This is a genomic window from Pseudomonas sp. PA-1-6B (genome assembly GCF_021609545.1).
Taxonomy (GTDB): domain Bacteria; phylum Pseudomonadota; class Gammaproteobacteria; order Pseudomonadales; family Pseudomonadaceae; genus Aquipseudomonas; species Aquipseudomonas fluorescens_BV.
The window spans coordinates 113,602-171,272 of sequence record NZ_WJZM01000002.1 but is presented as its reverse complement, the minus strand read 5'-3'; the positions used below and the strand labels follow the sequence as shown (position 1 = coordinate 171,272).

Below are 57,671 nucleotides of genomic sequence, written 5' to 3'. Positions count from 1 at the left end.
TATCCTGGACGACGACCTCAAGGACGATCTGGTCGTACCCGCCATCCACGACGAACCCGGCTACCGCATCATTCGCGAAACCCTGGCCGCGCAATACAACCTCGGTAACCGCGAACCTAACGTGCAGATCTACAGCATTGATGTGCGTGGCGACCGTTCGCTGACCTTGCGTCACCAGCAGCACGACCGCAAACCCTTGGGCGAATCCACTGAGGAAGTGCTCAAGCATCTGCATCGGCTCTGGGGCTTTGATATTCATCTGGAAACCCTGCAGGGCGACCAAGTGATGAAAACCCATCATGTGCCACCGCGCAGCGATCATAACGACAACGACTACGGCCGCCTGGACATGGCCGTCGTTCATCTCTGAGACAGCAAAGCCTCCATTGGCCAGGCTCAGGCGTTATCCTGTGCCGCTAATGGAGGCTTTTTCATGAAAATCTACAAAGTCGGCGGCGCCGTGCGTGATCGCCTACTGGGCATCGAGGTCACCGATATAGACCGCGTCGTCGTTGGCGCGACGGCTGAAGAGATGCTCGCCAAGGGTTATAAACCGGTGGGCGCCGATTTCCCGGTATTTCTCGACCCGAAGAACGGTGACGAATACGCCCTCGCTCGCACCGAACGCAAGAATGGGCGGGGTTACGGCGGCTTTATATTCCATGCGAGCCCCGACGTTACGCTGGAAGAAGACCTGATTCGGCGTGACCTGACCATCAATGCCATGGCGGAGGACGACGAGGGTAACCTGACCGATCCTTATCAGGGCCAACGCGACCTTGAAGCGCGTATTTTACGGCATGTTTCCCCCGCGTTCGCCGAAGATCCACTCCGTGTATTGCGCGTTGCGCGTTTCGCCGCGCGCTATGCGCCTCTTGGCTTCAAAGTCGCCCCTGAGACCCTGGAGTTAATGCGCCAACTCAGTGAGTCCGGCGAGTTGGAGGCCCTTACCCCCGAGCGCAGTTGGAAGGAAATCTCACGGGCGCTGATGGAAGATCAACCCCAGGTATTTATCCAAGTACTGCGTGACTGCGACGCGCTGAAAACCTTGATGCCGGAGGTGGATGGGCTGTTCGGCGTGCCGCAGCCCGCAGCTCACCACCCGGAAATTGACACCGGCGTGCACACCTTGAGCGTGCTGGAACAAGCTGCCCTGCACAAGCAACCGCTGAGCGTGCGCTGGGCCTGCCTGCTGCACGACCTGGGCAAAGGCCTGACACCTGTGGATAAGTTGCCGCAGCATATTGCACACGAGCAACGCGGCCTGAAGCTGATCAAAGCGGTGAACGAGCGTTTCAAGGTGCCGAGGGATTGCCAGGAGTTGGCCTTGCTGGTGGGGCAATATCATACCCACGGTCATCGTGCGCTTGAGCTCAAGGCCTCGACATTGCTGGAGTTGTTGCAAAGCTTCGACGTGTACCGTCGGCCACAACGCTTTGAAGAGTTCGTGGTGGCCTGCGAAATGGACGCTCGTGGCCGCAAGGGTTTTGAACAGCGCAGTTATCCACAGGCCGATTATTTGCGCGCAGCGGCAAAGGCTGCACGCGAAGTGCCGGTCGCGCCGCTGCTAGAAAAGGGTTTCAAAGGCCCCGAACTGGGCGAGGCGCTCAAGCGCGAACGGTTAAGCGCATTGAAAGCCTACAAGGAAAACCCCTCTCCTTAGGCGATGGCCGTTGTGGCAAGGGAGCTTACTCCCGCGGGACCGGGCTGGCGCTCCAGTGCGAAGCGCTCCCAAGATAGTGGGGCTGCTGCGCAGCCCAGCGGGAGCAAGCTCCCTCGCCACAACAAGCTCGGCGCCTACAAAAGAGTTCGTGGCGTGAGTGGCTGACCCTGCCATTCGAACGCAACAGGTGCCAATACCTGAGCAATCTGCGCGTCTCGCCATAATTCGGCCATTGTCTTGCCCGCCTCAGGGTGCATACGGTCCGGCGCCATCATCGACAGCGGCCACAACACAAAGGCGTTTTTCAGGATTTCGGCTCGCGGCAAGATCAATCCATCGAAATTGCCCACCAGATCGCCATACAACAACACATCGATATCCAGCGGCAGGCCTTTGCGGTCTGGCGCGTAGCGGCCATTGTCAGCCTCGATGGATTTCAAGCGACGATCCAACTCCATCAACGTCAGGTCGGTATAAGCCGACACCACCAGATTGAAAAACGGCCCACTTTTGATCCCCACCGGCTGGCTTTCGAACACCGCCGAACAGCGCATATCCGTCAAGAAACCCGCCAACGCATCCAAGCCGGCACATAGACGAGCCTCGCGGTCGATATTGCTGCCAAGCCCGAGGTAAACCTGAGTCAACGACATCCGCGCTCGATCTCCACGCCCACGCCCTTGGCAGCCGGTACCGCGCCGGGCTTGGTCAACTTGAGGTGCAGCCAGGGAATCTGGAATTCACTCATCAGCACTTCGGCCAGACGCTCGGCAAAGGTTTCCACCAGTTGGTACTGGGACTGCTCGGCAAAGGCCTGGATACGCGCAGACACCCTGGCGTAATCCAGTGCCAGGGTCAGGTCATCACCGGCCGCAGCTGGGCGATTATCCCAGGCGAAGCTCAGGTCCAGGCGCAGGCATTGCCGGATTCCGCGCTCCCAGTCGTAAGCCCCGATCACGGTGTCGACTTCCAGGCCTTCGATAAACACTCTGTCCAAGCACTTTTCTCCGCAGCACGACAAGGGCACGATGCCCCGTTAGAATCAGGGCGTCCTCGCCCGGAATAGTTAGCATGTTTTGGTCACTGGCGATTTTCGCCTACCTGCTCGGCTCGCTGTCCTTCGCCATTTTGCTCAGCCGCTTGACGGGAAATCCCGATCCGCGAATGAGTGGCTCAGGCAATGCCGGCGCCACCAATATGTTGCGCCTGGCCGGCAAGAAACTCGCCGTCCTGACCTTGCTGGGCGACGTTTGCAAGGGCCTGCTGCCCGTGCTGATCTCCAGCCTCGTCGGCCTTGGCTTGCAGCAGCAAGCCTGGGTAGGCCTATGTGCCGTCCTGGGCCACCTGTTCCCGTTGTACTTCCGTTTTCGCGGCGGCAAGGGCGTCGCCACAGCGGCCGGCATGCTGCTGGGCATTTACCTGCCTGCGGCGTTACTGGCCATGCTCGCCTGGCTGCTGACGTTCTACCTGACCCGCACCAGCTCGCTGGCCGCGCTGATTGCTACGCCGCTGACCCTGCCGCTGCTGGCCTGGCAGGAACCGCAAGCGCTGTTACCAATGAGCGTGCTGACACTGCTGATCGTCTGGCGCCACCGCGGCAATCTACGCGACCTGTTTGCCGGGCGCGAACGGCATTTTTAAATATCCCGCCTGGACTCGGCGCCCTTGAACCTTACAACGGCGGCAATTGTTCCATCGGCCAGCGCGCCTGCACGCTGATCGCCAGGCTTTCGTGCTGTCCGGCCTGCAAGCGCTGGCAACCGGCATAGGCGATCATTGCGCCGTTGTCAGTGCAGAACTCAGGGCGTGCGTAGAACACATTGCCATTCATGTCGCCGAGCATTTTTTCCAGGGAACTGCGCAACGCCTTGTTGGCGCTGACGCCGCCTGCGATCACCAGCCGCTTCATGCCCGCCTGTTTCAGGGCGCGCTTGCACTTGATGGTCAAAGTCTCCACCACAGCCTGCTGGAACGCCAGCGCGATGTCGCAACGGGCTTGCTGGCCGTCGTCCCCGGCGCTCACGCTCTGCTGCCAGGTGTTCAAGGCAGAGGTTTTCAAGCCGCTGAAACTGAACATCAGGCCAGGACGATCACACATCGGCCGCGGGAAGGTGTAGCGACCGGCAACGCCGTTCTCGGCAAGGCGGGCGATTTCCGGCCCCCCCGGATAATTAAGTCCCATCATCTTCGCGGTTTTGTCGAACGCTTCACCGGCGGCATCGTCCAGCGACTCGCCCAACAGTGTGTATTGGCCGATCCCGTCCACCTGAACCAGCTGCGTATGCCCCCCCGAAACCAACAAAGCGACGAACGGGAACTCCGGCGGTGTTTTTTCCAGCATGGGCGCCAATAAATGGCCTTCCATATGGTGCACACCAAGGGCAGGAATGCCCCAGGCAAACGCCAACGCCTGGGCACAAGAGGCCCCAACCAGCAGGGCTCCGACCAATCCGGGGCCGGCGGTGTAAGCGATGGCATCGATCTCGGTTGCCACACAGCCGGCCTCATCCAGCACCTGGCGGATCAGCGGCAGCATGCGCTTGACGTGATCGCGGCTGGCAAGCTCCGGCACCACGCCACCATAGGCGCGATGCAGGTCGATCTGACTGAACAGTGCATCGGCCAAAAGCCCGCGTTCACTGTCGTATAGTGCGACTCCGGTTTCGTCGCAGGAGGTTTCAAGTCCCAGTACTAGCATGGGTTTGCGCCTTGTAGAGGCTGAATTCGAAGGCGCGCATAATAGTCGCCACTCCCCCTCCCGACTAGCGGTTTTCGATCAGAGGCTTTGCATTCCGGGCAATGAGGGGTTAACATCCGCAACCCTTAAAAACCGACGACCTCAGCCGCGAATTTTTTGCGACGAGAACGTTGATTCCCGGTAATGAAAGAAGGTAGCTCTGGATGCCAGCCGTCAAAGTAAAAGAGAACGAACCCTTCGACGTAGCTCTGCGTCGTTTCAAGCGCTCCTGCGAAAAAGCCGGTGTTCTGGCTGAAGTTCGTAGCCGCGAATTTTATGAGAAGCCAACTTCTGAGCGTAAGCGCAAAGCAGCAGCCGCTGTTAAGCGTCACGCTAAGAAAGTTCAGCGCGAACAGCGCCGCGCCGTTCGTCTGTACTAATACACAGACGTTCGTAGCAAGCTTCTGCCAAGCCCGGCCCTCAGCCGGGCTGTTGGCATTTGCGGATATCGCTTGATGCTTCACCGTCGACGCCGCACATGCGACCGAGACACTGCTTCACACGTCAGGGCTGGCTCTTTTGCCAGCGGTGCACGTCTCTTCTGACGAGCCTAACAAGGCTACTGACGAGCACACCTATTCTTCAAACAGACGATCAACTGTATCGGCTGTGCCCAACGAGGCGTTTCCGAGGTCGCCATTGGCCTAGACCGGACGCCCGGGCAACATTTCCATGCCGAAGACTGATCAGAAACTATCCTCAGTAAATATTCGGCAGATACACTCCCTGATGACCCACGCAGACGATGATGATCGAGCACTCCATACGTGCGCTTGAACACGTCACGGGCCCTCATTTACACGCAGTGATGACGAGAACGCCATGGCCGGGCTGATTCCCCAGAGCTTTATTGACGACCTTCTGAACCGCACCGACATCGTCGATGTTGTCAGCTCACGCGTACAGCTGAAAAAAGCCGGCAAAAACTACACCGCCTGCTGCCCTTTCCATAAAGAAAAAACCCCATCCTTCAGCGTCAGCCCCGACAAGCAGTTCTATTACTGTTTCGGTTGCGGGGCGGGCGGGAATGCCCTGGGCTTCCTGATGGACCACGACAACCTGGACTTCCCCCAGGCTGTCGAGGACCTGGCGAAAGCCGCCGGCATGGAAGTGCCCCGCGAAGAAAGTGGCCGGCTGCACAAACCGCGGCAACCCACCGATTCGCCGCTGTATCCGTTGCTCACCGCTGCTGCCGATTTTTACCGCCAGGCACTCAAGAGCCATCCGCAGCGCAAGGCCGCTGTCGATTACCTTAAAGGGCGCGGCCTCACCGGCGAAATCGCTCGGGACTTCGGCCTCGGCTTCGCTCCGCCGGGCTGGGACAATCTGTATAAACACCTGAGCAGCGACACCCTCCAGCAAAAGGCCATGATCGATGCCGGCCTGCTGGTGGAAAACGCCGAGACCGGCAAGCGCTATGACCGCTTCCGCGACCGGGTGATGTTCCCGATCCGCGACAGCCGTGGCCGCATCATCGCCTTCGGCGGCCGTGTACTCGGGGACGACAAGCCCAAGTACCTGAACTCTCCGGAGACCCCGGTGTTCCACAAGGGCCAGGAACTCTACGGCCTGTTCGAAGCACGCAAGAATAATCGCAACCTCGACGAGATCATCGTGGTTGAAGGCTATATGGACGTCATCGCCCTGGCCCAGCAAGGCCTGCGCAACGCGGTCGCGACCCTCGGCACCGCCACCAGCGAAGAACATCTGAAGCGCCTGTTCCGTGTCGTGCCCAGCGTGCTGTTCTGCTTCGACGGCGACCAGGCGGGCCGCAACGCCGCCTGGCGTGCGCTCGAAGCCACGCTGTCGAGCCTGCAGGATGGGCGCCGCGCACGCTTCCTGTTCCTGCCCGAAGGCGAAGACCCGGACACCCTGGTGCGTTCGGAAGGTACCGACGCGTTCCGTGCACGTATCAATCAACATGCGCAGCCGCTGGCGGATTATTTTTTCCAGCAACTGACCGAAGAAGCCGACCCGCGCTCCCTCGAAGGCAAGGCCCATATGGCCACCCTCGCGGCGCCGCTGATCGACAAAGTCCCGGGCGCTAATTTGCGCACGCTGATGCGCCAACGCCTGCTGGAGATCACTGGTTTAAGCGGTGAAGCCGTAAGCCAGCTGGTGCACAGCGCCCCGCAGGATGCACCGCCAGTCTACGACCCCGGCATGGATTACGACGCCATGCCGGACTATGCCGACTTCCACCAACCTCAGGAGGCCTTCGCCCCCCAGCAGGAATGGACGCCGAAGAAGCCCGGCGCCGGCGGCAAGAAGTGGGACAAAAAGCCCTGGAGCAAAAACGGCAAACGCGGTGATCGCGATGAAGCCTACGCACCACGCACGCCCGTAGCGGTGGAAGCCCCCACATTGATTGCACTGCGCACACTGATTCACCACCCGCAATTGGCCGGCAAGGTTGAAAGTGCCGACCACTTTGCCAACGAGAGCAATACCTATGCTCAGGTGCTTATCGCACTGATCGAAGCCGTGCAGAAAAACCCTAAGCTAAACTCAATCCAGTTGATGGCTCGCTGGCATGGCACGGAACAGGGCCGTTTATTGCGGGCACTGGCGGAAAAGGAGTGGCTAATTGACGGCGACAACCTTGAACAACAGTTTTTAGACACCATTAATAGGTTATCCGCGGGTCAACACACTCAGACCCTCGATGAACTTATCAAGAGAGCAAGGCAGCCGGGATTATCGGCTGAAGAGCAGATTAAGATAGCAAAACAGATGCGCGACCTCTTAAAACAGAATGTTTACGCATCAAACCCGACCTCAGCTGGCGTGTGAGGTCATAGCTCGGGTATAATCCTCGGCTTGTTTTTTGCCCGCCAAGACCTTCAGTGGATAGGGTGTTATGTCCGGAAAAGCGCAACAGCAGTCTCGTATCAAAGAGTTGATACTTCTCGGTCGTGAGCAGGGTTACCTGACTTACGCGGAGGTCAACGACCACCTGCCTGAGGATATTTCAGATCCTGAGCAGGTGGAAGACATCATCCGCATGATTAACGACATGGGGATCAACGTATTCGAAACTGCGCCAGATAAGGATTCCCTTATGCTGGCCGACGCCGATACCGACGAAGCCGCCGCTGAAGAAGCTGCCGCCGCGTTGGCTGCGGTGGAGACCGATATCGGTCGCACGACAGACCCTGTGCGCATGTATATGCGCGAAATGGGTACCGTCGAGCTGCTGACACGCGAAGGCGAGATCGAAATCGCCAAGCGTATCGAAGAGGGTATCCGTGAAGTGATGGGCGCCATTGCGCACTTCCCTGGCACGGTTGACCACATTCTCGCCGAGTACACCCGCGTCACCACCGAAGGTGGCCGCCTGTCCGACGTCCTGAGCGGTTATATCGACCCGGACGACGGCATTGCGCCGCCTGCCGCCGAAGTACCGCCGCCTGTTGATGCGAAAGCCGCAAAAGCGGACGACGACTCCGACGACGACGAAGCTGAAAGCAGCGACGACGAAGAAGAAGCCGAAAGCGGTCCAGACCCGGTCATCGCGGCCCAACGCTTCGGTGCGGTTTCCGATCAAATGGAAATCACCCGCAAGGCCCTGAAGAAGCACGGTCGCGGCAACAAGCAGGCAATTGCCGAGCTGGTGGCCCTGGCTGAGCTGTTCATGCCGATCAAGCTGGTGCCCAAGCAATTCGAAGGCCTGGTTGAGCGTGTTCGCAGTGCTCTTGAGCGTCTGCGTGCCCAAGAGCGTGCGATCATGCAGCTCTGTGTGCGTGATGCGCGCATGCCGCGTACCGATTTCCTGCGCCAGTTCCCGGGCAACGAAGTTGACGAAAGCTGGAGCGACGCACTGGCCAAGGGCAAGGCGAAATACGCCGAAGCCATCGGTCGCCTGCAGCCCGATATCATCCGTTGCCAGCAGAAACTGACCGCGCTTGAGACCGAAACCGGCCTGACGATTGCAGAAATCAAAGACATCAACCGTCGCATGTCGATCGGTGAGGCCAAGGCCCGCCGCGCGAAAAAAGAGATGGTTGAAGCGAACTTGCGTCTGGTGATCTCCATCGCCAAGAAGTACACCAACCGTGGCCTGCAATTCCTTGATCTGATCCAGGAAGGCAACATCGGTTTGATGAAGGCGGTGGACAAGTTCGAATACCGTCGCGGCTACAAGTTCTCGACTTATGCCACCTGGTGGATCCGTCAGGCGATCACTCGCTCGATCGCCGACCAGGCCCGCACCATCCGTATCCCGGTGCACATGATCGAGACCATCAACAAGCTCAACCGCATTTCCCGGCAGATGTTGCAGGAAATGGGTCGCGAACCGACCCCGGAAGAGCTAGGCGAACGCATGGAAATGCCTGAGGATAAAATCCGCAAGGTATTGAAGATCGCTAAAGAGCCGATCTCCATGGAAACTCCGATTGGTGATGACGAAGACTCCCATCTGGGCGACTTCATCGAAGACTCGACCATGCAGTCGCCAATCGATGTAGCCACTGTTGAGAGCTTGAAAGAAGCAACTCGCGACGTACTGTCCGGCCTCACTGCCCGTGAAGCCAAGGTACTGCGCATGCGTTTCGGCATCGACATGAATACCGACCACACCCTTGAGGAAGTCGGTAAGCAGTTTGACGTGACCCGTGAGCGGATCCGTCAGATCGAAGCCAAGGCGCTGCGCAAGTTGCGCCACCCGACGCGAAGCGAGCATCTGCGCTCCTTCCTCGACGAGTGATACCAGAACCCCCGGCCCAGGCCGGGGGTTTTGCTTTCTACCGATTGCTTTGACAGATTAACTGCCCCGCACCACCCCACCCTCGCAATGCCCGTCTACACTCGAGACATTCCCCGTGCCATAACGAGACCGTTATGCCCAGATTGCCGACCGTGATACTGCTGTCGCTGCTGACCTGGACCGCAACGGCTGGCGCGTTGACTCTTACGGATGATGAGCGTAGCTGGTTGGCGGACCATCAGGAGCTGCGCCTAGGCGTGGATGCGTCTTGGCCACCTTTTGAATATCGCGATGAAAATGGACGATATCAGGGCTTGGCAGCCGATTACGTACGCCTGCTCCAGGACCGCCTGGGTGTGCGAATCAAACTGATCGAACCGGTTAACTGGACCGCGGTGCTTGAACAAGCCCGCAATAATCAGCTCGACCTGCTGCCGGGCATCATGTCCACCCCCGAGCGCCAAAACTTCCTGGCCTTCACACGCCCTTATCTCGACTTTCCCATCGTCATCCTGGCCCATGAAGGCGGCGCGAAACCACGCAGCCTCAAGGATTTGTATGGGCTGAAAATTGCCGTGGTGGAGAACTACGCGCCCCATGAACTGCTGCGTACCCACCATCCGGACCTGAATCTGGTCGCCCTACCCAACGTCAGTTCGACGCTGCAAGCCCTGGCCACCGATGAAGTGGATGCTGTCGTCGGCGACCTCGCCTCCAGCGTCTGGAGCCTGCGCCAACTCAAGCTCGACGGCCTGTACGTCAGCGGCGAAACGCCCTACCGCTACCAACTGGCGATGGGCGTGCCGCGGGATGAGAAAATCCTGGTGGGCATCCTGGACAAAGTCCTCGCCGATCTCAGTTCAGCCGAAACTGATGCGATCCAGCAACACTGGGTCGGCAGCTTCACCGATCACCGCACCTTCTGGGCTGACCTGCTCACGTACGGCCTGCCAGCGGTGCTGTTGTTGAGTACGGTGCTGGCGATCGTCATTCGGATCAATCGCCGGCTCAGCTCGGAAATTTCCCGTCGGGTCGCCCTTGAGCAAGAACTGCGAAGCAGCGAGTACCACTATCGAGGCTTGGTGGAGAGCTTGTCCGCCATTGCCTGGGAAGCAAGCATCAGCGATTTCACCTACAGCTATGTGTCGCCCCATGCCGAAGACCTGCTCGGCTATCCCCGCGCCCATTGGCTGATTCCAGGCTTCTGGCGCAACATCATCCATCCCGCTGACCTGACCCGCGCCGAGGCCTATTGCTATCGGGAAACTCGTGCTAACCGTGATCACAGTATTGATTACCGGGTCATTACCGCCGATGGCCGCTGCCTGTGGGTACGTGACATTGTCAGCCTGATCGAGCACGGCCACGAGCCAGTGCTGCGCGGCCTGATGATCGACATCAGCGAAGCCAAGCGCACCGAGGAAGCCCTGCAACTGTCCGAGCAGAAATTTGCCTCGGTGTTTCAGCAGTGTCCGGACATCCTGGTGATTGCTCGGTTGTCTGATGGTTGTTTGCTGGAGGTCAACAAGGCATTCGAGGACCAGATTGGCCTGAGCTTTGATGAGGTCGTGGGCAAAACCGCCTCAGATCTGAATATATGGGGCATTCAGGGTGTCGGTCCGGATTTGCTGCAACGGGTACAGACCACCAGCATCCGCAACCTGGAAATGCCTTTTCTGCGCAGCAATGGCCAGGCCTTTACCGGGCTGATCTCAGCCGAGCCATTCCAACTCGACACCACCGAAGCCTTGGTGGTGGTGGTGCGGGACATCACTCAGCTCAAGGAAACCCAACAGCGACTGCAAACCTCTGAAGAAAAGTTTGCCAAAGCCTTCCATGCCTCCCCAGATGGCTTGCTGCTGAGCCGCCAGAGCGACGGCCTGCTGATCGAAGTAAACGAGGGTTTCAGCCATCTGACCGGCTTCACCAGCGCCTCTTCACTCGACCAATCAGCCTTGGACCTGGGCATCTGGGTCGACCTCAACGAACGCAAGCACATGCTGGAATTGATGCAGCGCGACGGTTTTGTCCGCGATTTCATCTGCCATATCCGTCGTGCCGACGGCCAGATTCGCCTCTGCGAAGTGTCCAGCCGCCCACTGCCGATTGGCGACGAAGACTGCATGCTGACCATCGCCCGGGACATCACCGAACGCCAGTTGATGCAGGAAAAACTGCAGCAGGCCGCCACGGTGTTCGAAAGCACCGCCGAAGGCGTCTTGATCACCGACACACGACAGAACATCAGCGCCGTCAACCGCGCCTTCACGGAGATAACCGGCTACAGCGAGGTTGAAGCCCTTGGCCATACCCCGCGCTTGCTCGCCTCCGGCCTGCATGACAGCGCGTTCTATGCGGCGATGTGGTACCAGTTGACGAGCCATGGCCACTGGCAAGGAGAGATCTCCAACCGCCGCAAGAACGGCGAGGTGTATCCGAGCTGGCTGACCATCAGCGCTGTGCGTAACCGCGAGCAATTGGTCACGCACTTCGTTGCTGTGTTTGCCGACATCTCCAGCCTCAAGCTGGCCCAGGCCCGCCTGGATTATCAGGCCCACCACGACCCATTGACTGGCCTGCCCAACCGCACCCTGTTTGAAAACCGGCTGCAGGCCGCCCTCAACGGCCAGCAGGAAAGTGGTAAACAGGGCGCGGTGCTGTTTCTCGACCTCGACCGCTTCAAGCACATCAACGACAGCCTCGGCCACCCGGTCGGCGACCTGCTGCTCAAAGACATCGCCGTACGCCTCAAGGAGCAGTTGCGGGACGTGGACACCGTTGCTCGCCTGGGCGGCGATGAATTCATCATCCTGCTGCCCGGCTTGCAACAGGCCAGCGACGCCCAGCACTTGGCGAACAAACTGCTCGACTGTTTTACCCCGCCATTCCAGGCCGGCGAGCATGAGTTCTTTATCAGCGCCAGTATCGGTACCAGTCTGTATCCGCAAGACGGTACCGACGTCGCCACCCTGGTCAAAAATGCCGACGCCGCGATGTATCGCTCCAAAGCCAAGGGGCGCAACCGGGTCGAGCGCTACACCCGCGACCTGACGGCCCAGGCCAATGAACGCGTAGCGCTGGAGCACGAACTGCGCCGCGCCATCGAACGTGAAGAATTGAGCCTGTATTACCAACCCAAACGCAGCCTGGTCACCCAACAACTGATCGGTGCCGAAGCCTTGATCCGCTGGCACCACCCGACCTTGGGTGAGGTCCCGCCCGAGCACTTTATTGCCCTGGCCGAAGAGAACGGCATGATCCTGCAAATCGGAGACTGGGTACTGGAACAGGCGTGCCGGCAGCTGCACGCCTGGCAAGCGGCTTTCGAGGATTTCGGCCCCCTGTCGGTCAACCTCGCAGGCGCGCAACTGCGTCACCCCAACCTGCTGTCACGCATCGAACAACTGCTGCGCGATTACCGCCTCGAACCTGGCTGCCTGCAGTTGGAGATCACCGAAAACTTCATCATGAGCCAAGCCGAAGAAGCGCTCGCGGTGTTGCACCAACTCAAGCGCCTGGGCGTACAGCTGGCGATCGATGATTTCGGCACCGGCTACTCGTCCCTCAGCTACCTCAAACGCCTGCCCCTGGACTTCCTCAAGATCGATCAATCTTTCGTCCGCGGCTTGCCCGACGACCCTCACGATGCAGCCATCGTGCGCGCCATCATCGCCCTCGGCCACAGCATGCAATTCACCATCATCGCCGAAGGCGTGGAAACCCCGGCACAACAAGCATTCCTCGCAAGCGAGGGGTGTGAACAGATGCAAGGCTACATCGTCAGCCTGCCCCTGCCGCCGGAGCTTTTTGCCGCCAGCTTCCTTCGCACGAAGCTGGAGGATTTTTCGGATGGCACAGTGAACAAACCATCGTTATAATCCGCGACCTACTGAGGGCCTATAGCTCAGTTGGTTAGAGCAGGGGACTCATAATCCCTTGGTCGTAGGTTCGAGTCCTACTGGGCCCACCATACTCAAAGCCGCGCATTGCGCGGCTTTTGCGTATCTGGCCGAGTGATTTTGTCCGCAGGGCCAAGCCTGTAACATGCCTGCTCACTGCCCTCCCGCACTGGAGCTCTCCCCTTGCCCGCCCTAGACGAAATCGACCGCCAACTGATCGCCGCCCTGCAGCTCAACGCCCGTGAAAGCGTGGCCATGCTCGCCCGGCAGTTGGGCATCGCCCGCACCACCGTCACGTCGCGTCTGTCACGCCTGGAGAAAACCCAGGTCATCACCGGTTACGGCGTGCGCCTGGGCCAGCGCGTTGCGGATGGTGGGTTGCAGGCTTATGTGGGCATTACCGTGCAACCCCGTTCGGGCAAAGAGGTGTTGCGCAGGCTGAGCGCCATGGCCCAGGTGCAACAGTTGTGCGCGGTAAGTGGGGAGTTCGATTACGTGGCTTGGCTGCGCACCGATTCGCCGGAGCAACTGGACCAATTGCTGGACCAGATCGGCAGTGTCGACGGCGTGGAGAAAACCACCACCTCGATCATCCTCAGTAGCAAATTGGATCGCGGACAACCAATCTGACCGCTCAACTCGTCACATTGACTAAAACTAGCGCAATCCGACGACATATTGCGCCTTATTAACGCGCGCAACGTTCCCTAAACTGGCTGCCATCTTTTCCTATACTCAACGGGCCCTCCTCCCGCCGAGCCGTCAGTAAGGTCAGCCATGAGCATTCCGTCCAGCACTCTCAGCAAGCCCAATCGCCACCCGGGCGATGGCAAGAAACCCATCACCATCTTCGGCCCGGATTTCCCGTTTGCCTTTGATGACTGGATCGAACACCCCGCCGGGCTGGGCAGTATTCCTGCGGCTAATCACGGCGCCGAAGTGGCGATCGTCGGTGCCGGGATCGCGGGCCTGGTGGCGGCCTACGAGCTGATGAAACTCGGGCTCAAGCCCGTGGTGTATGAAGCCTCGAAGATGGGTGGCCGCTTGCGCTCGCAGGCCTTTGAAGGCGCCGAAGGCATCATCGCCGAGTTGGGCGGCATGCGGTTCCCGGTGTCGTCCACGGCGTTCTACCATTACGTGGACAAGCTGGGACTGGAAACCAAGCCCTTTCCCAACCCGCTGACGCCGGCGTCTGGCAGCACTGTGATCGATCTGGAAGGCCAGACTCACTACGCGCAAAAACTCTCCGATTTACCGGCACTGTTCCAGGAAGTCGCCGATGCCTGGGCCGACGCCCTGGAGGCCGGTTCGCAGTTCGGCGATATCCAGCAGGCAATCCGCGACCGCGACGTGCCACGGCTCAAGGAACTGTGGAACAAGCTCGTGCCGCTGTGGGATGACCGTACCTTCTACGACTTCGTCGCCACCTCCAAAGCCTTCGCCAAATTGTCGTTCCACCACCGCGAGGTGTTTGGCCAGGTCGGTTTCGGCACCGGCGGCTGGGACTCGGACTTCCCCAACTCCATGCTGGAAATCTTCCGCGTGGTGATGACCAACTGCGATGATCATCAACACTTGATCGTCGGTGGCGTGGCACAAGTGCCCATGGGCATCTGGCGCCATGTGCCGGAACGCTGCGCCCACTGGCCGGCCGGCACCAGCCTGAGCTCGTTGCATAGAGGCGCACCACGGGCCGGCGTGAAGCGCATTGCCCACGCCGCCGATGGCCGTTTCGCCGTTACCGACAACTATGGCGACACCCGCGAATACGCGGCGGTGCTGACCACCTGCCAAAGCTGGCTGCTGACCACCCAGATCGAATGCGACGAAACCCTGTTCTCGCAAAAAATGTGGATGGCCCTGGACCGCACTCGCTACATGCAGTCCTCGAAAACCTTCGTGATGGTTGATCGCCCATTCTGGAAAGACAAAGACCCGCAAACCGGGCGCGACCTGATGAGCATGACCCTCACCGACCGCCTGACCCGTGGCACCTACCTGTTCGATAACGGTGACGACAAGCCGGGGGTGATCTGCCTGTCCTACTCGTGGATGAGCGACGCACTGAAGATGCTGCCCCAGCCTATCGACAAGCGGGTGAAACTGGCCCTCGATGCACTGAAGAAGATCTACCCCAAGGTCGACATCAAGGCGCGCATCATCGGCGACCCGATCACCGTGTCCTGGGAGGCCGACCCGCATTTCCTCGGGGCCTTCAAAGGTGCCTTGCCCGGTCACTATCGTTACAACCAACGGATGTATGCGCACTTCATGCAGAAGGATATGCCCGCCGAACAGCGCGGGATCTTCATCGCGGGTGATGATGTATCGTGGACGCCTGCCTGGGTCGAAGGCGCGGTACAAACCTCGCTCAACGCGGTATGGGGCATCATGAACCACTTCGGTGGCAGCACCCACCCGGAGAACCCAGGCCCAGGCGACGTGTTCGATGAAATAGGGCCAATCGCCCTGGCAGAATAAGGAGTTGAGCATGCGTGTCGCCCTGTACCAATGCCCGCCGCTGCCGCTGGATGTGGCCGCTAACCTGCAGCGCCTGCACCAACTGGCCCATGAGGCACACGGCGCCGATGTGCTGGTGCTGCCAGAGATGTTCCTCAGCGGCTATAACATTGGCGCCGAAGCCGTTGGCGCACTGGCCGAGGCACAGGATGGGCCATCGGCGCAGGCGATTGCCGAACTGGCGCAAAGTGCCGGGCTGGCGATCCTGTATGGCTACCCGGAACGGGCCGAAGACGGCCAGGTCTACAACGCCGTGCAATTGATCGATGCCCAGGGCACGCGCCTGTGCAATTACCGCAAGACCCACTTGTTTGGCGATCTTGACCACTCGATGTTCAGCGCCGGCCCCGATGATTTTCCGGTGGTGGAATTGAACGGTTGGAAGGTAGGCATGCTGATTTGCTACGACCTGGAGTTTCCGGAAAACACCCGGCGCCTGGCCCTCGCCGGTGCCGAACTGATTCTGGTGCCCACCGCCAATATGGTGCCGTTCGACTTTGTTGCCGACGTCACCGTGCGGGCGCGAGCCTTTGAAAACCAGTGTTTTGTGGCCTATGCCAACTACTGCGGGCACGAAGGCGAGATTCACTACTGCGGGCAAAGCAGCATTGCCGCGCCGGACGGCCAGCGAATTGCCCAGGCCGGCCTGGATGAAGCCTTGATCGTCGGCACCCTGAATCACCAATCTATTGTCGACGCCCGCGTCGCCAACCACTATCTGCAAGACCGTCGCGCCGAACTCTACGGCGCACTGCACAAGCCCTGACCCATTGGGTTTGCTAGCATAGGCACTTCCCACGCCTCGGAAGTGCCCATGCCTGCGCCGGTTCACCCTCATCCCCTTCACCTGACCCTCGCCAATGGCCTGCGGGTTTGCCTGCGCCATGCGCCACGCTTGAAACGCTGCGCCGCCGTTTTACACGTGGCTGCCGGCAGCCATGACGTGCCATTGGCCTGGCCTGGGCTGGCGCATTTTCTTGAGCACTTGTTGTTTCTCGGTACAGAGCGTTTTCCAGCCGGCGAAGGGCTGATGGCCTACGTGCAGCGCCACGGTGGGCAGGTCAACGCCAGCACCCGTGAGCGCACCACCGAGTTCTTCTTTGAACTGCCGGTGCCGGTTTTTGCAGACGGGCTGGCGCGTTTGGCGGATATGCTGGCTCACCCGCGCCTGGCCCTCGACGATCAACAATGTGAACGCGAAGTGCTGGACGCGGAGTTCATCGCCTGGTCCCAGGATGCCAAGGCTCAACAGCAAGTGGCGCTGCTGCAAGGCTTGGCGGCAGATCATCCCCTGCGCGGTTTTCATGCCGGCAACCGCGACAGCCTGCCGGTGGAAAGCGACGACTTTCAGCACGCCTTGCGAGGGTTCCACGCACGCTTTTATCAAAGCGGGCAGATGACCTTGAGCCTCGCCGGTCCACAATCGCTGGCCGACCTGCAGGCCTTGGCCCAGCAGTTCAGTGACCAACTGACGCCCGGCCCATTGCACCCCCAGGCCGCTCCACCGGCCTTGATGCATGGCCCGGCATGCCGTTATCAGCACGTCGCCGGCCAACACCTGCATCAGGTCATTACCTGTAACGCGCCACAGGAAGCGCTGGCGTTTCTCTGCACCTGGCTCAACGCCTCGGCCCCCGGTGGGTTGCTCGCCGAGCTGCAAGCACGACGACTGGCCACCGCGCTGCAGGCGTCCGTGCTGTACCAATTCGCGGATCAAGCCGTGCTGGATATCGACTTTACTCTCGGCAGCGCGCGCGAACCGGCCACGTCGATCGAAGAGTTGCTGCACGACTGGCTGAGTTTCTTCGCACACAGCGACTGGACAGCATTACGCGAAGAGTTCGCCTTGCTCAATGCTCGCCAGCAACAGGTCCAAGGCGCCCTGGCGTTGGCGCGCAACGATGCCCAAGACCTATCGGAACAAGGCGTCGTAGCCCTCAAGGCCATGCTCGACTCACTGCACCTGCCTACCTCCCGCCACCCTTGGCAACTGCCGCCCAATAACCCCTTGCTTCGTGCTCCCGCCAAGGAAGAACGCGCTGGCCTGATCCGCGGCCAAACCAGCGCCCACCGTGGCTTGCGTACCTTTGCCCAGGATCGCTCACGGGGCCGACGGGAGCTGTCAGCGTTGACCTTCAGCCAGGCGTTGGCGGATGACACTGGCGAAGGCGCGCTGTACCTGCAGTGGCGGTTTGACTCGGCGGTACCCACCGGGCTGGAAAGCCTGTTGCGGCCGTTGCGCGAACAGGCACGGCAGGCGGGCGTGGAGTTGTCTTGCGAAACGATCGCCACTGACTGGCAGGTGAAGATGCACGGCCTCCACGAGCCCATGCCGGCGGTGCTTGAAGCGTTGGCGCGGTGTCTGAGTGACTCGGATGAACCTTTGCCACCGACCGCTCCCGTGCCGATGATCGCCATCCGGGAACTGCTCAAGGCGTTGCCCGCTTGCTGCGCGGGTGTTCAGCCCCAGCCTCAGGAGACAACAGCATCATGGGCTACCGCGCGCTGGCAGGCGCTGGGCGCTGGCCTGCCCACCGCCTGTGAAGCCGCGATCAAAGCCGCAGCGGCCCGGCTGCCTGGGCAACCGGCAAGCCTGCCTTATACACCTCACGTCCTTGACGGACAAAAGCACTGGCACGCAGTCAGCACCGAATCCAGCGAAGCAGCGCTACTGTTATTTTGCCCAACGCCAACTCAATCCCTCGCCGATGAAGCCAACTGGCGGTTGCTCGGGCACGTGCTCCAGGGGCCGTTCTACCAGCGCTTGAGAGTCGAACTGCAAATCGGCTATGCCGTCTTCAGCGGCATCCGACAGATCAACGGCCAAACCGGCCTGTTGTTTGGGGTGCAGTCGCCCACCCTCTCCCTAGACGGCATCGTCCAACAGTTGCAGGCCTTCCTGGGGCAACTGCCGTCGTTGATCGAGCGCAGTCCCGACTTGGGTAACCAGGCCCTCGCGCAGCAGTTCGCGGCCCAGACGCAGCCCATCAATGAAGCTGCCGACTTGCTCTGGCATGCGCACCTGGCAGGCCATTCGTCGGGTTATCTGGAACAGCTTCAACAGTTGATCCAAGCGTGCACACGCGAGGATGTGCAGCGCGCCGCGCAACGACTCAATGACGCCGCAGGCGGCTGGCAATGCGTGGCCAACGGGCCGCGTATCAGCGACGACTGGCAAGCAGCGCCGTGATCATTGCCAACCCTGCAACAGGCTTTCTCCACCGAGACAGCGCTAACTTGAATAAAATTGAGTAACATTGCGCAGCAATATCTGAACATCTCCAATGGGAGGTGGACTATATGTATTACTTGGTAGTGAACGTCCCATCCCTTGATAGGAGTAAGAATATGACCTGGTCCAAACCTGCTTACACTGATCTGCGTATTGGTTTCGAAGTCACCATGTACTTCGCCAGCCGTTGATTGGCTGAGTGACACAACGCCTCGGTTCGCCCGGGGCGTTTTTGTTTTGAGCTGTGCTTGATGGAGCGATCATGTTTGTCCAGATTTTAGGTTCCGCCGCCGGCGGTGGCTTCCCGCAGTGGAACTGCAACTGCGTGAACTGCGCAGGTTTTCGCGATGGCAGCCTGCGGGCCCAGGCGCGTACCCAGTCATCCATCGCGATCTCCGACGATGGCGTGAATTGGGTGCTCTGCAATGCCTCGCCGGATATCCGCGCGCAACTCCAGGGTTTTGCGCCCATGCAACCGGGCCGCGCCCTGCGCGATACCGGCATCAGCGCAATCATCCTCATGGACAGCCAGATCGACCACACCACCGGCCTGCTGAGCCTGCGCGAAGGCTGCCCGCACCAGGTGTGGTGCACCGACATGGTCCACGAAGACCTGAGCACCGGTTTCCCGTTGTTCACCATGCTGACCCACTGGAACGGTGGCCTGGCCTGGAACCGCATCGAACTGGACGCCAGCTTCACCATCCCGGCCTGCCCCAACCTGCGCTTCACCCCGCTGCCGCTGCGCAGCGCCGCACCACCCTATTCGCCGCACCGCTTCGACCCGCACCCCGGTGACAACATCGGTCTGATCGTCGAAGACCTGCGCACCAACGGCAAATTGTTCTACGCACCGGGCCTGGGCAAGGTCGACGCACCGCTGCTGGACATCATGGCCGGCAGTGACTGCCTGCTGGTCGACGGCACGATGTGGGACGACGATGAAATGCAGCGCCGTGGCGTCGGCACACGCACCGGGCGTGAAATGGGCCACCTGGCACAGAACGGCCCCGGTGGCATGCTTGAAGTGCTGGAGCAACTGCCCAAACAGCGCAAAGTGCTTATCCACATCAACAACACCAACCCTATCCTCGATGAAGACTCCCCTGAGCGAGCGGAGCTGGTGCGGCGCAATGTCGAAGTGGCTTACGACGGCATGAGTATTGAATTGTAGGAGCGATCGAAATGACCGACACACCGTTGAGCAAGGCTGAGTTCGAAGCCGCCTTGCGCGCCAAGGGCGCCTTCTACCATATCCATCACCCTTACCATGTGGCGATGTACGAAGGCCGCGCCAGCCGTGAGCAGATCCAGGGCTGGGTCGCCAATCGCTTCTACTATCAGGTGAATATCCCGCTGAAAGACGCGGCGATCCTGGCCAACTGCCCAGACCGTGAAATCCGTCGCGAATGGATCCAGCGCCTGCTCGACCATGACGGCGCGCCCGGTGAAGACGGCGGTATCGAAGCCTGGCTGCGCCTGGGCCAGGCCGTGGGCCTGGACCCCGACCAACTGCGCTCCCAGGAGTTGGTGCTGCCCGGCGTACGCTTCGCCGTGGACGCCTATGTCAACTTCGCCCGCCGCGCCAGCTGGCAGGAAGCCGCCAGCAGCTCGCTGACCGAGCTGTTCGCGCCGCAAATCCACCAGTCGCGCCTCGACAGTTGGCCCCAGCATTACCCGTGGATCGACCCGGCCGGTTACGAGTACTTCCGCACACGACTGGGCCAGGCCCGTCGCGATGTGGAACACGGCTTGGCGATCACCCTGCAGCACTACACCACCCGCGAGGGGCAGGAGCGCATGCTGGAAATTCTCCAGTTCAAACTGGACATCCTCTGGAGCATGCTGGACGCCATGAGCATGGCCTATGAACTCAAACGCCCGCCGTATCACAGCGTGACCGAACAGCGGGTATGGCATAAAGGGATCACCCTATGAGCTTTGATCGCAGCAAAAAACCGACCTGGCGCCAGGGCTATCGCTACCAGTACGAGCCTGCACAGAAAGGCCACGTGTTGCTCTACCCCGAAGGCATGATCAAGCTCAACGATAGCGCCGCATTGATCGGTGGCCTGATCGACGGCGAGCGCGACGTTGCGGCAATCATTGCCGAGCTGGATAAGCAGTTCCCCGGTGTGCCAGAGCTGGGTGACGACATCGAGCAATTCATGGAGGTCGCCCGTGCTGAGCACTGGATCACCCTTGCCTGAAAAGCCAGCCATCGGCCTGCCTCTGTGGCTGCTGGCCGAGCTGACCTATCGCTGCCCGCTGCAGTGCCCGTATTGCTCCAACCCGCTGGATTTCGCCGAGCAGGGCAAGGAGCTGAGCACCGAACAATGGATCAAGGTATTTCGCGAAGCCCGTGAAATGGGCGCAGCGCAGCTGGGGTTTTCCGGCGGTGAACCGCTAGTACGCCAGGACCTGGCCGAACTGATCGGCGAGGCCCGCAAGCTGGGTTTCTACACAAACCTGATCACCTCTGGCATCGGCCTCACCGAACAAAAAATCAGCGACTTCAAGAAAGCCGGCCTGGACCATATCCAGATCAGCTTCCAGGCCAGTGACGAACAGGTGAACAACCTGCTGGCCGGCTCCAAAAAAGCCTTCGCGCAAAAACTGGAAATGGCCCGAGCGGTGAAAGCCCACGGCTACCCGATGGTGCTGAACTTCGTCACCCATCGCCACAATATCGACAAGATCGACCGCATCATCGAGCTGTGCATTGCGCTGGAAGCAGATTTCGTCGAACTCGCCACCTGCCAGTTCTACGGCTGGGCACAGCTCAATCGCGTGGGCTTGCTGCCCACCCGCGAGCAGTTGGTGCGCGCCGAACGCATCACCAATGAATACCGCGCCAAACTGGAAGCCGAAGGCCACCCCTGCAAGCTGATCTTCGTGACACCGGATTATTACGAGGAACGCCCCAAAGCCTGCATGAATGGCTGGGGTAGCATCTTCCTGACAGTCACTCCCGACGGCACCGCCCTGCCCTGTCACGGCGCGAGGCAGATGCCCGTGCAGTTTCCCAATGTGCGCGACCACAGCATGCAGCACATCTGGTACGACTCGTTTGGCTTCAATCGCTTTCGTGGCTACGACTGGATGCCTGAGCCATGCCGTTCATGCGACGAAAAAGAAAAGGACTTCGGCGGCTGCCGTTGCCAGGCCTTCATGCTCACTGGTGACGCCAGTAATGCCGACCCTGTATGCAGCAAATCCGAGCAGCACGGCATCATCCTGCAAGCGCGGGAAGAGGCCGAACATGCCACCCAGACCATCGAGCAACTGGCCTTTCGCAATGAGCGCAACTCAAGGCTCATTGCAAAAGGCTGAGCGCCTCAACGCTTGGCGATGATGTACACCGCGTGGATGATGCCAGGGAAGTAACCGCACAGGGTCAGCAGGATATTCAGCCAGAATGCACCGCCGAAACCTACTTGCAGGAACACACCCAATGGCGGCAGCAGAATGGCGATGATGATACGAATGATGTCCATGGGTCAGCTCCAGAAAATCGGCTCGTGTGAGCCGTGTAGCTAATCGACCTTGGCGGTTCGTGAGGGTTCAGTGGATTCTGGCATTGGGCCATCTCAGGTCAGAATCTCCCGCCATCTTTTCACGCCAGAAATTACCCAGACAAAAAAACGCCCCCAGCCAAAAAAATCAGGCTGGAGGCGCCGCGTATGCCGCGAGACGGTTCAGGAAACTGGGGTCAAACGGCGATGCCCTTGCGGCATTGCACTTGAGCGGTACGCACCCGAGAAAAAGCGCGGGCAAGCCGAAGAAGCATTTCGTCGATATGGGTTTTGCTGATGTTCAGCGCAGGGGTAAAGCGCAGGCAGTCAGGTTGCGCGGCAGTGAGAATCAAGCCTTCGTGCAGCGCGGCCTTGACCACTGCAGCGGCGCAATCGTCCGACAGTGTCAGGCCCCAAAGCAGCCCGTTGCCGCGCAAGGGGCCATGGCCGTAACGGTAGGCCAGGCGGGCAAGGCCTTCTGCCAGGTACAAGCCCGATTCACGTAGGTGCTCGAGAAAGCCGTTCTCCAATAGAGCGTCGAGTACTGCGATACCCGCAGATGCCATCAGTGCATTGCCATGATGTGTACCGTCCAGCTCGCCCGGTTCGAAGCAACAGGCAGTGCCACGCGCCAGCAGCGCCGCCAGGGGCACGCCGCCGCCCAGGCCTTTGCCCAGGGCAATGATGTCGGCGCGCACGCCGTATTGCTGTTCGGCGAGCAAGCTGCCGCAGCGGCCGATACCGGTTTGCACTTCGTCGAAGATCAGCAGGATCCCCAGCTCACGACACAGGCGTTCGACGCCCTTGAGGTAATGTTCTGTCGCAGGGAGGACACCGCCGCCGCTTTGTATCGGCTCCAGCATGATGGCGACGGTCTGCGCATCGACCGCTGCATGCAGGGCCGGCAGATCGTTAAACGGCACTTGGCTGAAACCTGGCAACTGCGGTTCGAATCGGTTTTCGCAGGCCACGGCCGACGCCGACATCGCCCCCAGGCTCCGCCCATGACAGCCATTGTTTACGGTGATGATGTGGTAAGCGCCACTGCGATGCAGTTGGCCCCACTTGCGTGCCAACTTGATGGCCGCTTCACAGGCTTCGGCACCGCTGTTGAGCAAATAGGCCTGGTCGCTGCAGGTGTGGTGGCACAGACGATCGACAAGATCCAGTTGCGCGCGGTTGTGCAAACCCAGGCCAGGGTTGATCACGGTGTGCATCTGTTCGGCAATGGCGTCGCGTACGGCCTGGGGACTGTGACCCAGGCTGTTGGCGCCGCCGCCTTGACTGAAATCCAGATAAGCGCGGTCGTCAGCGTCCGACAGCCAGGAACCCTGCCCCTGCACAAACACCTGGGGCGGGCGCGCCACAGTGGGCATCAGGCACTGGCTGGAAACATCTGCACGCGGGGCATGCACAACCAGGTCATCCAGACTCGGCGCGCAGCGACGGAACAAGTTCACACTTCACCCCCGCTGGCAACCTGACCTTGGTCGATGCCACCTGCCAATGAGGCCTTCAGATTTTTTGCCTTGCCTATGTAAACGCTATCAACAAAAACGCTGTTCATTGTCCGATCCGGCCCTGTAAGCCCTGCGAATAGGCGCTAGACTAGGCGCCTCGGGGGCCAGCGGCCATTTCGATTTTCCAGCTTTTTCGATAAGCAAACCTTATGGATTTCAAGCAACTGCGTTATTTCGTCGCGGTGTATGAGGAAGGCCACGTAGGCCGTGCCGCGGAGCGTCTGTCGATCTCCCAGCCAGCGCTGTCGCAACAGGTTCGCCAACTGGAACAGAACCTCGACGTCAGCCTGTTCGAACGCAGCAGCAAGCGCCTGTTGCCGACCCTGGCGGCCCACACCTTATACAACCACGCATTACCGCTCATTGATGGTATGCAGCAAGCCGTCGAGGCACTGCGCAATTTCAAGGGCCAGGCCATGCGCACCCTGGCCATCGGCGTGCTGCAAACCGTGCACACCAGCCTGGTGCCGCAGATGCTTGAGCGCGTGCGCAAGGCCCAGCCCCATCTGGTGGTGCAGATCTACGAATTGACCGGGCTTGAGATTGAGCGGCGGTTGCTCAATGGCTCACTCGATATTGGCATCAGCTACCTGCCACCCCGTCAGCCGGGCCTGCACGGCGTGCTGCTGTATGAAGACGAGTTGAAGGTGGTGATACCCGAAGATCATCCGTTGCGCGAGTTCAAGAAAGTCTCGCTCAAACAAGCCGCCGAGTTACCGATGTTGCTGCTGGGGGAAGAGTTTCAGGTTCGGCAGATCTGGCAAGGCCAACTGTCCAACCTCGGGCGGCGTCCGCAAGTGCAGGCGGAGCTCAATACTATGGTGGGCATTCTCGACAGCCTGCCTCACACTCGCTTGGCGACGGTGCTGCCTGGGCGCTCCCAGGACGAACACAATAGCAAGGCACTGCTGTGGAAACCCTTGAGCGAGCCCAGGGTGCCGCTGAAAGTGGGGTTGGTATGCCGCGATGTGCAACGCCAGCAGGCGACGGTGGCGTTGCTGCGCACCCTGCTGGAAGACGTGATGAATGCCCCGCCGGCAACCGCCTGACTTTTTCGCGGGCAAAAGAAAACCCCGCCGAAGCGGGGCTTTGCAGACTGTTTCCCTGACATCCATTTCACTCCGCCGTCCTGGCAGAATCCTACGTGTCCGTGTTGTTGCTTTGCGCTTCCTGCGCGACGTCCATGTGAAGTAGATTAGCCGTGGATCCAATATGGCGATAGAGGACGATTAGCAGCACGTCATGTAAGAGAATGCTTACACGCCCTCCTCCCCCTTAAAACAGGGCTTCATCCATCAGGAACAGTGATTCGCTACCGGCTTTTACCGACGCACTCAACGAGTGGATACGCGGCAACAGACGGGCAAAGTAGAAACGCGCAGTCCCCAGTTTGCTGGCGTAGAAATCCTCTTCGCCTTCCTTGCCCAACGCCGCCTTGGCCATGCGTGCCCACATATAGGCATAGGCCATGTAGCCGAAGGCATGCAGGTATTCCACCGAGGCTGCGCCGATTTCATTAGGATTGCTCTTGGCGCGGTCCAGCACCCAGGCCGTCAGCTCATCCAGGTTACCTACTGCCACACCCAGCGGCTTGGTGAACTCGGCCAACTCAGGGCCCGATGCGGCGATGAACTGTCGGATCTCATCGGCGAACAAGGTATAGAACGCACCGCCGCTGCCGACGATCTTGCGCCCCATCAGATCCAGGGCCTGAATGCCGTTGGTACCTTCGTAGATCTGGGTGATGCGCACGTCACGCACCAATTGCTCCTGGCCCCACTCGCGGATGTAACCGTGACCACCAAACACCTGCTGGCCGAGTACGGTGGTTTCCAGGCCCAGGTCGGTGAGGAATGCCTTGGCAACTGGCGTCAACAACGCCACCAGGTTATCGGCACGCTCGCGCGCCTGCGCATCGTCGCTGAACTTGGCGATGTCCAACTGCGTCGCCACGTAGGTGGAAAACGCCCGGCCGCCTTCGTTCGCCGCCTTCATGGTCAGCAACATGCGACGGACATCCGGATGCACGATGATCGGGTCTGCCGGCTTGTCCTTGGCCTGTGCGCCTAGCGGGGAACGGCTCTGCAGACGGTCACGGGCATATTCAATCGCGTTCTGATAGGACCGCTCGCCAGAAGCCAGGCCCTGAATGCCAACACCCAGGCGCTCATAGTTCATCATGGTGAACATCGCAGCCAAGCCACGGTTGGGCTCACCGACCAGGTAACCCACGGCTTCGTCGAAGTTCATCACACAGGTGGCGGAGGCCTGGATGCCCATCTTGTGTTCAATGGAGCCGCAGTTCACCGGGTTACGCGCGCCCAGGCTGCCATCGGCATTTACCAGGAACTTCGGCACCAGGAACAGCGAGATGCCCTTGGGCCCGGCCGGTGCGTCCGGCAGTTTGGCCAGCACCAGGTGGATGATATTTTCAGTGAGGTCATGCTCGCCACCGGTGATGAAGATCTTGGTGCCGCTGACCTTGTAGGAGCCGTCCGCCTGAGGCTCGGCCTTGGTGCGGATCATCCCCAGGTCGGTACCGGCATGGGCTTCCGTCAGGCACATGGAACCGGCCCACTCACCCGAATACATCTTCGGCAGGTAGGTGGCCTTGAGTTCTTCACTGGCGTGGGTGTTGATCGATACACAGGCACCGGAGGTCAACATCGGGTACAGGCCGAAAGCCAGGCTCGACGAGTTGATCATCTCTTCAACCTGCGCCGACACCGCCTTGGGCATGCCCATGCCGCCGTAGGTCGGGTCGCCGCCCACGCCTACCCAGCCGCCTTCGGCGTAGGTGCTGTAGGCCTGGGGAAAACCGTCGGGAGTCGTCACGGCGCCGTCCACCCAGTGGCAGCCTTGCTCATCGCCGCCGCGGCTGAGCGGGGCAATGGATTTGGCGGTGACTTTGCCGGCCTCTTCCAGGATCGCTTCGACGGTTTCGGCGTCAACGCTGTCTGCCAATGCCGGTAACTGGGCCCAAGTATTAGCGACCTCAAACACTTCGTTGAGGACGAAGCGCATATCACGCAACGGCGCTTTGTAATCAGCCATGGCAAACCTCGTGAGAACGTGAAAAGTGATTCGATAGGATCGGTTTTACAGACGCCGAGTGTACCCGAACAACTTTTAAGACACATAGGGTCCGTTCGTGACCGTTAAGTATTTATAAGTCACACAAACCAATTGTGGGAGCGGGTTTGCTCGCGAATGCGGCGTGTCAGTCGGTACATCTTTGACTGGATCAGCGCATTCGCGGGCAAGCCCGCTCCCACATTTTGACCCCGAGCAATCAGTGACCTCTACAGTGCGAAGGCCTGCGCTGGTAATTTCATCAGGCATTCGCTCCCTGCCTCTACCGCAGCACGGTGCATGGCCGTACGCGGCAACAAGCGCTTGAAATAAAAGTCGCAGGTCGCAAGCTTCGCCTGGGCAAACCCTTGGTCGTCCTGGCCGTGCGCCGCGATCGCCATGCGCAACCACAGGTAGGCGAGGATGATGTAACCGCTGTACATCAGGTAATCCATGGCCGCCGCGCCCACTTCATCAGGGTTTTTCATCGCCGCCGTGCCGACCTTCAAGGTCAGTTCGCCCCATTGCTGGTTCAGTTCATTGAGTTGCGCCACATGAGCCTTGAGTTGCGCATGCTCGGCATTGGCCGCGCAGAACTTATGCACAATCTTGGTAAACCCACGCAGCAACTTGCCCTGGCTGCCCAGCACCTTGCGCCCGAGCAGGTCCAGGGCCTGGATGCCGTTGGTGCCTTCATAGATCGGCGCAATCCGTGCGTCACGGGCCAGTTGCTCCATGCCCCACTCGCGAATATATCCATGGCCGCCGAATACCTGCATGCCGTGGTTGGTCACCTCCAGGCCGGTTTCGGTCATGAAGGCTTTACAGATCGGCGTGAGGAAGGCCAACAGGTCCTCGGCTTCCTGGCGTTGGCCAGCGTCGCTGCCAAGGTGCGCGGTATCGAGCAGTTGCGCGGTGAAATAGGTCAACGCGCGGTTGCCCTCGTTGAAAGCCTTCATGGCCAGCAGCATGCGGCGTACATCGGCGTGCACGATGATCGGGTCGGCGGCTTTCTCCGGGGCCTTGGCACCGGTCAGCGAGCGCATCTGCAAGCGGTCGTTGGCGTACTTGATCGCGCCCTGGAAGCTCGCTTCACCGTTGCACAGGCCCTGCATTCCCGTGCCCAGGCGGGCGTGGTTCATCATGGTGAACATGCAGTTGAGGCCCTTGTTCGCCTCGCCAATCAAATAGCCTTTGGCGCCATCGAAGTTCAACACGCAGGTGGCAGAGGCTTTGATGCCCATCTTGTGTTCGATGGAGCCGCAGTGCACCGCATTGCGCTCGCCGGAGTCGGCATGGAACTTGGGCACGATAAACAACGAGATGCCCTTGGTACCCGCCGGCGCGTCCGGCAGCTTGGCCAGCACCAAGTGGATGATATTGGCGCTCATGTCGTGCTCGCCGGCCGAGATGAAGATCTTGCTGCCGGTGACCGCGTAACTGCCGTCCGCCTGAGGCACGGCGCGGGTCTTGATCAAGCCCAGGTCAGTGCCGCAGTGGGCTTCGGTCAGGCACATGGTGCCCGTCCATTCGCCAGCAGTGAGCTTGCTCAGGTAGGTGGCTTTCTGTTCGTCGGTGCCGTGGGCGTGGATGGCCGACATCGCACCGTGGGTCAGGCCCGGGTACATGCCCCAGGAGGTGTTGCTGGAGCCAATCATCTCGCTCAGCACCAGGCCCAGGGAATGGGGCAGGCCCTGGCCACCGTAGGCCGGGTCTGCCGCCACGCCGTGCCAGCCGCCTTCCACATACTGGGCAAAGGCTTGCTTGAAGCCTTTGGGAGTGGTCACCACGCCATTATCGAAATGGCAGCCCTCTTCATCGCCGCTGCGATTGAGCGGCGCGAGTACGTTTTCGCAGAACCTGGCGCCTTCTTCGAGGATCGCACTGACCATGTCCGGGCTGGCATCCGTGGCGCCCAGGGCCGCGTAGTGGCCGTGGAAATCGAATACGGTGTCGATCAGAAAGCGCATGTCGCGCAGGGGAGCTTTGTACTCAGGCATGGCAATGTCTCCGGCAGCAGATAGGGTTAACCTACTGCCGGCCATGGCCGTGGACAATCACTGTAGCGCTGCTGAATACACCGCCATTACTCAACCGGCAGCGCTCTCCATGCGCACCGCGCCACGGCGGGTTTGCCCGGCTGCGACCACACAGTTACGCCCCGCCCCCTTGGCGGTGTAAAGCGCCTGGTCGGCGGATTTGAGCACCTCGTCGGGGCTGCGTTGCTCGGCCTGGCGCTCGGCCACGCCGATGCTTACCGTCACCGACACACTGGACGCGCCGCTGCCCGCACGGCGCTGGCGGCCTTGATGGTCGTCCTGGGGGCGGTCCGGGTTGCGCAACTTGATGTCGTAGCTGGCGATGATCTCGCGGATCTCCTCCAGGTGCGGCATGCACTCATCCAGGGTCTTGCCGGCAAACACCACGGCAAACTCTTCACCGCCGTAACGGTAGGCCCGCCCGCCGCCGTTGACCTTGGACAGCTTGCTCGCCACCAGGCGCAGCACCTGGTCGCCCACATCGTGGCCGTGGGTGTCATTGAAACGCTTGAAGTGATCGACGTCGCTCATCGCCAGCACATAGTTGCGCCCCAGCCGCTGCATACGCTCGTTGAGCGCACGTCGCCCCGGCAAGCCGGTGAGCTCATCACGAAACGCCATTTGATACGCCTCGTGCGCCACCCCCGCAGCGATCATCAGCATCACCTGGCTGCACATGATGTTGAGGGTGAACGGTAGGATGAAGGTTTGCGGCAACATCCAGAACATGCCCAGCAACCCCACCAGTTGTGCGGCGTGCAGCGGGCGCGGCTGGTACCAGTATTGGGCGGCCAGGGTGAGAAAGCCGATCAGGAACATCGGATAGGAAAGTTGGATCAGGCTCATCCAGGCGCCATGCAGCATCGGCCAACGGATCTCCGCCAACCAGCCCAGCAAAGCCTGGGGAAAACTCTGCTCCAGGGCCAGCGCCACACTGCCCACCGCCAGCAGCACCGCGCAGCGGGCGACGAAGTCGCGGAACAGATGGGTCTTTTCCTGCCACAGCGCATAAATGCTGAACAGCAAGGGCAATAGCAGGCAGCACAGGTGGAACACCACCGCAGCGTCTTCACGCACGCGGCCATTGTCCCGGTAGAAGTCGGTCTGGGTATCCAGCAGGTAATAGGCGACGTAAACCGTGACCATCAAGAACAGTTCACGCTGGCGTCGATACACCGCGCAGTAGGCGCCGCCGAGCAACAGCACCAGGGTAGGCAGCACGTTGAACAGCGAGGTGAAGAAGACGCTGAGGTCCTTGACGTACGCAGCCGAGAGCCCGGCCAGCAACAGCAGCAGCGAAGGGAGAAAATGGCTGAAACGTACAGCGGACACGCGTGACAAGGGTAAAGCTCCGACCCGCTAACAAATAATGGCACTGTGCCGCTAAGCGATCAGTTAAGCACAACCGACCGAGCATGTATCACATTGCCATCACTGTAACGGCAGCTCATCATAATCCCTGAGTGCAGGACTGCGGTTTTTTAGACGCGCTCCCACACAAATGCAAAAAAACCGCCGCATCCCGAGGGAGGCGGCGGTTTCTAGAAGAACCTGGTAAGGCTTAGTAAGCCAGGCCGAAATCTTCTTCTTTCATGTCCATCAGGTTGTTGGCGCCCGACAGCATGGTTGCCACGTGGGTGCGGGTACGCGGCAGGATGCGCTGGAAGTAGAAGCGTGCAGTCTGCAGCTTGGCGGTGTAAAACGCCTCTTCGCTGGTGCCGGCGGCCAGTTTCTCGGCAGCCAGGCGTGCCATGTCGGCCCAGAAGTAAGCCAGGCAGGCGTAGCCGGAGTACATCAGGTAGTCCACCGAGGCAGCACCGACTTCTTCACGGTCTTTCATCGCGGCCATGCCGACCTTCATGGTCAACTCGCCCCACTCTTTGTTCAGTGCCGCCAGCGGTGCAACGAACTCTTTAACCGCGTCGTTACCTTCGTTGGCCTGGCAGAACTTGTGCACGATCTTGGTGAAGCCCTTGAGCGCTTCGCCTTGGGTCATCAGCACTTTACGGCCGAGCAGGTCCAGCGCCTGGATGCCGGTGGTGCCTTCGTACAGCATAGAAATGCGGCTGTCGCGAACGTTCTGCTCCATGCCCCACTCAGCGATAAAGCCGTGGCCACCGTAGATCTGCACGCCGTGGTTGGCCGATTCAAAACCGACTTCGGTCATGAATGCCTTGGCGATCGGGGTCATGAAGGCCAGCAGGGCATCTGCCTGTTTCTTGGCTTCGTCGTCGGTGCCGTACTTGACGATGTCCACTTGCTTGGCGGTGAAGTACACCATCGCACGGTTACCTTCGGCGAAGGCTTTCATGGTCAGTAACATGCGGCGTACATCAGGGTGCACGATGATCGGGTCAGCGGCTTTGTCCGGCGCTTTCGGGCCGGTCAGGGAGCGCATTTGCAGGCGATCACGCGCATATTTCAAGCCGCCCTGGAAACCGATCTCGGCGTGAGCCAGGCCTTGCAGCGCGGTGCCCAGGCGAGCGGTGTTCATGAAGGTGAACATGCAGTTCAGGCCTTTGTTCGCCGGGCCGATCAGGAAACCGGTGGCCGCGTCGAAGTTCATCACGCAGGTGGCGTTGCCGTGGATACCCATTTTGTGTTCCAGGGAACCACAGGTGACCGCGTTGCGCTCGCCCACCGAGCCATCGGCGTTAGGCAGGAACTTGGGCACGATAAACAGCGAGATGCCTTTGGTGCCGGCCGGTGCATCCGGCAGGCGGGCCAGTACGATGTGGACGATGTTGTCGGCCATGTCGTGTTCGCCGGCCGAGATGAAGATCTTGGTACCGGAGACTTTGTAGGAGCCGTCAGCCTGAGGCTCGGCCTTGGTGCGCAGCATGCCCAGGTCGGTGCCGCAGTGTGGCTCGGTCAGGCACATGGTGCCGGTCCATTCGCCCGACACCAGTTTGGTCAGGTAAGCCTCTTGCTGCTCGGGGGTGCCGTGTTCGGAAATAGTGTTCATCGCGCCATGGGACAGGCCCGGGTACATGCCCCATGACCAGTTGGCTTCGCCGACCATTTCGCTCACGGCCAGGCCCAGGGATTCCGGCAGGCCTTGGCCACCATGCTCCACGTCGTGGGCCAGGCTTGGCCAGCCGCCTTCGACGAATTGTTTGTAGGCTTCTTTGAAGCCCGCTGGGGTCTTAACGCCTGACTCACTCCAGGTACACCCTTCGATGTCGCCCACGCGGTTCAACGGTGCCAGCACTTGCTCACAGAACTTGGCGCCTTCTTCGAGGATGGCGTCGACCATGTCCGGGGTAGCGTCCTGGCAAGCCGGCAGGCTCTGATAGTGCGCTTCATAACCGAGCAGTTCGTCACGAACGAAGCGAATATCACGCAAGGGGGCCTTGTAGTCAGGCATAGCGATAAACCTCTGCTGATGTAACTGGGATGAACAACCGCATGGATTTTTTATGGCGGTCAAACAGGTGTTTGAAACATACGTTTACGACCCAGGGTTGTCAAGCGTCGGCCAGATGCCGTTTGTCTTGACGCAGGTCAGCCAGGCACGGCGAGGCCTGCGGCGGGGGATGCCTCATGATTCAAGGAAGGTAAAAGTACAGAGCAGAATGTCGCAGAACGACTGTGGGAGCTGGCTTGCCTGCGATGCAGGCGCCATGGTGTATCAGGCAGTACGCGTTGATGCTATCGCAGGCAAGCCAGCTCCCACAGAGAGAAGCGGGCGTACGATAGAGAAGTTAAGCGTAGGTATCGATCAACGTACCGCGCATTTCGTCCGAAGCCTTGGCGACTTTCGCCCCCAGCTCGATTTGAAACTTGCCCTGGGCCATTTCCACCATGTTGCTCGCCGAATTGGACGCTTGGGCACGGTCATTGGCTTGCAGACGGTCGCTTTGCGCGGCCGATGGCTGGGTGGTCGCGGCGCTGGCAATCTTGCCGGCCGCCTGGTCGACACGGTTCTGCCCGGTCTGAATGCTGCTCAGGCCCGAATAAAACGCGCTGCTTCCAGAGATTTCCATGGCGTAAGCCTGCCTTTAGAGAATCGTGAAGCCCGATTGAACCAGACATCCTGGCAAAAGGCCCGTCAAAAACACTAATGGCATATTGCCTTGGCGATAGCCAAAATCAGTCAAGCAGGTCCAGTTCCAAGTACTCGGCCACCGCGCCAGCCCCGGCGTGCTTGAGTTTCGGCACTCGCCCCAGGCAAGGCGCGGGCAGGCGCTCAGCCAGGGTGGCGAGGTTTTCTTCCAGACGAGAGGTCTTGGGGTCGATGATATTTGCCACCCAGCCCGCCAGCGGCAAGCCATCCCGTGCGATGGCTTCGGCGGTGAGCAACGCGTGGCTGATGCACCCAAGGCGCACGCCTACCACCAGGATCACCGGCAGTTTGAGCGCCATGGCCAGGTCCGACAGGTTGGCCTGGTCGGCCAAGGGCACGCGCCAACCGCCTGCCCCTTCGATCAAGGTGAAGTCCGCGCCCCGTGCCAGGATCTGCTGCATCGGCTTGAGCAGCGATTGCACCGTGAGCCCGACGCCCGCCTCGCGCGCTGCCAGATGCGGCGCGATAGCTGGCTCGAAGGCCACCGGGTTGACCTCGGCATAACTGAGCGGCACTGAACACTCGGCCAGCAACGCCAAGGCATCGGCATTGCGCAGGCCCTGGGCCGTCAGTTGGCAGCCCGACGCCACCGGCTTTCCGGCGGCCGTGCTTTTGCCGGAAAGCCTGGCCGCATGCAACAGGCCGGCGGCGATGGTGGTCTTGCCAACATCGGTGTCTGTACCGGTGATGAAGTAAGCGGCGCTCATAACGGTTTCTCCAGTACGGCATACACCACTTGGTACGTGGCGGGCAGGCCCTGGGCCTGGCGGAACTGCTCGTAGGCCTCTACCAACGCGACAATCCGCGCACGGCCCGTCAACCCTCCCGGGCGGCCTGGGTTGAGGTTGTGGGCGCCCAATGCCTTGAGCTCATGGGTCAGGCTGCGCACATCCGGGTAATGCAATACGTGGGGCTGTCGCTCCAGGCTGATCACGCGCAAGCCACTGGCCGCACACCGTTGCTGATAAACCTCGAAGGTGCGGAAGCGATTGACGTGGACCAGCCCGTCCGCCGCCCGCCAACTCTCGCGCAACTCATCCAGGGTGCCTACGCACAGGCTGGCAAAGGCCAGCACGCCACCTGGTCGCAGCACACGCCGGGCTTCGCTGAGCACCGCATCAAAATGGGCACACCACTGTACCGCGAGGCTGGAGAAGAGCAGCTCAACGCTGTCAGCTGTAAGCGGCAAGCGTTCTGCATCACCGGCTATAAAGTGCGCGGCGCCGCCCAGTGGACGCGCGTGGTTGAGCATGCCCTCGGCAATGTCCAGCGCCACACCCTGGCTACCGGGCAAACGCTCGCCCAGTACGCGGCTGAAGTAGCCCGTGCCGCAGCCCATGTCCAGCCAACGCTGTGGCGCCAGGCCGTGAGGCAAACGGCTGAGCAGTTCATGCCCGACCGCACGCTGCAACTCGGCCACGCTGTCGTAACTGGCCGCCGCACGGGAGAACGAGGCCGCGACCTGGCGCTTGTCCGGCAAGCCCCCTGGCAAGGGCGGGTGGGATAGGTCAGTCATCGACACACTCATGCAAAAAAGCCTGGATGGCCCCGGCAACTCCGTGAGGGTCTTCCAGAAGAAACGCGTGACCGGCCTGTTCAATCAGGCCGATTTCTACATCGGGGAGCAAGGCCAGCAGGTCACTGGCGGCTTCGGCAGGCACCAGCCCATCCAGGCCGGCAAACAGGTGCAACTGCGGCCCACGAAAGGCCTGCAAGGCCGCCCGCGTATCCAGTTGGGCCAACAGTTCCAGGCCGGGCATCAAGACGCTGGGGGAAGTATTCGGCGCACCGCTGACCAACAACCGCGACAAGCCGCGCGGGTCTTCGGCACCCTTGGCGCACAACAGCCCAAAGCGCTTGAGCGTGACCTGGGAATCGGCATGGCAGCCGGCCAGAAATGCGTCGAAGGTTTCCGCAGGCATCCCATGGGGCCAGCCGTCATGGGCGACGAAACACGGGTTGCTCGCCAGAGTCAGCAAGCCACAGCACCGCTCGCCACGGCGTGCCGCCAACTCGGACGCGAGCATGCCGCCCAGCGACCAGCCCCCGAGCCAGGCATTGTCCGGCAGCGTCGCATCGAGCTCATCGAGCCATTCACCGAGTTCGCTGGCCTGCAGCGCCGGCAAGGGTTCGATCTGTACCTGCAAGTGCTCGTTCAGGCCGTGCAGCGCAGCGGCCAACGGTTCCAGCGGTGACACACCCAGGCCCCAGCCCGGTAGCAGGATCAGTCGATTACGCATAGCCGGGCTCCGAGGCGTCTAACAAACGAAAACACGCTTGCAACCCATCTAACAATAGCTGCACCTGCGCCTCGCTGTGGGCCGCCGTCAATGTCACCCGTAGACGGGCACTGCCGGCGGGCACGGTCGGTGGGCGAATGGCAGTCACCATCAAGCCACGCTCGCGCAGCATCTGCGAGAGGCGCAGTGCCCGGGCGCTGTCGCCAATCAGGATCGGTTGGATCGGCGTAAAGCTGTCCATCAACGCCAGGCCTATCTGCTCGGCGCCGCGACGGAACTGGCGGATCAACGCGTTGAGGTGCTCGCGTCGCCAATGTTCGCTGCGCAGCAGTTCCAGGCTTTTGAGGGTGGCGCAGGCCAGTGCCGGTGGTTGGCTGGTGGTGTAGATATACGGGCGTGCGAATTGGATCAGGCTCTCGATCAAGTCCTCACTGCCGGCCACGAAGGCCCCGGCGGTGCCGAACGCTTTGCCCAAGGTGCCAACCAGCACGGGCACGTCCTCCTGGCTCAAGCCGAAATGTTCGACGATGCCGCCGCCATTGGCGCCCAGCGGGCCGAAGCCATGGGCGTCATCCACCATCAGCCAGGCACCTTTGGCCTTGGTTTCACGGGCCAGCGCGGGCAGGTCGGCGAGGTCGCCGTCCATGCTGAACACACCGTCGGTGACCACCAAGGTATTGCCGGTGGCTTTCTCCAGGCGCTTGGCCAGGCTGCCCGCGTCGTTATGCAGATAGCGGTTGAAACGCGCACCGGACAGCAAACCGGCATCCAGCAAGGACGCGTGGTTAAGCCGGTCTTCCAGTACCGTATCGCCCTGCCCCACCAGCGCCGTGACCGCGCCGAGGTTGGCCATGTAGCCAGTGGTGAACAGCAAGGCACGCGGGCGACCGGTCAAGTCAGCCAGGGCTTCTTCCAGCTCATGGTGCGGTGTGGCGTGGCCCACCACCAAGTGCGAAGCGCCACCGCCCACGCCCCAGCGGGACGCACCGGCGCGCCAGGCTTCGATCACTTGCGGGTGATTGGCCAGGCCGAGGTAATCGTTGTTGCAGAAGGCCAACAACGGTTGCCCGTCCACCACCACGTGCGGGCCTTGGGGGCTCTGCAGCAAGGGGCGCTGGCGGTAAAGATGGTCGGCACGGCGGGCAGCGAGGCGCGCGGCGAGATCGAAAGACATGCTGGCCTCGATTTAACAGGTTCAACTCAATCCAATGGGGGAGCTGGCTTGCCTGCGATAGAGGTCCTTCTGACACTTCAATACTGAAAGTGCCGCCGCCATCGCAGGCAAGCCAGCTCCCACACTGGAATGCATTCCAAAGGTGGTTACACCACAGCGTTGTAGAACTGCTCGCTGCTCTTTTGCTCCACCAACGCCTGCTCGATCGCCGCCTGATGCACTTCATCGGCATGCTCTTCACGGGCTTCGGGCAGGATGCCCAGGCGTGCGAACAGTTGCATGTCCTTGTCCGCCTGGGGGTTGGCGGTGGTCAGCAGTTTGTCGCCGTAGAAGATCGAGTTGGCGCCGGCAAAAAAGGCCAGGGCCTGCATCTGCTCATTCATGGCTTCGCGGCCAGCCGACAGGCGCACGTGGGACTGCGGCATCAGGATGCGCGCCACCGCCAGCATGCGGATGAAATCGAAGGGGTCGATGTCATCGGCGTTTTCCAACGGCGTGCCCGCCACTTTCACCAGCATGTTGATCGGCACCGACTCCGGATGCTCCGGCAGGTTGGCCAACTGGATCAGCAAGTTGGCGCGGTCGTCGAGAGACTCGCCCATGCCAAGGATGCCGCCCGAACAGATCTTCATCCCCGAGTCACGCACGTACGCCAGGGTTTGCAGGCGCTCGCTGTAGGTGCGGGTGGTGATGATCGAGCCGTAGAACTCCGGCGAGGTGTCGAGGTTGTGGTTGTAGTAGTCCAGGCCGGCCTGGGCCAGGGCTTCGGTCTGGTCCTGGTCAAGGCGACCGAGAGTCATGCAGGTTTCCAGGCCCATGGCCTTCACGCCTTTGACCATTTCCAGCACATAGGGCATGTCTTTGGCCGACGGATGTTTCCATGCCGCGCCCATGCAGAAACGCGTCGAACCGATGGCCTTGGCACGTGCGGCCTCTTCGAGGACCTTCTGCACCTCCATCAGCTTCTCTTTTTCCAGGCCAGTGTTGTAGTGGCCCGACTGCGGACAATATTTGCAATCTTCCGGGCAGGCGCCGGTCTTGATCGACAGCAGCGTCGACACTTGCACGCGGTTGGCGTCGAAATGCGCGCGGTGCACGGTCTGCGCCTGGAACAACAGGTCGTTGAAGGGCTGCACGAACAGGGCTTTGACTTCAGCTAAAGACCAATCGTGACGCAGGGTGGCAGAGGTGCTGGCGCTCATGGGCGATTCCTTGATTATGCTTTGGCAAGCGCTGTGGGAAAGGCAATACCCACAGGCACGACACGGATGCTCGGCATATTTAAGGAAGATTCATGCACTGTCAACCTGAGCACAAACACCAAGTTTACATCTGGTTAAAAAGCATACAACCCTGTTTGATCTGCGATGAGTGCATCGAATCAGACGAGCCCCTGTGCAGCGCCTGCGAAACAGAATTGCCATGGCTGATGGAACAGTGCGAACGCTGCGCACTGCCCTTACCCATGGACGGACTGCTCTGCGGCCAGTGCCAAAAACAGCCACCGGCCTTTCACCAGGTGGTCGCGCCATGGACCTACAGTTTTCCCGTGGACACCCTGATCAGCCGCTTCAAGCATCAGGCGCGTTGGCCGCTGGGGCACTTGCTGGCGCGCCTGCTGGGGCAGCACTTGCAGCATCGCTTCGATAACGCCGAACTGGAGCGCCCCGACTGCCTGCTACCGGTGCCCATGGCGCGCAAACGTCTGCGCGAACGCGGCTTTAATCAAGCGTTGATGCTGGCCCGCTGGCTCAATCACGCCCTCGACATTCCCTTTGATGAACACGCGCTCTTACGCCCCCATGAAACCGTGGCGCAGCAAGACCTCGATGCCAAGACCCGCAAACGCAACCTGCTCAACGCCTTCGCACTGGCCCCCGGCATCCAGGTCGCCGGGCAACATCTGGCGCTGGTAGACGACGTCCTCACCACCGGCGCCACGGCCCACAGCCTGGCGCGCTTGTTGATAAACGCCGGCGCGCGCCAGGTGGATGTGTATTGCCTGGCCCGTACGCCCAAACCCGGCAGCTGACTTGACTCCCCTGCGCCAGCGCGGCAACGTCGGCGCATCTCACCCAAGCGTATCTGCCATGTCTGTGCCCAGCCCTCTCAGCCAACACATCATCCGCCGCCCCCAGCGTATTGCCTTGCTGGGGCATATCGCCGAGCAGGGCTCCATCACCCGTGCGGCCAAGAGTGCCGGGCTGAGTTACAAGGCCGCCTGGGACGCCATTGATGAACTGAACAACCTGGCGCAAAAACCGCTGGTGCAACGCAGCGTCGGTGGCAAGGGCGGTGGCGGCGCCAAACTGACTCAGGAAGGCGAACGGGTGCTGCGCCTCTATCAGCGCCTGCAACTGCTTCAGGCCGAGATCCTTGGCTCGGACGAAGCGGCCAGCGACTTCAACCTGCTGGGCCGTTTGATGCTGCGCACCAGCGCGCGCAACCAATTGCACGGCCAGGTCAGCACCCTAGAGAGCCATGGCCACAACGACATGATCCGCCTGCAATTGGCCGGCGGCCTGCACCTCGACGCACAGATCACCCACGACAGCACCCTGCGCCTGGAACTGCAGACCGGTGTTGAAGTAGTGGCCCTGATCAAGGCCGGGTGGCTTGAATTACTGGCGGACGGGCAAGCTGAAACACTTGGACACAATTGCCTGGAAGGCAGGATCGAGACCATTCTCGCCGCCGAAGACGGCCCCAGCGAAGTACGTATTGCCCTGCCCAACGGCCAAGTGTTGTGCGCGCTGGCGCCGCCCGTCGCACTCAAGGCCATTGATGCAGCGCAGGGCCAGCCGATCCGCGTGCAGTTTGCACCCAGCCATGTATTGCTTGGCACCCCGGTGTAACGGGCGCGCGTCTTCAAGCTGCAACAATTCGGTCACAAGCGCTGCTTAAGGTGTCTGCAAAAACCTTAAGGAGCCTGTGATGAGCCTATTAGAAGAAAACCAAGCCACCGACCTTGAACAGATGGTGGGCCTGACCCGCCGTCGCTTTATCGGCGCAGGCGCCCTGTGCGGCGCCGCGATGTTTCTCGGCGGCAACCTGCTGAGCCGCAGCGCCCTGGCCGTGAATGCCGCTACCGCCAGCCCGTTGCTGGGGTTCACCAGCATCGCCGCCGCCACCAGCGACACCATCACCCTGCCACCGGGCTACAGTGCTTCGGTGTTGATCAGTTGGGGCCAGCCCCTGCACAAGAACGCCCCGGCTTTCGACCCGTCCGGCCATGGCACCGCCAAGGCTCAGGAACAACAGTTCGGCGACAACAACGACGGCATGAGCCTGTTTCCATTCCCCGGTGACGACAACCGCGCGCTGATGGCGATCAACAATGAATACACCAACTATCGCTACCTCTACGCCCACGGCGGCGCGCCACAATCTGCCGAAGACGTGCGCAAAGCCCTGGCCAGCGAAGGCGTGTCGGTGATCGAAGTGCGCCGCAAGGGTGACACCTGGCAGTTCGTCCAGGATTCGCGCTACAACCGGCGCATCCACGGCAATTCACCGATCCGTTTGAGTGGCCCTGCCGCCGGCCATGACTGGCTGAAAACCGGCGCAGACAAGAGCGGCAAAAAAGTCCTCGGCACGTTCCAGAACTGCGCCAACGGCAAGACGCCGTGGGGCACCTACCTGACCTGCGAAGAAAACTTCACCGACTGCTTCGGCAGCAGCAACCCGCAGCAAACCTTCGACGCAGGGCAGAAGCGCTACGGCGTGGTGGCCGCCAGCAAAGACATCAACTGGCATCAGCACGACCCGCGCTTTGATATGGCCAAGAACCCCAACGAACTCAATCGCCATGGTTGGGTGGTGGAAATCGACCCGTTCGATCCGCAATCCACGCCAGTCAAACGCACGGCGCTGGGGCGCTTCAAACACGAAAACGCGGCCCTCGCCGAAACCCGTGACGGTCGCGCCGTGGTGTACATGGGCGACGATGAGCGCGGTGAATTCATCTACAAGTTCATCAGCCGCGATCAGATCAACCACAACAACCCGAAGGCCAACAAAGACCTGCTCGACCACGGCACCTTGTACGTGGCGATCTTCGACGCGGGCGACGGCAACGCCGACCACCCCAAGGGCAAAGGCCAGTGGGTTGAAATCACCCATGGCAAAAACGGCATCGACGCCAGCAGCGGTTTCGCCAACCAGGCCGAGGTACTGATTCATGCGCGCCTGGCCGCCAGCGTGGTGAAAGCCACACGCATGGACCGCCCGGAATGGATCGTGGTCAGCCCCACCGACGGCCAGGTCTATTGCACCCTGACCAACAACGCCAAGCGCGGCGAAGAGGGCCAGCCGGTAGGCGGCCCCAACCCACGGGAGAAGAACGTATACGGCCAGATCCTGCGCTGGAAAGCCGACGCCGATAACCACGGTGCCACGGACTTCACCTGGGACCTGTTCGTGGTGGCCGGCAACCCCGGCGTACATGCCGGCAACCCCAAGGGCGGCTCGTCCAACATCAACCCGCAAAACATGTTCAACAGCCCCGACGGCCTGGGCTTCGACAAAGCCGGGCGCCTGTGGATCCTGACCGATGGCGACTACAGCAACGCCGGCGACTTTGCGGGCATGGGCAATAACCAGATGCTGTGCGCCGACCCGAGCACTGGAGAAATCCGTCGCTTCATGGTGGGGCCGGTGGCGTGTGAAGTGACGGGGATCAGCTTTTCGCCGGACCAGAAAACGTTGTTCGTGGGCATTCAGCACCCAGGGGAAACCGGTGGCTCGACCTGGCCGGAACACCTGCCCAATGGCAAACCGCGGTCGTCGGTGATGGCGATTCGGCGGGATGATGGCGGGATCGTAGGCGCCTGATAGACCGCTATCGCAGGCAAGCCAGCTCCCACATCTCGATGTGTAAATACATGCCAGTGTGGGAGCTGGCTTGCCTGCGAAGGCGTCCGCACAGCCACCGCCTATCTATGCTGTTACCATACCCGGCCGGACGCGGCGCCCTGCTGCGCGCAGGAGTTCGCATGGCCCATCCGTTTGAAACACTCACCCCAGACCTGGTGCTCGACGCCGTCGAAAGCATCGGTTTCCTCAGCGACGCGCGGGTTCTGGCGCTCAACAGCTACGAAAACCGCGTGTACCAAGTGGGCATCGAAGACGCCGAACCGCTGATCGCCAAGTTCTATCGCCCCCAGCGCTGGACCAACGAGGCGATCCTGGAAGAACACCGCTTCACCTTCGAACTGGCCGAGTGCGATGTACCGGTGGTCGCCCCATTGATCCACAACGGCGAGAGCCTGTTCGAACACGCAGGTTTCCGCTTCACCCTGTTTCCCCGCCGTGGCGGCCGCGCGCCGGAGCCGGGCAACCTCGATCAGCTTTACCGACTTGGGCAACTGCTGGGGCGTTTGCACGCGGTGGGCTCCACCCGCCCGTTCGAACACCGCGAAGCCCTGGGGGTGAAGAATTTCGGTCACGACTCCCTCACCACCTTGCTTGAAGGCAACTTCATTCCCAAAAGCCTGTTGCCGGCCTACGAGTCCGTGGCCCGCGACCTGCTCAAGCGTGTGGAAGAGGTTTACAAGGCCACGCCGCACAAGAACATCCGTATGCACGGTGACTGCCACCCCGGCAACATGATGTGCCGCGACGAGATGTTCCATATCGTCGACCTGGATGACTGCCGCATGGGCCCGGCGGTGCAAGACCTGTGGATGATGCTGGCTGGCGACCGCCAGGAATGCCTCGGCCAGCTCTCGGAACTGATGGACGGCTATCAGGAATTCCACGACTTCGACCCGCGCGAACTGGCGCTGATCGAGCCGCTGCGCGCCCTGCGCCTGATGCACTACAGTGCCTGGCTCGCACGACGCTGGGACGACCCGGCGTTTCCCCATAGCTTTCCGTGGTTTGGCAGCGAGCGGTATTGGGGCGACCAGGTGCTGGCGTTGCGCGAGCAACTGTCGGCGCTCAATGAAGAACCGCTGAAGCTCTTCTGACCTGGCCCTGCCTCCTGTGGGAGCTGGCTTGCCTGCGATGGCGGCGGTGACTTCACTATTGCTATCGCAGGCAAGCCAGCTCCCACCAAAAAGCGGCGCCCATTGTCTGACAAATATCCTTACAATTGCGCTTTGTTAGCTGCCTGAGCAAGGATTCTGCAATGCAAGCCGCCAACCCCCGCAAGGGGTACATCCTGGGCCTGAGCGCCTATGTCATCTGGGGTCTATTCCCGCTCTACTTCAAAGCCATCGCCAGCGTGCCCGCCGCCGAGATCATTGTGCACCGCGTATTGTGGTCGGCACTGTTCGGTGGGCTGTTGCTGATGGTGTGGAAACATCCCGGCTGGTTTCGCGAACTGCGCGACAACCCCAAGCGCCTGGCGATCCTGGCCCTCAGCGGTTCGTTGATCGCCGCTAATTGGCTGACCTATGTGTGGTCGGTGAACACCGGGCGCATGCTTGAAGCAAGCCTGGGTTACTACATCAACCCGCTGGTGAATGTGCTGCTGGGCATGCTGATCCTCGGCGAGCGCCTGCGCCGTTTGCAATGGGTAGCCGTGGGGTTGGCAGCGGTAGGTGTGGCGCAGCAGGTGTGGCAAGTCGGTAGCCTGCCGTGGGTGTCGCTGGCGCTGGCGCTGACGTTCGGCTTCTACGGTTTGATCCGCAAGCAGGCGCCGGTCAAGGCGCTGCCAGGCCTGGTGGTGGAAACCTGGATGCTGGTACCCATTGCCGTCGCCTGGTTGCTGTTCAACCCGACCGCCCACAGCGCGCAACTGGCGTTCTGGAGCACCTCCGAAGCCTGGTGGCTGGTGGCCGCAGGCCCGGTGACGCTGATTCCCCTGGTGTGCTTCAACGCCGCTGCACGGCACTTGCCCTACACCGCCCTGGGCTTTTTGCAGTATGTGGCGCCGACGCTGGTGTTGCTCGAAGCCGTGCTGTTGTTCGGTGAACACCTGGCGCCGAGCACGCTGATCGCCTTCGCCTTTATCTGGGCCGGGTTGGTGGTGTACAGCCTGGATGCCTGGCTGACTGTGCGCAAACGCTGATCAAATAACGTACAAATCTCTGCAAGCCACGGCTTTCGTGGCTTGCAGCGTTCCACCCAAAGGTTATCCACAACCTGATCCCCGCCATTTGTGCACAAGCCCTTGAAACTGCTCGTTTTTTGCTCAACTTGCGCAGAGGGCCGGCGGGCGTGGCCTGGCGTCGGGTCTCTACAGGTTATCCACAGGCCCATGCAAGATTTTCCTGCATAACCTTGTGGATCGTTATTCCTCCTGACGCAACTCCACCATCAAGTCATCGGCCAAGGTTTCCAAAGCCTCTTGCAGGGTTTCCAGCGATAGCGTGGCCGGCACTTGCAACAACGCCTCGGCGTTGAACAGCGGATCACCGCTCATGGGCGCCGGGCGCACATCGGTGCTCAGGCGTTCCAGGTTGACGCCCTGCTGGCTCAGCAGCGCGGTGATCTCACGCACGATGCCCGAGCGATCATTGCCCACCAGGGTCATCAGGATCGGCTTGGACGCCGATGCCTGCCCGCTGCTGCCCTCACCCACCAACACGCGAATGCCATGGGTGGATAAATCCTCCAATGCCCCCACCAATGCCTGGCGCTGCTCGCTCGGCACGCTCACCCGCAGGATCCCGGCAAACTGCCCGGCCATATGCGCCATGCGGCTTTCCAGCCAGTTACCGCCATGACTGGCAATGTTCTGCGCGATGCGTTCAACCAGGCCGGGTTTGTCGGCGGCGATAATAGTGAGTACAAGATGGTCCATGGCGCAGTCCCTCGGTTGGTTGATCCTCGATTATAGACATGCCGCGTATATCCAGAAGGTACGCGTGATCGTTAACGTCCATCCCAGGCAAGCCAGCTCTCACAGACAAATCGTGTACCATTTTGATATTTATCTGGAACAATCCAATAGTTTTTTGAGAACATCCGGTTCTCCGCTGTGACCGTACGACCAAAGTGGGTCGCTAAACGACGTATTTAGTCTAATTTTCACAACCGCAAGTCATCATGTAGTATGCCCAACCGTGCACTACATAATGAAAATCTGAAAAAGCGCATAAGCTCCGCAGAGTGAGGCAAGCAATGACTGAACACGTTCAAGTCGGTGGCCTGCAGGTCGCCAAAGTCCTGTTCGACTTCGTGAACAACGAAGCCATTCCCGGTACCGGCATCACTGCCGACCAGTTCTGGGCCGGTGCCGACAAGGTCATCCATGACCTGGCCCCGAAGAACAAAGCCCTACTCGCCAAACGCGACGACTTCCAGGCGCGGATCGATACCTGGCACCAGACCCACGCCGGCCAGGCCCACGACCCGGTGGCCTACAAAGCCTTCCTGCAAGACATCGGCTACCTGTTGCCAGAAGCCGCAGACTTCCAGGCCTCGACCCAAAACGTCGATGATGAGATCGCACGCATGGCCGGCCCACAGCTGGTGGTGCCGGTGATGAACGCCCGCTTCGCCCTCAATGCCTCGAATGCGCGCTGGGGCTCGCTGTACGACGCGCTGTATGGCACCGACGCCATCAGCGAAGCCAACGGCGCCGAGAAGGGCAAGGGCTATAACAAAGTGCGTGGTGACAAGGTCATTGCCTTCGCCCGCGCCTTCCTCGACGAAGCCGCACCGCTGAGCGCCGGCAGCCATGTCGATTCCACCGCCTACAAAATCGTCGATGGCAAGCTGATCGTCAGCCTCAAAGGCGGCAGCAACAGCGGCCTCCGTGACGATGCCCAGTTGATCGGTTTCCAGGGCCCTGCGGCCGAGCCGATTGCGATCCTGCTCAAGCACAATGGCCTGCACTTCGAAATCCAGATCGACGCCAGCACCCCAGTCGGCCAGACCGACGCTGCCGGCGTCAAAGACGTGCTGATGGAAGCCGCGCTGACCACCATCATGGACTGCGAAGACTCCGTCGCCGCCGTGGATGCCGATGACAAAGTGGTGATCTACCGCAACTGGCTCGGCCTGATGAAGGGCGACCTGGCCGAAGAAGTGGCCAAGGGCGGCCAGACCTTCACCCGCACCATGAACCCTGACCGCGCCTACACCGGCGTGGATGGCAGCGACGTGACCCTGCACGGCCGTTCGCTGTTGTTCGTGCGCAACGTTGGCCACTTGATGACCATCGACGCGATCCTCGATAAAGACGGCAACGAAGTACCCGAAGGCATCCTCGACGGCCTGATCACCAGCCTGGCGGCGATCCACAGCCTCAACGGCAACAACACCCGCAAGAACAGCCGCACCGGTTCCGTATACATCGTGAAACCGAAGATGCACGGCCCGGAAGAAGCCGCGTTCACCAACGAACTGTTCGGTCGCATCGAAGAGGTACTGAACCTGGCGCGCAATACCCTCAAGGTCGGGATCATGGACGAGGAGCGCCGCACCACGGTCAACCTCAAGGCCTGCATCAAGGCGGCCAGTGAGCGCGTGGTGTTTATCAACACCGGTTTCCTCGACCGCACTGGCGATGAAATCCACACCTCCATGGAAGCCGGCGCGATGGTGCGCAAGGCGGCCATGAAGGCAGAAAAGTGGATCGGCGCCTATGAGAACTGGAACGTCGATATCGGCCTGAGCACCGGCTTGCAAGGTCGTGCACAGATCGGTAAAGGCATGTGGGCCATGCCCGACCTGATGGCGGCGATGCTTGAGCAGAAAATCGCCCACCCGTTGGCCGGTGCCAACACCGCCTGGGTACCGTCGCCGACCGCCGCGGCCCTGCATGCGTTGCACTACCACAAGGTTGATGTGTTCGCCCGCCAGGCCGAGCTGGCCAAGCGCGAGCGCGCTTCGGTGGACGATATCCTCACCATTCCTCTGGCCAGCAACACCGATTGGTCCGAGGAAGAAATCCGCAACGAACTGGACAACAACGCCCAGGGCATCCTCGGCTATGTGGTGCGTTGGATCGACCAGGGTGTGGGCTGCTCCAAGGTGCCGGACATCAACGATGTCGGCCTGATGGAAGACCGCGCCACCCTGCGTATTTCCAGCCAGCACATCGCCAACTGGCTGCGCCACGGCATTGTCAACGAAGACCAGGTGATGGAAAGCCTCAAGCGCATGGCGCCCGTGGTGGACCGCCAGAATGCCGGGGATGCGCTGTACCGCCCACTGGCTCCGGACTTCGACAGCAACATCGCGTTCCAGGCAGCGGTGGAGTTGGTGATTGAAGGGACCAAGCAGCCGAATGGCTATACCGAGCCGGTGTTGCATCGCAGGCGTCGGGAGTTCAAGGCCAAGAACGGCCTGTAATGGAAAAAGCCCTGATCGAAAGATCAGGGCTTTTTTATCAGTGTCAGTTAGACCGCATTGCCTGAATCGCAGGCAAGCCAGCTCCCACAGGGGAATGCATTTCAAATGTGGGAGCCGGGCTTGCCCGCGAAGAGGCCAGGCCAGTCACCTCACACTCAGGGCACCATCCCCAACTCCCGCTTCACCAACTTCGCCAACTTCACGCTATCAATCGGCTTGAGCAAGAAATCCACCACGCTCAAATGCATCGCATCAATCACATCCGGCGCTTCCGCGTCTCCAGACATGATGATGATCGGCAACGCCGCACGGGTGGACTCACGCACCTGGCGGATCAATTCCAGGCCATTGCTGGGCGCCATGCGCAGGTCGGTGATCAGCAAACCGATGGAACTGCTCGTCTTCAACAAATCCCACGCAGCCTCGCCACTTTCGGCAGTCATGCAGCGAATACCATCGAGCCCAAGGATTTCCGCCAACAATTCACGCGCGTCCTTGTCGTCGTCCACGATCAAAACGCGTTGGGGGGGCAAATCGGGCTCCAGCATCACGGCGCTCAGCGCCTCGCGCTCGGCATCACTCAAAATATCGTGGTCGGACATACGTTTCTCAGCAGTTCTAATTCAATCTCCCAGCACACTCGTCAGACATCTGCGGAAGGGCGAACAATGTGCACTTCGTCGGAAAGTTTGCCTAGTGGGCGTTCTACGGGTTTTGCACGATTGTCATGTAAGGTTTTTCCCTAGTTTTGTGCGGTATTCCTCGACCTAGACTTACGTCCAATGGGCACCCACCGCGCAGGAGTCGACCATGCAGCACGATAACGACAAAAACACTGCGGTCACTGTTATGAGTAAAGCTGATGCATTCGCACAGGCGGGTAAAACCGCTGTGTTGCAGAACATCCACGGCACCCTGCAATTCCTGCAACGCTTCCCGCCGTTCAACCAGATGGAACAGGCGCACCTGGCTTTTCTGGTGGAACAGTGCCAACTGCGTTTCTACGGCCCCGGCGACAGCATCCTCAAACCGTCGGGCGGCCCGGTCGAGCACTTTTATATCGTCAAGCAGGGCCGGGTCGTGGGTGAGCGTCCAGACTCGGCGGACACCACCTTTGAAATCGCCACCGGCGAATGCTTTCCCCTCGCCGCCTTGCTGGGTGAGCGCGCGACCCGTACAGAACACAAAGCCGCTGAAGACACCTTCTGCCTGCAATTGAACAAACCGGCCTTTATCAAGCTGTTCGCGCTGTCCAGCCCGTTTCGTGATTTCGCCTTGCGCGGGGTCAGCAGCCTGCTCGACCAGGTCAACCAGCAGGTACAGCAAAAAGCCGTGGAAACCCTCGGCACCCAATACTCCTTGAATACCCGCCTGGGTGAATTGGCCATGCGCCACCCGGTCACCTGCAGCCCGCACACACCGTTGCGCGAAGCGGTGACCTTGATGCACGAACAACAGGTCGGCAGCATTGTGATCGTCAACGAACACAAGGCACCCCTGGGCATCTTCACCCTGCGCGATCTGCGCCAGGTGGTCGCCGATGGCGCCAGCGACTTCAGCCAGAGCATTGCCGGGCATATGACCCAGGCGCCGTTTTACTTGAGCCCGGAGCACAGCGCTTTCGACGCAGCCATCGCCATGACCGAGCGGCATATCGCCCATGTGTGCCTGGTGCAAGACCAGCGCCTGTGTGGCGTGGTCTCCGAGCGTGACTTGTTCTCCTTGCAGCGTGTGGACCTGGTGCACCTGGCCCGCACCATCCGCAACGCGCCCCGGGTGGAAAACCTGGTGGCGATTCGCGGTGAAATCGGCCAGTTGGTGGAGCGCATGCTCGCCCATGGCGCCTCATCCACCCAGATCACCCACATCATTACGCTGCTCAACGACCACACCGTGTGCCGGGTGATCGAGCTGACCCTCGCGGAAAAAGGCGACCCCGGCGTGCCCTTCAGTTGGCTGTGTTTTGGCAGCGAAGGCCGCCGCGAACAAACGCTGTACACCGACCAGGACAACGGCATCCTGTTCGAGGCCAAGGACGCCGTCGAAGCCGCCGAAAGGCGTGAGCGCTTGCTACCGCTGGCGCAGCACATCAACCAAAGCCTGGCGCTGTGCGGCTTCAGCCTGTGCAAGGGCAATATCATGGCCGGCAACCCCGAGCTGTGCTTGTCCCGCGTGGAGTGGGCGCGGCGCTTCGGCGCGTTCATTCGTGAGGCGACGCCGGAAAACCTGCTGGGCTCAAGCATCTATTTCGACTTGCGCGTGGTGTGGGGCGACGAGCGCGGTTGCGAGCAACTGCGCCAGGGCATTCTCGATCAGGTGGCGGATAACCGCTTGTTCCAACGGATGCTGGCCGAAAATGCACTACTGCGGCGCCCGCCGGTGGGGCGTTTCCGCGAGTTCGTGCTGACCCGCAAACATGGCGAAAAGGCCACCCTCGACCTCAAGGTGCAAGGCCTTACACCTTTTGTAGATGGCGCGCGCCTGTTGGCCCTGGCCAATGGCATCCACGCCAACAACACCCTGGAACGCCTGCGCCAGTTGGTGGACAAGGCCGTGATCGAACCCCTGGATGGCGCCGCCTATGAAGAGGCCTACCACTTTATCCAGCAGACCCGCATGCAGCAGCACCAATTGCAGACCCGCGAGAACCTGCCCTATTCCAACCGCGTCGACCCCGACAGCCTCAACCACCTGGACCGGCGCATCCTGCGTGAGTCCCTGCGCCAGGCCCAACGCCTGCAAAGCAGCCTGAGCTTGCGGTATCAGCTATGAGTTTGTTTGGCTGGCTGCGCGCCAAAAAACCTGGGCTCAACGCTGCGCAACAGCAGCGCCTGGAACAGTTACCCAAGCCCGCCGAACTGGGCAACGGCCCATTGCGCAGCCAGCGCTGGGTAGTGGTGGACCTGGAAACCAGCGGCCTGAACCTTCACCGCGACCAAGTGCTGTCCATCGGCGCCGTGGTCATCGAAGACGGTGCGGTGGATTTCTCCCAACTGTTCGAACGCACCCTGCAGCGCACCGACACCAAGCTCAGCCCCAGTGTGCTGATCCACGGGCTGGGGCCCAGTGCAATCGCCGCTGGCAGCGACCCGACCGAGGCGTTGCTGGATTTCATGGCGTTCGTGGGTGACAGTCCACTGCTGGCCTTCCATGCGCCGTTTGATCAACACATGCTGTGCCGGGCGCTCAAGGACAGCCTGGGTTATCGCCTGGCCCATCCGTTCATGGATGTAGCAGACCTGGCCCCGCTGTTATGCCCAGAGGCGCATATCCGCGAAGCCGGGCTGGATGACTGGCTCAACCACTTCAGGCTACAGGCCGGCGAACGCCACCATGCCAGCGCCGATGCACTGGCGACGGCGGAGCTGATGTTGATCCTGTTCAGCCGGGCGCGGCAGCAACAGATCGATACGCCCCAGGCGCTGAATGAGCGTTTGGCCCAATGGAAACGACGCAAACAGTCCCCTTCCCTTTAACGCTTCGCGCCCGACGCGGAGCATCGCGGGATGCATTCCTACGCAGAGCGCGGGAACGATCACCCGACAGACGCCAATTGCGCCCACCCTGCGCCTCTGACACAATCGCGAATAATTCTCGTTAGTTTAAACCTTATTCGGTGATGCCTTGTCGTCGGTCCATACCCCACGCAGTGAGCTTGTTGGTGCGTTGTATCGCGACCACCGTGGCTGGCTGTTGGCGTGGCTGCGACGTAACGTGGGGTGCCCAAGCCGCGCCGAAGACCTGAGCCAGGACACCTTCATGCGCCTGCTGGGCCGTGATGAGTTGCGCGAGCCCCGCGAACCGCGGGCGTTCCTGGTGGCCATCGCCAAGGGTTTGCTGTTTGACTATTTCCGTCGTGCGGCCCTGGAACAGGCCTACCTCACTGAATTGATGCTGATGCCGGAAAACGAACAGCCTTCGCCGGAAGCCCAGCAACTGATCCTTGAAGACCTCAAGGCCATCGACCGCCTGCTCGGCAAGTTGTCGAGCAAGGCCCGCGCCGCGTTCCTCTATAACCGCCTCGACGGCCTGGGCCATGCCGAAATCGCCCAGCGCCTGGGCGTGTCGGTGCCCCGCGTGCGCCAATACCTGGCCCAGGGCATTCGCCAGTGCTACATCGCACTGTATGGCGAGCCGTCGTGACCGCAATCGGCTCCAAACCGGTGTCGTCGCGCGTGCTGGATGCCGCGATTGCCTGGCAACTGTCCCTCGACTCGGGCGACGGCAGCGCGGTGGAACAGGAAGAGTTCAGCAAGTGGCTGGCCAGTGATGAGGAACACGCTCGCGCCTGGCGCCAGTTGGGCATGCTCGACCAGCGTTTCAGCGTGGCCTCGGGCCCGGCTCGGGCGGCGCTGCTGCAGTCGCGCCACGGCATTCGCCAGCGCGTGCGCAAGCTGGGCCGGGGCCTGGCCAGTATCGTGCTGGTGTGCGGCCTGGCGCTGTTTGCCGGTGAGCGTTACGTGCCTATTCACTATTGGCTGGCCGACCAGCGCACTGCTACCGGTGAACAGCGCACGCTGAAGCTGGCGGACGGCACGCGGATCAACCTCAACACCCACAGCGCCATTGATGTGCGCTTCGACGAAACACGCCGCTTGATCGTGTTGCAGGCAGGCGAAATCCTCGTCGAAACCGGCCACGACGATTCGCGCCCTTTCTACGTGCAAACCCGCGACGGCAGCCTGCGGGCGCTGGGTACCCGGTTTATCGTCAAGCGCGAAGACGACGCTACGCGCCTGAGTGTGTTGCAGTCAGCCGTGGCCGCCCAGCCCGAGGCGCTGCACCAGGAACAAGTGTTCAAGGCGGGCCAGCAAGTGCTGATGCGCGGCGACGGGCTCGGGCCACTGTTGGCCGTCACGCCGGCTACCGATGCCTGGACGCGCGGCATGCTGGTAGTGGACAACGCTCGGCTGGGGGATGTGATCGAGGAATTGGCGCGCTATCGCACCGGCTACCTGGGGGTGGATAAGAACGTGGCCGACCTGCGCATCACCGGCAGTTTCCCGCTGCGCGACACCACGTTGGCATTGAATGCGCTGTTGCCGACCTTGCCGGTGCAGATCGAGCAGCACACGCCGTGGTGGGTGACCGTCCAGGGTAAGCCTTAGGTCCTGCAGCGCCTGGGCGATTGCTATCGCAGGCAAGCCAGCTCCCACATTTTGAATTGCGAACACCATCAACTGTGGGAGCTGGCTTGCCTGCGATGAGGCCCTCAAGCACACCTGCGAAAAATATTTTCACTCACCCCTATCACTTTTCGATTCTCGCTCGGCACCTAGGCAATTGAGAAATATTTCCATTCAGGAGCCGCCCTTATGTCCCGCACGCTAGACACCTTGTTGCGCCCCAGCCTGTTAGCCATGGCGATCGCCCTCAGCGCCCCGCTCGCCAGCTCCCCGCTGATCGCCGCCGAACAAGCCTCCAGCGTGCGCGCCTATAACCTGCCGGCTGCGCCCCTGGCCACCACCCTGAACCAGATCGCCAGCCAGGCCGGCCTGGCGCTGACCCTCAACCCTGCACTCGCCGCCGGCAAGACCTCGGCGCCGGTCAAGGGCCAGTTCGATGCGCAGGGCGCGTTGCGTGAGGCGTTGCGCGGTACTGGCTTGCAGTTGGAACAAAGCAGTGTGGGCACTTACACCCTGATGCCGGTTCCAGAGGGCGTCGTTGCCTTGCCGACCACCAACATCACCGGGCAAGGCAGCTATGAAAGTGCTTGGGGGCCGGTGGATGGCTATGTCGCTACTCGAACAGCGGCGGGCACAAAGACTGATACTCCTATCGCCGAGCTGCCCCGTTCCGTCACGGTCATTACTCGCCAGCAAATGGAAGACCGCTCCGTTCTCAACCTTAATGACGCCCTGCGCTACACGGCCGGCGTGCAGAGCAGTGGCTATGGCTCCGATTCGCGCAGTGATTGGTTACTGGTTCGCGGTTTTGTCCCGACCCAATTCCTCGATGGTCTGCCTTTGCCCAAGGGTAACTACGCGACGCCGAAAATCGATACTTGGAATCTGGAACGCATCGCCGTGCTGCGAGGCCCCGCTTCGTCGGTCTACGGGCAAACCCCACCCGGCGGCTTGCTGGATATGGTTAGCCGTCGCCCCGAGGCCGAAAGCTCAAACGAAATTGAAGTGCAGGCAGGCAGCAACAACCACAAGCAGATCAACTTCGATAGCACCGGCAAAATCGACGACGAAGGCCAGTTCCTCTACCGAATCAGTGGCGTCGTGCGCGACAGCAATACGGCGGTGGACCACATCCCGGACAAGCGGTACAACGTTGCGCCCAGTCTCACGTGGAATATCAACGACGACACCAGGCTGACCTTGCTCACACAATTTACTCGCGACGATACCGGTATCACCGGTCAGTTCCTGCCGCTGCAAGGCACCAAATTGAGCTCGCCAGCCGGCAAGATTTCCCATCATAAGAACCTGGGCGATCCAGACTGGGAGTTCTACGACCGTACTTACTATGCACTGGGCTACGCGTTTGAAACGCGCCTGAACGACACTTGGCAGTTCCGCCAAAACCTGCGCTATACCAAGAACGACTTGTCGTTCCAGGGCCTTACCGCAGGGGGAGCGTTTTTCCCGAATGGCCCGGAAGCTGCGGTCGATGCCGACGGCAACGTGAGCCGCTCCGCCGGCAAGGTCGATGAGGACATCGGCCAGTTCGCAGTCGATAACAATTTTCAAGCTAACTTCCAGACCGGTCCTGTAAGTCATACCCTATTGCTTGGTCTCGACCACCAGCGCTCCGACAGCAATGCCCGCTGGCTATGGGGTTCAGCCGGTGTACCCACCATTAACTTCAATCGACCGGTGTACGGACAGGACTTTTCCAAGGTCCAGTACTTCACCATGTATGACTACAACCAAAAAACCCAACAGACCGGTCTGTACGTTCAAGACCAAATGGCCCTCGATAACTGGCGCTTGACCCTCGGCGGACGTGAAGACTGGGTACACACTGGCACTACCTTCCACAACATCAATGACGCCACCAATACTCAACGTGACAAGCATTTCAGCGGTAACGCAGCGTTGAGCTACGTCTTCGACAATGGCATTACTCCGTACCTGTCTTACGCCGAGTCATTCCAGGCGGGTTCAGGCACTCAAGTAGCCAGCACAGGGGCTTTCAAGCCAACTGAGGGCAAGCAATACGAAGCAGGCGTCAAATACCAGCCACCGGGCACCAAAGCCTTGTATACCGCAGCGGTATTCGACCTGACTCAACAAAATACCTCGGTTACAGAAGGCAGCATCACGCGCCAAGTTGGCGAGGTTCGGGTTCGCGGCCTGGAACTCGAAGCCAGTGCAGACGTTACTGAAAGCCTAAAGCTGGTGGGTTCCTATACCTATAACGATAGCGAAATCACCCAAGGCGCAGTCGCTGAAAAAGGAAATCGTCTGAACCAGTTGCCTCGCAACCAAGCCACAGGATGGGCCGACTACACTTGGCGCAGCGGCCCGCTGGAAGGTTTCGGTGTAGGTGCGGGCGTACGGTATGTCGGTGATACTTACGGCAACGCTGCCAACACCGAGCTCGGCCACGTAGGGTCCTATACCGTTTACGACGCCTCGGTGCATTACGACCTTGGCCGTGTAAGCAATGTCATGAAGGGCGTAACGGTGGCCGTCGACGCCAAGAACATCTTCAACAAGGACTATCTGTCCACCTGCGATGGTTTCTACTGCTACTACGGCGACCAACGTAACGTCGTAGCCAGCGTGAACTACAAATTCTAAGACGGTGAAAAACCGCTGATAAAGGGCTGCCTGAACCGCGGCCCTTTTGCCTTTGGAGCCGTGATGAAAAGCAAAACCATCCGCCGCTGGTCCTTCATCCACACCTGGACCAGCCTGATCTGCACCGTATTCCTGCTGCTGCTCGCCCTCACCGGCCTGCCGTTGGTGTTCCACCACGAGATCGACCACCTGCTGGGCAATGAGCCCGAACTGGCGCAGATGCCCGCCGATACGCCCCGGCTCAACCTTGAGCAGCTTGTGGCTAAAGCCCAGGCCCATCGCCCCGGCGAGGCCATGCAGTACCTTGCCTGGGACGAAGATGACAACAACGGCGTGATCGCGATCATGGCCGCCACAGCCGGTACCGAGCCGAATTCGTCGCACACTTTTATGCTCGATGCACGCACTGGCGAAACCGTCGAAATGCCGTCTGCCAATGGGGGCTTCACTCTGTTCCTGCTGCGCCTGCATGTGGATATGTTTGCCGGCCTGCCCGGCAAGTTGTTGCTGGCGTTCATGGGCCTTCTGTTTGTGCTGGCGATTATCTCGGGCACGGTGTTGTACCTGCCCTTCATGCGTCGCTTGAAGTTCGCCACGGTGCGCCAGGACAAGTCCACTCGCCTGCGCTGGCTCGACCTGCACAACCTGATCGGCGTGGTCACTTTGACCTGGGCGCTGGTAGTGGGGGTAACCGGCGTGATCAGCGCCTGCGCTGACTTGATCATCGCGGCGTGGCGCGAGGACAGCCTCAGCGCCATGATCGAACCCTACAAGAACGCCCCGCCGCTGACCCAGCGCGCGCCCGCCACGGAGCTGTTGAGCATTGCGGCCAAGGCCGCGCCCGGTATGGAACCGGACTTTATCGCCTTCCCCGGCACGCGTTTTTCCAGCGAACATCACTACGCCGTGTTCATGAAGGGCAGCACCCACCTGACCTCCCATTTGCTGACACCGGTACTGATCGACGCCAGCACCCTGGCCGTCACCGCCATCGCCGAACGGCCTTGGTACATGGACGCCATGGGCATGTCCCAACCCCTGCATTTCGGTGATTACGGCGGCATGCCGATGAAGATTTTGTGGGCGGCGCTGGATGTGCTGACCATCATCGTGCTGGTGAGCGGCATTTACTTATGGATCGTACGGCGCAAGGCGGCCAAGGTATGAAGCCGCGGCAGTCGAATTTCTGGAAGGTCTTTGCCATACCGCTGGGGATTGGCCTGCTCAGTGCCGCCGGGTTGTTTGCGGCGTTGCTGGGCGATGGGTGGTGGGATTCGTTGAGTTGGATCGGGCTCGGGATACCGGCAATGATGGGTGTATGGGGGTTGGTTAAGCGGCGCGCTTGAGGTCGCTATCGCAGGCAAGCCAGCTCCCACATTTTGACCTGTGAACACAGTCCAATGTGGGAGCTGGCTTGCCTGCGATGAGGCCCGCAAAAACAACGCGGCCCCCTCGCCAGGCACCGCACAACCCTCTAGGCTAGCCACACTTCACCTCGAGGAATGCCCATGTCCGCCCCCAGCATGACCTTGTTCCACAACCCCGCTTCGCCCTTCGTGCGCAAAGTGCGCGTGCTGCTGATCGAGACCGGCCAACAGGACCGCGTGGCCCTGCACGCGTGCCTGCCCACTCCGGTCAGCCCGGATGCCGAAGTGCTACAAGGCAACCCCGTGGGCAAGATCCCGGCCCTGCGTCTGGCCGACGGTTCGGTATTGCACGACAGCCGGGTGATTCTCGATTACCTCGACCACCAGCATGTCGGCAACCCGCTGATCCCCCGCGACGGCTCGGCCCGCTGGCGGCGCCTGACCCTGGCCTCGATGGCTGACGGCATCATGGATGCCGCCGTGCTGGTGCGTTACGAGACCGCCATGCGCCCGCCAGAAAAACACTGGGCCCCCTGGCTAGATGAACAGCGCAACAAGATTCGCCGCGCCCTCGCCGAACTGGAGCGGGACGCCATTGCCGAACTGGCCAGCCACTTCGACGTCGCCGCCATCAGCGTGGCCTGTGCCCTGGGCTACATAGACTTTCGCCACCCGGATCTGCAATGGCGCACAGATAACCCCAAGCTCGCCGCGTGGTATGCCGAGGTCAGCCAGCGGTCTTCGATGCAGCAGACCCAACCCCCGGTTTGACCAGCCCCCTGTAGGAGCGAGCTTGTTGTGGCGAGGGAGCTTGCTCCCGCTCGACAGCGCAGCTGGAGCCGGCTTTATCAGGGGCGCTTCGCACCCCAGCGCAAGCAAGCTTGCTCGCCACAACAAGCTCGCTCCCACACTGAAACGCGCTGTGATTGAGGAAGTCGACCATCCTCGCTTTCATCTGCTGATCTTCGCGCAATCCGATCATTGCCCTTGCTCCACCTTGCGTTTACCCACCCCATACCAATCCAGCTTGCGCGTCAGCACCATCACCGTGCCCAGCAGGCCAAACAGCAACAACGAGCCCATCAACAGCGCGTAATCCTCGGCACTGAGCAACCCGTACAGCAAGCCATACAACGCCGCCAGCCCGGCCGAAAACCCCACGCCGTGGGCGACGCTACGCAGCACATGGCATACGTAGAAGCCGATCAACACCACACAGGCGCTGGCGGATATCAGGTAGGCCAGGGCAAAGCCCAGATGCTCGGACAACGACAACAGCAGCAGGTAGAAGAACGCCAGCGCGACGCCCACCAAAGCGTACTGGATCGGGTGCACCGCCAAACTCTTGAGCACCTCGAAGAGGAAGAAGCCGGCAAAGGTCAGGGCGATAAACAACAGCGCGTACTTAATCGCCCGGTCGCTCTTGAGGTACTGGTCTACCGGGTCGATGAAGTTCACCCCAAAGCTGCGGTTGCTGAGGTCTTCACAGCCTTGCCCGTCCAGGCAGTTCTGCAGGGCTTGTTCGAGGTTGGTGGAGAAGAATGTCGTCTGCCAATTGGCGCTGAAGCCCTGGTCGGTCACCTCACGTTGAGCCGGCAGGAAGTTGCCGACAAAGCTCGGGTGCGGCCAGTTGGACACCAGTGATACCTGGCTGGTCTTGCCCACCGGCACTACTTGCAGTTGCTCGGTGCCTTGCAGGCGCAGGTCGAAGGCGAACTCCAGCACGGCGGGTTTCTTACCGTCCTGCGCCGGCAGCGTCACATGCACGCCCTCACCCAGCCAGTCGACTTGGGAGCCTGGCGAGAACTCCAGCCGCTGGTCACCCAGCTCCAGTTTCAGCGCGTTTTCAATACCGCGAATATCACTGATGCCCACCGCCAAAAAAGCTGGTTCAAAGCGGTAGTCGGCGAAGTCTTC

Annotated in this window: 49 protein-coding genes and 1 tRNA gene (2 of these 50 only partly in view); 32 read left to right on the top strand and 18 right to left on the bottom strand. The window is 60.8% G+C overall.

The window, feature by feature from the left end; translation table 11 throughout:
• Positions 1-370, top strand: the 3' end of a protein-coding gene (locus tag GIV35_RS02330; protein WP_003194736.1) for a SpoVR family protein. Its footprint begins 1,196 nt before the window's first position; the window shows 370 of its 1,566 coding nt (coding positions 1,197-1,566); its start codon lies beyond the left edge, outside the window; the stop codon is at positions 368-370.
• Positions 371-433: 63 nt separating this feature from the next.
• Positions 434-1,663 (top strand): multifunctional CCA addition/repair protein, encoded by a 1,230-nt coding sequence (locus GIV35_RS02325; RefSeq protein ID WP_236264057.1) that lies wholly within the window; start codon positions 434-436, stop codon positions 1,661-1,663.
• A 134-nt stretch (positions 1,664-1,797) separates the two neighbouring features.
• Here the strand turns inward: GIV35_RS02325 and folK are convergent, their stop codons facing one another.
• On the bottom strand, positions 1,798-2,316 hold the full coding sequence (folK, locus tag GIV35_RS02320; RefSeq protein ID WP_105228749.1) for a 2-amino-4-hydroxy-6-hydroxymethyldihydropteridine diphosphokinase: 519 nt from the start codon (positions 2,314-2,316) through the stop codon (positions 1,798-1,800).
• Entirely contained in the window at positions 2,307-2,660 is a 354-nt protein-coding gene (gene folB / locus GIV35_RS02315) for a dihydroneopterin aldolase (protein ID WP_032895029.1), read from the bottom strand. The genes folK and folB overlap by 10 nt, the downstream gene beginning before the upstream one ends.
• Before the next feature lie 74 nt (positions 2,661-2,734).
• On the opposite strand from folB, the gene plsY reads away from it, so the two are divergent.
• Complete coding sequence (gene plsY / locus GIV35_RS02310) at positions 2,735-3,304, top strand: glycerol-3-phosphate 1-O-acyltransferase PlsY (RefSeq protein ID WP_236264058.1); 570 nt, start codon at positions 2,735-2,737, stop codon at positions 3,302-3,304.
• Between the two features lie 31 nt (positions 3,305-3,335).
• Here the strand turns inward: plsY and tsaD are convergent, their stop codons facing one another.
• Positions 3,336-4,361 (bottom strand): tRNA (adenosine(37)-N6)-threonylcarbamoyltransferase complex transferase subunit TsaD, encoded by a 1,026-nt coding sequence (gene tsaD / locus GIV35_RS02305; protein ID WP_003194748.1) that lies wholly within the window; start codon positions 4,359-4,361, stop codon positions 3,336-3,338.
• A gap of 203 nt (positions 4,362-4,564) precedes the next feature.
• Here tsaD and rpsU point away from each other — a divergent pair, with 203 nt between their 5' ends.
• From rpsU to pqqE, 14 genes are all read left to right on the top strand, one after another.
• On the top strand, positions 4,565-4,780 hold the full coding sequence (gene rpsU, locus GIV35_RS02300) for a 30S ribosomal protein S21 (RefSeq protein ID WP_002551877.1): 216 nt from the start codon (positions 4,565-4,567) through the stop codon (positions 4,778-4,780).
• A 442-nt stretch (positions 4,781-5,222) separates the two neighbouring features.
• Positions 5,223-7,193 (top strand): DNA primase, encoded by a 1,971-nt coding sequence (gene dnaG / locus GIV35_RS02295; protein ID WP_236264059.1) that lies wholly within the window; start codon positions 5,223-5,225, stop codon positions 7,191-7,193.
• A 67-nt stretch (positions 7,194-7,260) separates the two neighbouring features.
• The gene (rpoD, locus tag GIV35_RS02290) at positions 7,261-9,108 is read left to right on the top strand and encodes an RNA polymerase sigma factor RpoD (protein WP_105228752.1); all 1,848 of its coding nucleotides are present in this window, start codon (positions 7,261-7,263) and stop codon (positions 9,106-9,108) included.
• A 134-nt stretch (positions 9,109-9,242) separates the two neighbouring features.
• Positions 9,243-12,986: a bifunctional diguanylate cyclase/phosphodiesterase gene (locus tag GIV35_RS02285; protein WP_213154457.1), complete on the top strand. Its 3,744-nt coding sequence runs from the start codon at positions 9,243-9,245 to the stop codon at positions 12,984-12,986.
• Between the two features lie 15 nt (positions 12,987-13,001).
• Positions 13,002-13,078, top strand: a tRNA-Ile gene (locus GIV35_RS02280).
• A gap of 112 nt (positions 13,079-13,190) precedes the next feature.
• Complete coding sequence (locus GIV35_RS02275) at positions 13,191-13,637, top strand: Lrp/AsnC family transcriptional regulator (RefSeq protein WP_213154455.1); 447 nt, start codon at positions 13,191-13,193, stop codon at positions 13,635-13,637.
• Between the two features lie 147 nt (positions 13,638-13,784).
• Positions 13,785-15,488, top strand: coding sequence for a flavin monoamine oxidase family protein (locus GIV35_RS02270; protein WP_034128835.1), 1,704 nt, complete (start codon positions 13,785-13,787; stop codon positions 15,486-15,488).
• A gap of 10 nt (positions 15,489-15,498) precedes the next feature.
• Positions 15,499-16,293, top strand: coding sequence for a carbon-nitrogen hydrolase family protein (locus tag GIV35_RS02265; protein ID WP_105228756.1), 795 nt, complete (start codon positions 15,499-15,501; stop codon positions 16,291-16,293).
• A gap of 48 nt (positions 16,294-16,341) precedes the next feature.
• Complete coding sequence (gene pqqF / locus GIV35_RS02260; RefSeq protein WP_236264060.1) at positions 16,342-18,717, top strand: pyrroloquinoline quinone biosynthesis protein PqqF; 2,376 nt, start codon at positions 16,342-16,344, stop codon at positions 18,715-18,717.
• A 158-nt stretch (positions 18,718-18,875) separates the two neighbouring features.
• Positions 18,876-18,950, top strand: coding sequence for a pyrroloquinoline quinone precursor peptide PqqA (gene pqqA / locus GIV35_RS02255; RefSeq protein ID WP_003194766.1), 75 nt, complete (start codon positions 18,876-18,878; stop codon positions 18,948-18,950).
• Positions 18,951-19,021: 71 nt separating this feature from the next.
• Positions 19,022-19,933, top strand: coding sequence for a pyrroloquinoline quinone biosynthesis protein PqqB (gene pqqB, locus GIV35_RS02250; protein WP_057976573.1), 912 nt, complete (start codon positions 19,022-19,024; stop codon positions 19,931-19,933).
• Between the two features lie 11 nt (positions 19,934-19,944).
• On the top strand, positions 19,945-20,697 hold the full coding sequence (pqqC, locus tag GIV35_RS02245; protein ID WP_003194770.1) for a pyrroloquinoline-quinone synthase PqqC: 753 nt from the start codon (positions 19,945-19,947) through the stop codon (positions 20,695-20,697).
• Positions 20,694-20,969 (top strand): pyrroloquinoline quinone biosynthesis peptide chaperone PqqD, encoded by a 276-nt coding sequence (pqqD, locus tag GIV35_RS02240; protein WP_003194772.1) that lies wholly within the window; start codon positions 20,694-20,696, stop codon positions 20,967-20,969. The genes pqqC and pqqD overlap by 4 nt, the downstream gene beginning before the upstream one ends.
• Positions 20,962-22,092, top strand: coding sequence for a pyrroloquinoline quinone biosynthesis protein PqqE (gene pqqE, locus GIV35_RS02235; RefSeq protein ID WP_052200001.1), 1,131 nt, complete (start codon positions 20,962-20,964; stop codon positions 22,090-22,092). The genes pqqD and pqqE overlap by 8 nt, the downstream gene beginning before the upstream one ends.
• Positions 22,093-22,097: 5 nt before the next feature.
• Here pqqE and GIV35_RS02230 read toward each other — a convergent pair whose 3' ends face one another.
• Together GIV35_RS02230 and GIV35_RS02225 are read right to left on the bottom strand one after the other, a co-directional pair.
• The gene (locus tag GIV35_RS02230; RefSeq protein WP_003194776.1) at positions 22,098-22,256 is read right to left on the bottom strand and encodes a YqaE/Pmp3 family membrane protein; all 159 of its coding nucleotides are present in this window, start codon (positions 22,254-22,256) and stop codon (positions 22,098-22,100) included.
• 215 nt (positions 22,257-22,471) lie between these two features.
• Positions 22,472-23,734 carry an aspartate aminotransferase family protein gene (locus tag GIV35_RS02225; RefSeq protein ID WP_236264061.1) on the bottom strand — a complete coding sequence of 421 codons (1,263 nt, stop codon included), beginning with the start codon at positions 23,732-23,734 and terminating at the stop codon, positions 22,472-22,474.
• Between the two features lie 209 nt (positions 23,735-23,943).
• Here GIV35_RS02225 and GIV35_RS02220 point away from each other — a divergent pair, with 209 nt between their 5' ends.
• A complete protein-coding gene (locus tag GIV35_RS02220; protein WP_105228761.1) occupies positions 23,944-24,843 on the top strand; it encodes a LysR family transcriptional regulator in 900 nt (299 codons plus the stop codon).
• 226 nt (positions 24,844-25,069) lie between these two features.
• Here the strand turns inward: GIV35_RS02220 and GIV35_RS02215 are convergent, their stop codons facing one another.
• The 10 genes from GIV35_RS02215 to bioB all read right to left on the bottom strand — a co-directional run bounded on the left by GIV35_RS02215 (position 25,070) and on the right by bioB (position 37,587).
• A complete protein-coding gene (locus tag GIV35_RS02215; protein ID WP_105228762.1) occupies positions 25,070-26,848 on the bottom strand; it encodes an acyl-CoA dehydrogenase C-terminal domain-containing protein in 1,779 nt (592 codons plus the stop codon).
• 248 nt (positions 26,849-27,096) lie between these two features.
• Positions 27,097-28,866 (bottom strand): acyl-CoA dehydrogenase C-terminal domain-containing protein, encoded by a 1,770-nt coding sequence (locus GIV35_RS02210; protein ID WP_236264063.1) that lies wholly within the window; start codon positions 28,864-28,866, stop codon positions 27,097-27,099.
• A 90-nt stretch (positions 28,867-28,956) separates the two neighbouring features.
• Positions 28,957-30,246, bottom strand: a complete 1,290-nt coding sequence (locus tag GIV35_RS02205; protein ID WP_034128844.1) for a GGDEF domain-containing protein — start codon at positions 30,244-30,246, stop codon at positions 28,957-28,959.
• A 220-nt stretch (positions 30,247-30,466) separates the two neighbouring features.
• Entirely contained in the window at positions 30,467-32,272 is a 1,806-nt protein-coding gene (locus GIV35_RS02200) for a phenylacyl-CoA dehydrogenase (protein ID WP_034128845.1), read from the bottom strand.
• A gap of 337 nt (positions 32,273-32,609) precedes the next feature.
• Positions 32,610-32,891, bottom strand: a complete 282-nt coding sequence (locus tag GIV35_RS02195; protein ID WP_236264065.1) for a pyrroloquinoline quinone biosynthesis protein PqqE — start codon at positions 32,889-32,891, stop codon at positions 32,610-32,612.
• Between the two features lie 106 nt (positions 32,892-32,997).
• Positions 32,998-33,678: a dethiobiotin synthase gene (gene bioD / locus GIV35_RS02190; RefSeq protein ID WP_034128848.1), complete on the bottom strand. Its 681-nt coding sequence runs from the start codon at positions 33,676-33,678 to the stop codon at positions 32,998-33,000.
• A complete protein-coding gene (gene bioC, locus GIV35_RS02185) occupies positions 33,675-34,487 on the bottom strand; it encodes a malonyl-ACP O-methyltransferase BioC (RefSeq protein ID WP_096144778.1) in 813 nt (270 codons plus the stop codon). Before bioC ends, bioD begins: the two co-directional genes overlap by 4 nt.
• On the bottom strand, positions 34,480-35,211 hold the full coding sequence (locus GIV35_RS02180; RefSeq protein ID WP_014720207.1) for an alpha/beta fold hydrolase: 732 nt from the start codon (positions 35,209-35,211) through the stop codon (positions 34,480-34,482). The genes bioC and GIV35_RS02180 overlap by 8 nt, the downstream gene beginning before the upstream one ends.
• Entirely contained in the window at positions 35,204-36,385 is a 1,182-nt protein-coding gene (gene bioF / locus GIV35_RS02175; RefSeq protein WP_105228764.1) for an 8-amino-7-oxononanoate synthase, read from the bottom strand. Before bioF ends, GIV35_RS02180 begins: the two co-directional genes overlap by 8 nt.
• Before the next feature lie 146 nt (positions 36,386-36,531).
• Entirely contained in the window at positions 36,532-37,587 is a 1,056-nt protein-coding gene (gene bioB, locus GIV35_RS02170; RefSeq protein WP_014720209.1) for a biotin synthase BioB, read from the bottom strand.
• Between the two features lie 92 nt (positions 37,588-37,679).
• Between bioB and GIV35_RS02165 the strand changes: the two genes are divergently transcribed.
• From GIV35_RS02165 to rarD, 5 genes are all read left to right on the top strand, one after another.
• Positions 37,680-38,417 (top strand): ComF family protein, encoded by a 738-nt coding sequence (locus GIV35_RS02165; RefSeq protein WP_213154432.1) that lies wholly within the window; start codon positions 37,680-37,682, stop codon positions 38,415-38,417.
• A gap of 58 nt (positions 38,418-38,475) precedes the next feature.
• Positions 38,476-39,240, top strand: a complete 765-nt coding sequence (locus GIV35_RS02160) for a TOBE domain-containing protein (RefSeq protein WP_198714407.1) — start codon at positions 38,476-38,478, stop codon at positions 39,238-39,240.
• 79 nt (positions 39,241-39,319) lie between these two features.
• The gene (locus GIV35_RS02155) at positions 39,320-41,218 is read left to right on the top strand and encodes a PhoX family protein (RefSeq protein WP_223023247.1); all 1,899 of its coding nucleotides are present in this window, start codon (positions 39,320-39,322) and stop codon (positions 41,216-41,218) included.
• Between the two features lie 161 nt (positions 41,219-41,379).
• On the top strand, positions 41,380-42,354 hold the full coding sequence (locus GIV35_RS02150) for a serine/threonine protein kinase (RefSeq protein WP_034128855.1): 975 nt from the start codon (positions 41,380-41,382) through the stop codon (positions 42,352-42,354).
• A 161-nt stretch (positions 42,355-42,515) separates the two neighbouring features.
• Entirely contained in the window at positions 42,516-43,400 is an 885-nt protein-coding gene (rarD, locus tag GIV35_RS02145) for an EamA family transporter RarD (protein ID WP_034128856.1), read from the top strand.
• A gap of 222 nt (positions 43,401-43,622) precedes the next feature.
• Here the strand turns inward: rarD and GIV35_RS02140 are convergent, their stop codons facing one another.
• On the bottom strand, positions 43,623-44,135 hold the full coding sequence (locus tag GIV35_RS02140; RefSeq protein ID WP_003194815.1) for a glycine cleavage system protein R: 513 nt from the start codon (positions 44,133-44,135) through the stop codon (positions 43,623-43,625).
• Positions 44,136-44,455: 320 nt separating this feature from the next.
• Here GIV35_RS02140 and GIV35_RS02135 point away from each other — a divergent pair, with 320 nt between their 5' ends.
• Positions 44,456-46,633, top strand: coding sequence for a malate synthase G (locus GIV35_RS02135; protein WP_105228769.1), 2,178 nt, complete (start codon positions 44,456-44,458; stop codon positions 46,631-46,633).
• Positions 46,634-46,788: 155 nt separating this feature from the next.
• Here GIV35_RS02135 and GIV35_RS02130 read toward each other — a convergent pair whose 3' ends face one another.
• A complete protein-coding gene (locus GIV35_RS02130) occupies positions 46,789-47,235 on the bottom strand; it encodes a response regulator (RefSeq protein WP_019817416.1) in 447 nt (148 codons plus the stop codon).
• Positions 47,236-47,482: 247 nt separating this feature from the next.
• Here GIV35_RS02130 and GIV35_RS02125 point away from each other — a divergent pair, with 247 nt between their 5' ends.
• The 8 genes from GIV35_RS02125 (at position 47,483) to GIV35_RS02090 (ending at position 56,525) form a co-directional block, all read left to right on the top strand.
• Positions 47,483-49,405, top strand: coding sequence for a putative nucleotidyltransferase substrate binding domain-containing protein (locus GIV35_RS02125; RefSeq protein ID WP_236264089.1), 1,923 nt, complete (start codon positions 47,483-47,485; stop codon positions 49,403-49,405).
• Entirely contained in the window at positions 49,402-50,109 is a 708-nt protein-coding gene (locus tag GIV35_RS02120) for a 3'-5' exonuclease (protein ID WP_236264067.1), read from the top strand. Before GIV35_RS02125 ends, GIV35_RS02120 begins: the two co-directional genes overlap by 4 nt.
• A 148-nt stretch (positions 50,110-50,257) precedes the next feature.
• A complete protein-coding gene (locus tag GIV35_RS02115) occupies positions 50,258-50,776 on the top strand; it encodes an RNA polymerase sigma factor (RefSeq protein ID WP_200647896.1) in 519 nt (172 codons plus the stop codon).
• Positions 50,773-51,741 (top strand): FecR domain-containing protein, encoded by a 969-nt coding sequence (locus tag GIV35_RS02110; protein ID WP_236264069.1) that lies wholly within the window; start codon positions 50,773-50,775, stop codon positions 51,739-51,741. The genes GIV35_RS02115 and GIV35_RS02110 overlap by 4 nt, the downstream gene beginning before the upstream one ends.
• Positions 51,742-51,948: 207 nt before the next feature.
• Positions 51,949-54,387 carry a TonB-dependent siderophore receptor gene (locus GIV35_RS02105; RefSeq protein ID WP_213154424.1) on the top strand — a complete coding sequence of 813 codons (2,439 nt, stop codon included), beginning with the start codon at positions 51,949-51,951 and terminating at the stop codon, positions 54,385-54,387.
• Positions 54,388-54,450: 63 nt separating this feature from the next.
• Positions 54,451-55,554, top strand: a complete 1,104-nt coding sequence (locus tag GIV35_RS02100; protein WP_198714414.1) for a PepSY-associated TM helix domain-containing protein — start codon at positions 54,451-54,453, stop codon at positions 55,552-55,554.
• Entirely contained in the window at positions 55,551-55,733 is a 183-nt protein-coding gene (locus GIV35_RS02095; RefSeq protein WP_105228775.1) for a hypothetical protein, read from the top strand. The genes GIV35_RS02100 and GIV35_RS02095 overlap by 4 nt, the downstream gene beginning before the upstream one ends.
• Positions 55,734-55,895: 162 nt before the next feature.
• Positions 55,896-56,525 (top strand): glutathione S-transferase, encoded by a 630-nt coding sequence (locus GIV35_RS02090; protein WP_202692552.1) that lies wholly within the window; start codon positions 55,896-55,898, stop codon positions 56,523-56,525.
• Positions 56,526-56,732: 207 nt separating this feature from the next.
• Here GIV35_RS02090 and creD read toward each other — a convergent pair whose 3' ends face one another.
• Positions 56,733-57,671, bottom strand: partial view of a cell envelope integrity protein CreD gene (gene creD, locus GIV35_RS02085; protein WP_236264073.1) — the 3' portion only. 411 nt of this gene lie beyond the right edge of the window; only the last 939 of its 1,350 coding nucleotides appear in the window; the start codon falls outside the window, past its right edge; the stop codon is at positions 56,733-56,735.

Bases quoted from the DNA above. Each gene is read 5' to 3' on its own strand.
- GIV35_RS02220 (WP_105228761.1), top strand. From the start codon at position 23,944: ATGGATTTCAAGCAACTGCGTTATTTCGTCGCGGTGTATGAGGAAGGC.
- GIV35_RS02215 (WP_105228762.1), bottom strand. From the start codon at position 26,848: ATGGCTGATTACAAAGCGCCGTTGCGTGATATGCGCTTCGTCCTCAAC.
- tsaD (WP_003194748.1), bottom strand. From the start codon at position 4,361: ATGCTAGTACTGGGACTTGAAACCTCCTGCGACGAAACCGGAGTCGCA.
- GIV35_RS02130 (WP_019817416.1), bottom strand. From the start codon at position 47,235: ATGTCCGACCACGATATTTTGAGTGATGCCGAGCGCGAGGCGCTGAGC.
- bioD (WP_034128848.1), bottom strand. From the start codon at position 33,678: ATGAGCGCCGCTTACTTCATCACCGGTACAGACACCGATGTTGGCAAG.
- bioF (WP_105228764.1), bottom strand. From the start codon at position 36,385: ATGTCTTTCGATCTCGCCGCGCGCCTCGCTGCCCGCCGTGCCGACCAT.
- GIV35_RS02095 (WP_105228775.1), top strand. From the start codon at position 55,551: ATGAAGCCGCGGCAGTCGAATTTCTGGAAGGTCTTTGCCATACCGCTG.
- GIV35_RS02285 (WP_213154457.1), top strand. From the start codon at position 9,243: ATGCCCAGATTGCCGACCGTGATACTGCTGTCGCTGCTGACCTGGACC.
- pqqD (WP_003194772.1), top strand. From the start codon at position 20,694: ATGAGCTTTGATCGCAGCAAAAAACCGACCTGGCGCCAGGGCTATCGC.
- GIV35_RS02120 (WP_236264067.1), top strand. From the start codon at position 49,402: ATGAGTTTGTTTGGCTGGCTGCGCGCCAAAAAACCTGGGCTCAACGCT.
- plsY (WP_236264058.1), top strand. From the start codon at position 2,735: ATGTTTTGGTCACTGGCGATTTTCGCCTACCTGCTCGGCTCGCTGTCC.
- pqqB (WP_057976573.1), top strand. From the start codon at position 19,022: ATGTTTGTCCAGATTTTAGGTTCCGCCGCCGGCGGTGGCTTCCCGCAG.
- GIV35_RS02195 (WP_236264065.1), bottom strand. From the start codon at position 32,891: ATGGAAATCTCTGGAAGCAGCGCGTTTTATTCGGGCCTGAGCAGCATT.
- bioB (WP_014720209.1), bottom strand. From the start codon at position 37,587: ATGAGCGCCAGCACCTCTGCCACCCTGCGTCACGATTGGTCTTTAGCT.
- GIV35_RS02100 (WP_198714414.1), top strand. From the start codon at position 54,451: ATGAAAAGCAAAACCATCCGCCGCTGGTCCTTCATCCACACCTGGACC.
- GIV35_RS02180 (WP_014720207.1), bottom strand. From the start codon at position 35,211: ATGCGTAATCGACTGATCCTGCTACCGGGCTGGGGCCTGGGTGTGTCA.
- GIV35_RS02090 (WP_202692552.1), top strand. From the start codon at position 55,896: ATGTCCGCCCCCAGCATGACCTTGTTCCACAACCCCGCTTCGCCCTTC.
- GIV35_RS02140 (WP_003194815.1), bottom strand. From the start codon at position 44,135: ATGGACCATCTTGTACTCACTATTATCGCCGCCGACAAACCCGGCCTG.
- GIV35_RS02200 (WP_034128845.1), bottom strand. From the start codon at position 32,272: ATGCCTGACTACAAGGCCCCCTTGCGTGATATTCGCTTCGTTCGTGAC.
- dnaG (WP_236264059.1), top strand. From the start codon at position 5,223: ATGGCCGGGCTGATTCCCCAGAGCTTTATTGACGACCTTCTGAACCGC.
- GIV35_RS02125 (WP_236264089.1), top strand. From the start codon at position 47,483: ATGAGTAAAGCTGATGCATTCGCACAGGCGGGTAAAACCGCTGTGTTG.
- GIV35_RS02105 (WP_213154424.1), top strand. From the start codon at position 51,949: ATGTCCCGCACGCTAGACACCTTGTTGCGCCCCAGCCTGTTAGCCATG.
- pqqC (WP_003194770.1), top strand. From the start codon at position 19,945: ATGACCGACACACCGTTGAGCAAGGCTGAGTTCGAAGCCGCCTTGCGC.
- GIV35_RS02135 (WP_105228769.1), top strand. From the start codon at position 44,456: ATGACTGAACACGTTCAAGTCGGTGGCCTGCAGGTCGCCAAAGTCCTG.
- GIV35_RS02230 (WP_003194776.1), bottom strand. From the start codon at position 22,256: ATGGACATCATTCGTATCATCATCGCCATTCTGCTGCCGCCATTGGGT.
- rarD (WP_034128856.1), top strand. From the start codon at position 42,516: ATGCAAGCCGCCAACCCCCGCAAGGGGTACATCCTGGGCCTGAGCGCC.
- GIV35_RS02165 (WP_213154432.1), top strand. From the start codon at position 37,680: ATGCACTGTCAACCTGAGCACAAACACCAAGTTTACATCTGGTTAAAA.
- pqqF (WP_236264060.1), top strand. From the start codon at position 16,342: ATGCCTGCGCCGGTTCACCCTCATCCCCTTCACCTGACCCTCGCCAAT.
- bioC (WP_096144778.1), bottom strand. From the start codon at position 34,487: ATGACTGACCTATCCCACCCGCCCTTGCCAGGGGGCTTGCCGGACAAG.
- GIV35_RS02210 (WP_236264063.1), bottom strand. From the start codon at position 28,866: ATGCCTGAGTACAAAGCTCCCCTGCGCGACATGCGCTTTCTGATCGAC.
- GIV35_RS02160 (WP_198714407.1), top strand. From the start codon at position 38,476: ATGTCTGTGCCCAGCCCTCTCAGCCAACACATCATCCGCCGCCCCCAG.
- GIV35_RS02325 (WP_236264057.1), top strand. From the start codon at position 434: ATGAAAATCTACAAAGTCGGCGGCGCCGTGCGTGATCGCCTACTGGGC.
- rpsU (WP_002551877.1), top strand. From the start codon at position 4,565: ATGCCAGCCGTCAAAGTAAAAGAGAACGAACCCTTCGACGTAGCTCTG.
- GIV35_RS02270 (WP_034128835.1), top strand. From the start codon at position 13,785: ATGAGCATTCCGTCCAGCACTCTCAGCAAGCCCAATCGCCACCCGGGC.
- GIV35_RS02155 (WP_223023247.1), top strand. From the start codon at position 39,320: ATGAGCCTATTAGAAGAAAACCAAGCCACCGACCTTGAACAGATGGTG.
- GIV35_RS02150 (WP_034128855.1), top strand. From the start codon at position 41,380: ATGGCCCATCCGTTTGAAACACTCACCCCAGACCTGGTGCTCGACGCC.
- GIV35_RS02265 (WP_105228756.1), top strand. From the start codon at position 15,499: ATGCGTGTCGCCCTGTACCAATGCCCGCCGCTGCCGCTGGATGTGGCC.
- rpoD (WP_105228752.1), top strand. From the start codon at position 7,261: ATGTCCGGAAAAGCGCAACAGCAGTCTCGTATCAAAGAGTTGATACTT.
- folK (WP_105228749.1), bottom strand. From the start codon at position 2,316: ATGTCGTTGACTCAGGTTTACCTCGGGCTTGGCAGCAATATCGACCGC.